Here is a 57,671-nt window from a genome sequence, read left to right on the forward strand (position 1 = left end):
TTTTGTAATATTCCAATTACATTTATTGCATTTTCATATGTACTGCCTGCTTCATTATCTAAGATTATCGCACGTGATGGGACTCCAACTCTAAGAGCTATCTCCTTCATTCTTTCCGCCCAAGGTGTTTTATCAACATTTTTACCAGAAGCACTACCGCCACTTAAAATGATATAAGGAGCGGCACCTTTGTTATATAAATGAACCGCTTGTTTTAATCTCTCGGGTCCTTCCCCGCCTCCATAAACAACAATTGCTTCTGCTTTAAGATCTTTGGCATCTTCAACAATTAAATTCTTAGCTACTTTTATTAAAAAACCTTCTGAAGAAACGTAAAAAGCAATATTAATAAGGGCTAATATCACCCATACTATGAACATTTTACGAAAAAAACTTCTTTTATTTAAAGTGGTGTCTCTCTTAATTAACCATCTATGGAAAAACAATCAGCTATCCTCCTGAACATTATTTACTCTTTTGGCCTTTTCTTTTTTTCTAATGTCCAAATGATTACGAAAAGGAACAATGTAAATACTAAAAAGAAGACTTGAAAAAGCTTTTTCAAAGGACTAGAACCGGAGCTGCGATTTTCATTTAATTGATATTTACTTTTATCTTGCTGCTCAACTCCTTCCTCACCTAAAGAATTTAGTACTATTATACTACCTTCAGGCCCGAAAAGGAATGTGTCTACACGACTTTTATCCCTATTTACTTCAGTGTAGTTCTGTTCATGGTCTATAATAACTTTCTTTATTTTGGAAAAGTCATTTAAATAAGCAAAATTATTGTTTGTAAAATCATCATTAATTGTGGAAAGAAGCATCATAAAATGATTATTATTCCACGGAGATTGTTTAACATAGAAAAAATTAATTTTTTTCGCAAACAGTTCAGCTAAAATAAAATCATTATTAAATTTTAATGTATTCTCATTTACTTCAAGAGGAAATAGATGACTATTTTCCTTCAAAAAAGCACTTTCATTCCAAGGGCTATGAAAAAATAAATTTTTATCTTGATAATCCTTTTCTGAAAGTTCATCATTTAGGAATAAAAACAAACCGTTATCATCTCGAGTCACATAATGAGATAGACTTAAGATTGTCCCTATCATACTTTTAAGAGAATTCGGATCAGTTTCTTTAAGTTTATTTGGCAAAACAAATGACACATTATTCCAGACGCCATTTTTTATAATAGGGTATGGAAAATGATTGAAGTCACCATGATTTACTTTTTCAAATTCTAATTCAAAAAATGATGTATTCAACACTTTTGCCCAACCATCTGCTCTTCTTCTTTCCCCGCAATCATAAACCTCTGTATCATTAAAAGCGTATGTTAAAGTAATAATCATTACTTCTGATTTAAGCTCACTTTTTGGGATAGCAATTTCTAATTTATTCGTATTTTCTCCCTCACCTTCAACTAAAGGAGTAGTAAGCACAGGAGTGTTATTAACAATAACCGTAACATTTGAAAGGTTTGCGGAGTATGTATCATTGTATTGATGGAAAAAAGTTATTTTTGAGCCTTCTTCTAATGCCATTCCTGTAGGAGGTCTATATTTGACACTAATTGAAGCTGAGTTAGTATTCTTTATAATCAGATCAGAGTCATACCCCAATTCTTGCAAATTAAATGTTTGAGTTAGATCGTTAGGAGCATCTTTTTTAGATTCTATAGGTACCATCGTCTTTGAGGTTTCATCTACGACGTCTCTGAAAGTTTTTTCTATATAAGATACTTTCCCTTCAAGCGATGATAAATAATTTCGGTCATTTAACCTTTTTAATGAAAGGTCCATACCATTCTCATTAAAAGCTCCCAACAAATATAAACGACTTTGGGAGCCGGCTTGTAATTTATTCGTTGTAAGTAAGGCTGAGTTTTCACTCATCTCCCATACAACATCAGAAAAAATTTCAATTGTTTCTTTTGAAAAATGATTAATCATTCCAACATAAATGACATCATTCTCTTGTTCTTCAAGCTCTATGTCTTTTTCACTTACAACTTCTATCCCCTCTGGCTTCATTGATAAAGTACGACCAAGATAACTAATTAATCTTATTAAATATGTATTATCGAGTACAGAGCTTTTCTCCGGATAAACAATTGTTACTATTGGATGATTGGATATAACTGAGTTTTCATTCTCTATTTCATTTTCCTCTTCCCAGCCTTTTGGAGGAATTAATGAATAAGGAAAGTCTTTTAAACTAGCTTTTTCTGCAGAGCGGTCTTTATAAGGTATTTCTATGTAAGACTCTGGAGAAACCTTTATCCATAAGCTTTTGTTCACTTTATCTGAGCACTGATTTTCAGTTAGACTTAGAGTTGATTCAATACTCAACTCATGATTTCTTCCGCTTAAATGTAAACCTTCTAAGTTCAAGGACAATCTACCTGAATACTCTTCATGTAGTTGTGGCGATAAACTAATTGTTTTCAAAGGTTTATTGTCTATTGATATAGTCATCGAAGCTGTATCATCTAATTGAGGTGAAATTGAATAGTACAAGGTTAGGTTTGGCGAGGATACAAGTGAGGAATAGGCTGATAAATTAATCTGTTTCACAATGTTTGGGTTAGTTTCATTTAATATTATTTCTTTCTCACTTGCAAAAAGAGGTGTTGTAATACTTTTCTCATAAACAGCATATCCTTGACTATTTGAAAAAAAGAACAAAATAATAAAAACAACAGCCACGTACATACTAAGTTTCATCAATCGATTCATTCTTCTTACTCAACTCACTTTCAACAATGTAACGCGCCACAGCCATTAGTCCGAAAAATACAAACAATTGCCGGTTGTCTACTAAATTATTTGATTTTAAAGCATTAAAAAAACTAAAAATAACTGTTGACACTACCACATTATCTATAAAAAGTAATTTCCCACGGTATTTGTTAAAATAAATTAGTAAAGCAAACAAAAAGAAGAAAAATAATAAAAGTCCTATTACCCCTAATTCCGCACCTATCTCTAATATAATATTGTGAGGAAAATACCTGTCATCCAAACCGATTAGACTTATACCATATCCCCCAATACCTACTCCTGTAAAAAGATGATTTTCCATTAATTCTATTGCTTCCTGAATATGTCCCTCACGTCCAGTACCCGTTCCTTCTTCCGAATCCCCTTGAAGTTTATTTAATCGACCGCTTATCGTCTTAAATGTATCAGGGGTGTAGAAATACAAAGCAAGTATCCCAAATACAAACCCACCAATTAAAACCGCTAATGATTTTAATTTCCCTTTTCCTGCTTGAGTACTTAATAATATCGTAGTCACTAAAGTAAAAGGTGTAAAAAGTACTGCACCACGTGCAGCAGAAGTTATAATACCTAAAACATTGATTAAAATAAGCGGAATAACGAAAATTTTATTTCCATTCGGTAAAAAATAAAAAGTTAAAATTAAAGTTGTTAACCCACCAATAAACCCTAGTGCTAAATAATTGCTACCAAACACTTCACGTGTATTTTGAGTAACGGAAATAAATGTCATAATCGTTCCTAATGTGCAAATCATTATTAAAATACGTGAAAATTGCTTTTTATTTTCTACTAAAATAATTGGTAATATAATAGCTCCTACTGTCATGAGCATAACTTTGAAAGCCTTCGTTACCGCATAGCTACCTGATGGTGTATAAGTTAGAGATAGAATTATCCAAAATATAAATAAGCTTATAAATATAATATGCGGTTCCCGAAGTTTCAAAAACACACGTTCCCTTTTTTCATAAATCTTTAAAACAGCCGCTAAGAGTGCTAAACCAAAAAATAAAACCGTACTGTCTGGTCCAGGGACAATCGACTTATATAAACCAGAGAAAACATACATTGGAATAAAAATTTCTGGCATATTTTTAAAAATAAAAAAACCTGCTAATAAAAACAAAACCATTAATATACCCATCGGATGTATATATGTCAAAAGACCGCCAAATAGCCCTAATACAAGAAATACACACCAAACAAACACTTGCCAATTATTCATTCTCATCTCTTTAACTCCTATTTTTCTTAAAGAGACGATGAACTGAATTCAGCTTGTCATAAATCGTGAAATCACTCCAGGACAATTTGTGATGTTCGACATCAAAGAAAAAACCATATACCGATAACTTTTTTTCTGAGACTTTCTTTAATTGATAAATAGCTTCTTGAATTTGCTGCTTTGTCGTATGTTCTTTTTCAATAAGAAGACATACACTATCGATAAAAGGTAATAGAAAGAGCGAATGATTCACCTCTTCCATTGATACAGAGGTAGCCACAACAATCGTATTAAATTCAGCTTGCAAATCTTCAAGCATTTTATTAAAAAAAGAATGGTTATAAAAAAGTTCCTCATCTATTAATTCTTTTGACAAACCTAAGAAAGATAAATTTTTATGAGTAGTGTGGAATAAGCAACTTTTCAATTCTGGTACTTCGCCTTCCCAATGTGCCGGTTCATACGCTAAATTCTTTAATAATTCATGTTCAAACTCATATTTTTTATCAATATGTTTAAGTTTCAATTCTTTCAAATTACTTCCGTTAAAGAAGATTAGCAATGTCTTTTTTCCTGTTTCTGCAATCGAACACGCGAAATCATAGGATATTTTTTGTGTCGCCATTTTACGATGTGGAGCAGAAATTAAATAACGCCTCTTATCCCCTTCTATTGCATATAATAAGGCATAAATTTTCCTCATCATATCCATATACCGATTAAATTTACCCTCATTTAACACTTTAGAATTTTCATTATAAATCATTGCAGACTGAGGAATTGGACCCAATACTGTGTCTCCTATCATTCTCCTTGGAATATGAATGGAAGTAGCCGTAGGATCAATAAAACGTAAAAAAATAGCAAACCCTACCGCCACTATACCTGAAGAGAGACCTGCAATAATGATATTAAAGACAGGCTTGGGCTTTGCTGGTGATATTTTTCTGTCTAAGTCAACCTCATCCAAAATTTCTGCACTTTTCACTGTAATGATATTATTAATTTCTTGAACAAAGACAGTCGCTAATTCATTGGCAACTACTTTTGCAAATTCCGGGTCTTTATCAGTAATTTGTACTGTAATGACTTGTGATTCTTTTACTACGTCTACTTTTACTTTACTAATTAAACTTTCAGGTGACATATTCAGTTCTAAACGGTTGACAACAATGGTAGCAATTTTTTTTGAACGCACAATTTCTGAATATGTATTCATTAGTTTTTGAGTAGCAAGTACATCAACATAATCAAGGCCTCTTGCAAGAGGTGGATTCACTAATATTTTTGTTTTAACTTGATAAACAGGTGTTAAAAAAATATATGAGACTATGCCAGAAACAATCATAGCGAGGAGGGTCGTAAAAAGAATTCGTATTAAATTTTTCTTGATGATTCCCAAAGCTTCATATATATCCATGAAACAACCTCTTTAATCAATATTTGTTTTTGCTTAAGCTGCAACTCTAATAAAATACGCTATCTTATACTGTTGATTTTTTACATGATTTAACTGACTCATTTTCTTCAACAATTTGTTGTAAAGTTGCTTTTATTTCCTTATTACATAAATCACTTTCTATAATTATCATTAATTCATCTAAAGTATTGTCAATTCCAGTTTTGAGTAAAACATCTTTGCTGTCACTAACAAATATTCTATCGTGTTGTGTCACTGTATGTCCTTCATTTTCGGTAAAAAGTTCCTCGTATAACTTTTCTCCTGGCCGAATACCAGAAAAAACAATTTCAATATCCTCGTCTGGCTGGAAACCTGAAAGTTTTATTAAATCACGTGCTAATTTCTCAACCTTAACTGGCTCTCCCATATTAAGGACAAATATTTCTCCTCCCTCTGTAAGAGCCCCTGCTTGTATAACAAGCTGTACAGCCTCAGGGATGGTCATGAAGAAGCGTACCATTTCTGGATGAGTTACTGTAACAGGTCCCCCTTTTTTTATTTGCTCCTTAAAAACATGTACAACACTGCCCCTGCTTCCTAATACATTACCAAACCTTACAGCAGCAAACTTTGTGTCACTTTTATGGTTATAATTTTGGACAATTATTTCAGCAATACGCTTAGTCATTCCCATTGTACTTGTAGGGTTAACTGCTTTATCAGATGAAATCATTATAAAACGATTGATACCAAACCTATCAGAAGCCTCTACTAAATTTAATGTTCCGAAAACATTGTTCTTTATTGCTTCTTTTGGGTTTTCTTCCATTAAAGGTACATGCTTGTGAGCAGCTGTATGAAATACAGCATCAGGTCTGTACTTTTCAAAAATCGAGTCAATATTATCCTTATCTTGAATGTCAGCAATAACTGGGATGTATTCATTTTGAGGGAATTCATAAGACAACTTTAATAAGATAGAGTGGATACTATTTTCACCATGCCCAAGTAGAAGGATCTTTTTTGGATAAAATTGTGATATTTGTCGTGATAATTCGGAACCGATCGAACCACCCGCTCCTGTAATAAGCACCGTCTTATTTGCCACATACTTTTCAATTGATTTTATATCTGTTTGTACCATTTCTCTTCCAAGCAAATCCTCAAGGTGGACATCTCTCATATTACTAATTTTAATTTTCTCTTGAATGACATCACGGATACTTGGTAGGACTTTAACTTTACATGTTGTTTTATTACAAATTTCAATAATTTCTTTTATTAACTTTCTTGATGCTGAAGGCATTGCAATTATAATTAAAGAAATATTGAATTTTTCGACAGCTTCAACAATAGATTCTCGCCCGCCATATACAGAAAGGCCACACAGTTTTAGAGTATGTTTATTACGGTCATCATCAATAAAGGCAACCGGATATACTCCTTCATCTTTTGCATTTTTTAACTGTTGTGCAACATTACGCCCTGCACTTCCTGCTCCTATTATTAAAGCTCTTTGATTATTGTCATTCAATCTATCTTTTTGCTTGACGTATGCATCATTATTTAATCGAACAAGCAAACGCGACCCACCAACACCTAATACAATTAATAGCCAACTAATAATCGGGATGGATAACTCTAAAGATGAACGGTCCATCACATTGGTAAATATAATAAAAGACAATAATGCAAACATAGTTGCTTTAAAGATTGAATACAATTCTCCAATACTAGCATAACTCCACAACCTTTTATAGCTACCAGCCCGATAAAAGAAATACATGTAACAACCAATCATTCCAACAGCTACTAAAAAACTATCATTTATATATTTCTCTGGTATATCCCCGTTATACCTCAGTAATAATGATAGAAAAAAGCTAGCTACAATAATTATAATATCTCCAAGGAAATGAACCTTTTGAATAGAAATATTTTTCATTAGACTTTCCCCTTTTAAATCCCATTCATGAACACTTATAAATTAAAAGTTATTTTGCTCCTTATTTTATTTAAAACATCAGCTATTAATAGAAGGTGCTTTTCACCTTTAACAACAGGTCTATATTCCTAATTCTATTGTTTTACATTTATCTCATTTTATGTCAACATTACCATAATAATAAATTGAATGCGACTTGTAAATGTAAACCTTAATGCCAACATGTAAAATTACACACATTTTTTATTTTCTTTAAAATATCTCAGCATCTCTTGAACAATTCGTTCGGATGCTTTCCCATTTCCATATAGTTCTTCATCATACTCACTTGGTCTCGCACCATTCATTATTGTTGATAAAGAATCTTCCTTAGGATCTACAAGAATATTCCATCCTGATTCTACTGTTTCTACCCATTCTGTTTGTTCACGCAACGTATAACATGGTTTTTTAGCAAAGTAGGCTTCTTTTTGTACTCCTCCAGAATCAGTAACAATTGCATTGGCATGCTTTTCAAGATAAAGCATTTCAAGATATGAAACAGGCTTTATTACTTTGATATGATGAGAATCTTCTAGTAGATAAAGTAGACCGAATTGTTCTAATTTTTGTTTCGTTCGTGGGTGGAGTGGTAAAATAATCTGTCGTTTAACTTCATTTAAAGAACGAAAAATAGCTTCTAAACGAGCAGCATTATCTGTATTTTCAGCTCGATGAATTGTAACTAGCATATATGTCCTGTCTTCTAACCCAAATTGCTGTAGAGTGAATTTCTTTTCTGCAATGCGCATATTATACAGAACAGCATCATTCATGACATCTCCTACTAAATGCACGTTTTCGGTAATATTTTCTTTTTCCAAATTTCTAACCGACTGAATTGTTGGAGCAAACAAAATAGTCGAAATGTGGTCTGTTAGAATTCGATTCACTTCTTCTGGCATTTGTTTATTAAAACTTCTAAGGCCTGCTTCAATATGAACAAGAGGAATATGAAGTTTGCTTGCCACAAGAGCCCCAGCTAAAGTTGAATTTGTATCACCATACACTAAAATGCCATCCGGCTTCTCTTGTAATACAATTTCCTCAATTTTCTGCATCATCATTCCGGTTTGCGTTCCATGCCCCCCGGAACCTACTGTAAGATTATAATCTGGCTGAGGTATGTTTAGCTCATCAAAGAAGACACCTGACATATTATGATCATAATGCTGACCAGTGTGAACCAAAATTTCTTGAAAATACTTTCGAAGCACTCTTGATACAGAGGCTACTTTTATAAATTGTGGGCGAGCCCCTACTATCGTTAGTATTTTTTTCATTAAGAAAACTCCTCATAAAACGCAGTAATTTTATCAACTATATATATCTGTTGCTCAGCTGTTAATTCTGGGTACATTGGTAAAGAAAGCACTTCCTCACATGCTTGTTCAGTAATAGGCAGATCGCCTTCTTTGTAGCCTAATTCTGCAAATACTGGCTGTAAATGAAGTGGCTTAGGGTAATAAACCATCGAAGCAATACCTTGGCTTTTCAAATATACCTGTAAATCGTTACGTTTCGGCAAACGAAGCGTATATTGATGGAAAATATGCTTGTTGTACGCTGGAATATGTGGGGTGGTAACAATTTCACTTAACCTTTTCGATAATAACTCTGTATAATAAGCTGCCTTTTCGCGGCGCTGTTCACTCCACATATCTAAATAAGGTAGCTTTACATCTAAGATTGCAGCCTGCACTTCATCTAAACGGCTATTGTAGCCTAGAACATGATGATAGTACTTCGGTTTGCTTCCATGAACGCGGAGAACGCGGATCTTTTCTGCAACCTCATCATTTGCCGTTACAATCATCCCTCCATCTCCATATGCCCCTAAGTTTTTGGTTGGAAAAAAGCTATAACAAGCGGTCGTTCCTAATTCCCCCACTCTCCTTCCTTTATATTCTGCACCAATGGCTTGAGCTGCGTCCTCAATGATGGCTAACCCATTTTCCTGTGCGATTTCAATAATTGGATCCATATCAGCTGTTTGCCCATACAAATGAACAGGGAGGATTGCTTTTGTTTTGTCGGTTAATGCTTCTTTAATCTTTGCTGGATCAATATTATATGTATCAGGTTGAATATCAACGAAAACCGGTTTAGCACCAATACGAGCAATGGCACCTGCGGTTGCAAAAAAAGTAAACGCTGGTGCAATAACTTCGTCTCCTTCTTGAACACCGCACCCTAATAAAGACAAATGAAGAGCATCACTACCACTAGCTACACCGATTCCATTTCCTACATTGCTATAATCAGCAATCTTTTCCTCTAATGTTTTTACATTCTTTCCAAGAATAAATTGAGATGAAGACATGACATCTTCTAATGCTGTTAAGATATCTGGCTTTAGCGTTTTATATTGCATGGATAAATCAAGCATTGGAATATTCATTGAATCACTCCACCTTATAAAGTAGTTTCAATCTTTTTATATAAATCAATTAATTTACTACTTTCTAACTCCCAATTATATTTTTCTTCCACAGAATTCCTACCGTTTTCCCCCATTTGAATAGCTTCTTGGGGATTAAGCACAATTTGTTCAATTGCGCTTGCTACCTCTGTAACATTATTTGGTTCAACAGTCATTCCCGCTCGACTTTCATTTATTACCTTTTTATAAAGCGGGAAATTTGAAGTAATTACGGGTACTTTCAAAGCCATATATTCAAATATTTTTGTAGGATATGATTCCATATAATTTGGAATAGGTTTAAGTACTGCTAAACCCAATTTAGCCCCTTCTACAATTTTATAGGCATCAGGCGCATTAAGACGGCCATAAAATTGAACCAGCTCTTGAATCCCAAGTCGTTCGCATTGTTGCTCAATTTTCTTAAAACATTCTTCCGTATAATTTCCAATACACTTAAACTGAATATGAATATTTCTTTCTTTCAAAATGGCTAATGCTTCTAATATAATGAAAATCCCTCTTACTTCAGAGACGCTTCCCAAATAAACAATATAATCTTTACTAAAAGGTTTTTTCGGTATCGGAAAAAGATTAATATCAGGGAAGTTCTTAACAGTTATTTTCTTGTGAAAGTTTTTATATAATTTATTATAGGAATCCTCAGCTAAAATAATATAAAATAAATGACAAACAGTTAATTCAAACATTCTGTACAGAAAGCTAACCAATTTTCGAAATGGCAGCCATTTTTTATTTAAAATTTGTCCCGCCACATTTTCATGAATATCATAAATCACTTTTTTTCCTTTTAAACGTAGTAATATACCTATGGGAATTAATTCAGGGTCATGAAAATGATAGACATCTGCATCCTCTTTTATTGCCATTCTGTAACATTTCCAGGTTAGTTTCGTAATTCTGTTTAATCGGTCTTTAGGGCGAGGTAATGCAATAACACGGACACCATCGATATTTTCATCCTTTTCATGTTGAATAATATACGAGACTTCATACCCATTTTTAAGTAATGATTTCACTTCTTTATGAAAAATTCGCACATCAAAAATAGGATGAACTGAGCTTAACACACACACTTTCATAGCTTTTCTGAACCTGCCTTCTTGTTTTAAAGCGATCTATTATTGTCGAGGCCTAGATCTAATAAGACTCTCTTAATTAACCGCATTTTCAATAATGGTTATTTCCTTCTGAATTCTTTCTCCCCACGCTAGAAATACTTCTTTAGATGTTAAGCTTGCTTCACTTTTGAGTGAATGAACCAATTTTTCATTTTGTATTAGCTCTGCTATCACTTGCTGTCCTTCGTCCATGTTATTTACAAGAAATCCATTTTTTCCATTTTTTAGCACGTTATCTGTACTATGATCATTAAGAGTTAAAATTACGCCGCCATTAGTTAAAGCTTCAATAAGGACATTTCCTAAGTTTGAAAGCCGATAAAATGATAACACCGCTAATGAATTTCGGTAATAGTAGTTTAATTGTCTTTGGTTCAATGTTCCTACATATTGAACATACTTATCTAAGCCTAACTTTCGAACTTTCTCTTGTAGCTCTTCCCAATAGGCTTCTTCTTTAATATGACCTGCAAAATGTAAATACACATCATCATTTCCGTGTTCATGCACTCGTTTTAAAAGTTCAATCGCTTTATGTTGTTGTTTCCAACGTGCAATCCTTGCTGGAAAGAAGAGAACTTTATCAGGTAATCTGAATTGTTTTTCTTCCATTTGCTTATGAATAACTGCTTTATCAACCCCGTTTAACCAAAAGTAAAAATTATAATTTGGTTTAGGGTTCATCATTTTTCTAACATAATCACCTCGTGTACCATCATTGGTTATTAATAAAAATTCCTTATTTAACCTATATGCTAACGATTCTAAAGGATGCTTTAACATCACTTTAAATTTTCCCTGTTTTTCTAATCTTTCAGCAAAAAACGTTCCGTATAGTCTCAAACCGCAAGGAATACGCATCATATTTGCGGCTATATTTCCAAACGTGCCAAAACTACCGTGACAATAAACAAAATCGTACTTTTTTTGTTTCATAACCTTTATAAGCTGAGATAATATTTTGCTAGAGTTCGTACCTCTCTCGAATCCTTTTAATTTTAAAGGATGAAGATAAAAGTCACTTTTTATCAGCCATTCAACTTGAATGTTTAAGTTGAGGTGACTTTCTGTTATCCCAATAAAAAAATCTACTTGATGTCCTGCCTGAATAAGTCCTTGCAGAGGTTTGATAAATGCAGGCATTCCTTTTGATTCACTATTGCCTTCAACAATTAAATCACGAAAGCCACTCCATAACGGGGTTACATATAATATCCTCATATTTCGCCTCTCAACCATTCATTTCTATTTAAATAAACTTACACCAAAATTCAATATTATAAGGAATATAACTTTCCATGAGATTCTTTCTTCAACACATTTTTTGTATCAAAGATAACTTGGGCATGGTTTGTAATCATCCTTATGTCCATAATGCTGTGATCAGTTGTAATCAGTGTTAAATCTGCCTCTTGTAGCAACGTTACATCCAGCTCATTGTGAGTATCTACCCATTCACCTGCTAATTTAAATCTATTCACATAAGGATCAACAACGCTCCATTCCGTACCTGCATCACTTAATAATTCCAGAATTGGGATAACAGGGGACTCACGCCAATCATCGATATCCTTTTTATATGCCACACCAAGCACAAGAATTTTTGAGCCATTTAATGCTTTTCCTTCTTTATTGAGAATATGCATCATACGGTTAACAACAAACTCTGGCATACTGTTATTAATTTCACCAGCAGTTTCAATTAATCGGGTGTGATAATTATATTCCCTTGCTTTCCAAGTTAAATACCATGGGTCAATCGGAATACAATGCCCGCCTACACCTGGTCCTGGATAAAAAGGCATAAATCCATATGGCTTTGTAGCTGCGGCATCAATAACTTCCCAAACGTTAATTCCCATTTTATTGCAAAGGATTGCCATCTCATTTGCAAGTGCAATATTAATATTTCGAAATGTGTTTTCAAGAATTTTTTCCATTTCTGCTACTGCTGGACTACTTACTTCATGTACCTCTCCTTTAAGAACATTACGATACATTGCTGCTGCTACTTCTGTGCACGTGGCGGTTACTCCCCCAACAACTTTTGGAGTGTTCTTCGTCTTGAAGAATTGATTTCCGGGGTCGACACGTTCTGGAGAATAGGCAATAAAGAAATCTTCCCCACACGTTAAACCGGTTGATTCAAAAATAGGCTTTAACACCTCTTCTGTTGTCCCAGGATATGTTGTACTTTCTAATACAACTAACATCCCTTTATGTAAATATTTCGAAATTTCTGTTGCTGAACTTACAACATATGACGTATCGGGCTGCTTATAGATATCGAGTGGTGTCGGAACACAAATCGCAACCGCATCAACCTGTGAAACTTTTGAGTAATCTGTTGTTGCTTGAAAGTTTCCTGTCTCTACTAGTTCAGCTAACTCCTCATCTACAACATCGCCAATATAATTCACACCTTGATTAACCATATCGACCCGTTTTTGTTGGATATCGAATCCAATAACTTGATAGCCTGCCTTTGCCTTTTCGACCGCTAATGGCAAACCAACATACCCTAACCCAACTACTCCAATAATTGCCTCTTTTTCTCTTAATTTACATAATAATTGGTCTGCAAAAGAAATGGTCTTCATATTGTCCCCCTTAAAATGAATATCCATCTAGAATTTTGTATCTTATGAAATAAGTACACGTTCATTAGATTGGGCAGATTGATATAGTGCCAAGACAAGTTCCAATGCCTTCCTTCCATCTGTTCCTGTAATAATTGGTTCTCTACTATCCTCTATTGCATGTACCATATCTTCAATTATCCATTGATGACCTGGTTTTCCAAATGGGTCCTTTTGGATGGTCTGTTTAAGGTGACTTACTTCTTCTTCACTCATTGATGCCAAATTCCAATGTTCAATGAGATTGGCAGTTGTTCCACCAATTTTTACAGTACCAGTCTCACCAAAGATACTTAACGTTTCTTCTAAATTTGTTGGATAAATTGTCGTAGCTGCTTCTATTACGCCAAGTGCACCATTTTTAAACTTTGTGACACCTACTGATACATCTTCTGCCTCTATCATACGTAAGCGGGTAGCGTCCATACTAAACACTTCTTGTACGTCCCCAATTAACCACAAAATTAAATCAAGATTATGAATAGCTTGGTTCATCAACACCCCACCATCAAGATTTTTTGTTCCTCGCCAGTCTGCTTGATCAAAATAAGCTTGATTGCGATTCCATCTGACAGTTGCATTTACATGACTAATTTTTCCAAGTAATTTCTTCTCAAGTACTTTTTTTAATTCAATAATCGCAGGCCGAAATCGATTCGGATGAACGACAGCTAGCTTTACTCCGTATTCATTACATGTATTAATCATACGATCAGCATCAGTAAGGGTTAACGCCATTGGCTTCTCTACAACAATGTGTTTTTTTGTTTTTGCTACTTCTATTGCTATTGGTGCGTGAGTACCGCTCGGTGTACAAATGTTTACGACCTCTACCTCTTGATTGTCTAAAAGAGCTTCTAATTCTGTGTATGCTTTTGCACCAAATTCTTTCGTGAAAAATTCCATATTTTGATGAACTTTATCACATACAGCAACTAGTTTTGCTCCTTCGCATTTTTCAATCGCTTCAGCATGCTTTTTAGCAATATGTCCACACCCAACAATGGCAAAATTAACCATTTATTTCCCTCCTTGCGTTCGCTTCTAATTGTTAATTGACATGTAATAATTAACCTAAAGAGTATTTCACTACATAGATAGCAAACTTTCATAACATTGTCTTATTTGCTTAACTACTGCTTTTTCACTAAACCTTGCTTCACAATCCTTTCTAATCATCTCACTGTCATACAGGTGAAAATTATCTTTTAAATACGTTAATGCATTCTGTAATTCATCTACACTCTCATTTTTCACTAAAATTCCAACTGTTTCATTTACAATCATTTCTGGGCCTCCACAAGCTGTCGCAATAATGGGTTTTCCGCAAGCTAAGGCTTCAATATAAACGATTCCAAATGTTTCATAACGACTAGCTAATACAAAAGCATGACATTGACCCATTTGTTGTATGACCTGCTCACGAGACAGAGAACCTAGAAAAATAATTTGGTTGTGCATATCTAATTCATTAACGAGATTCTCTAACTTTATTCTTTCCTTTCCATCCCCACCAATTACTAATTCCACATTCTCACCTTTAAATGCTGTGGCAAATGCTCTTATTAGGAGGTCCATTCCCTTGTTATAAGTTAAAAAAGCAACAGACAAAAAGCGAAAGGGAGAATTTTGGGTTTTTAAATTAGTATTGTCCTCTCGTTTAAAAACATCGACATTCACAATATTAGGTATAACATCTATTGGAACTCCATTTGTAATCCTTCTCATATCTTTTTTTAGAGTCGGACTAACTGCAATGAGCTTACCTGTTGACTTGAAAGCCTTTGTTATTAACTTCTCTTGATAAGGATTCAGTGATTTCCTTCCAATTGATGAAGAATGTTCGGTAATTACAAATGGTATATTCTCTTCTTTTGCAAGCTTGGCTGCTACTATTCCTGCCCAGTTACAAGCATGGGCATGAATAATATCTGGCTTTCCATATGTTTGGACAGCTAATGAATAAATTTTCTTTAAGCGAAGATAACGAATAAAATACGGTACATACGGGACTCCAAGGAAATAGTTGTAACCATTGTAACGAAAGGTATTAAGAATCCCTTCTCTGTTGAAAACAACTCCTTTCCCCTCTTTGTATTTTCCTAAGCGCTTGATACTCCACATATCTGTATACAACACAGTGACATCCATCCCATGTCTTTGAAGAGCTTGAGCTTGCTCTTGAAAAAAAACTCCTCTAATTGGCTTAGACTTGATTGGATACCATGAAGGTACGATAAAAACACGCATTATCTATGACGCCCTTCTTATTTTCGGTTTTAGTTTTAACAAATAGTTTTGATAGGCTTTCAGGTCTTTTTGGTTAACTAAAAGAAAAGTATGGATTGGTTTACCTGTTATTTTTTTAAAAATCACTAACTTAATGACCCAATCCATGCTATATGTTATGGAAGTGGCAATCGCCGCTCCATAAATACCTAGAATTGGAACTAGAATAATGTTTAAAAGAAGATTTGAGGTAACTGTTAAGATAGCTACATACATATTAATTTCTGGTTTTCCTCTGCCTGCAAGATCATTTGAAATTACTTTTACCGAGGAACCAAGAACAATCCCAAGGACAAGGAATTTTAATACTTGTGAACTCTGCTGATATTCTTCTCCGAACAATAATAAAATAAAAATATCTGATAATAAGATAAGTGCAACTCCAACTAAAATCGCTAAAAATAAGATGTTCCTATTCACCATTGATGTTAGTTCATTTCTTTCTTCTTCATTTGTAATGGAAGATATTTTTGGAAACAGCACACTTGACACTGCCTCTGAAACAACCCAAATCTTTTCAGTTATACTCACTGCCACAACATAGAACCCAACAGCTAACGGGCCTAAAAAAAATGAAATAACAAATAAATCTGCACGATAATTTAGGAATGCCATAATATTGCTAAGATGAGCTTTCAATCCAAATGTTAAAGATGATTTTAGATAAACTGTTGATAGTTTTCCGTTCAACAAACTAAAATCATATTTTTGTTTCAGTAGGCTGAAGGTTAGGATTAAAGTAAGAACATGCCCAAATGCATATGAAAGAAGGGCAGCTTTCAAACCTAGAGAAAAAATAATTAACGTAATGAAAACTAATAAAAAATTTCCAAGTTGTCCAATTAAGATAATAGAATTGAATGATTTAAAATCTTGCATTCCATGAAAAATCGCATTTAAAAATTTTTTTAAAAATAAAATAGGGATAAGAGACAGCATAGTGAACAAATAGGTTTCGGAAGCACCTGGAAACAATTCAGTTGAAAAAAATGCGATTACAATAAAACCAATTAAAGCAGAAAAAGCACTTAAATAGACAGCCAGCAGAATATTCGTTTTGATAATATCTTGTAAGTTATATTGAGCTTTACCAATGTAGTAAACTGACGATACACCAACGCCCATATTTAAGAAGGTTGCTAACATTGTTGGCAATAAAATAATTAACGCATATAAGCCTTGTCGTTCTGGACCGAGCGTTCTTGCGATAATAATTGTTAACCCTAAACCTAGTAATATCCCAATGACTTGACGGCTTAATGTTAAAAGAATATTCTTAAAAAACATCTTATTTGTAGTCATTATCCACTCTCTTTTGACAGTTTATATATTTTGTTGAGGATTTAACGTCCTATGTATTATTTTATTTCATTACCCCAAATCACAAGGGCTTTTTCTTGTATAAACTTTTGCTGTAATTTTTCAAATTCAATTTGTGATAAAACAAGTGTTCGAATCTTTCGTTCTATTAGACTTTCTGATTTATTTACTAATTTTTCAAGATATGTTTTATCTACATCCCCAATAACCACTAAATCAATTAATCCCGAATCAATTCCTTTTGCGTAGTCTCCAGTAATTAATGCGAGGTCTACATCTCCTAACTTTTCAACAATACCTTCGATTAATTTATCAATTCCAATATACTTCTTTACAATGGTATGTAAATCAACAAAAAGGCTATGCTTTTTGTTTGCTTTGTAAACCTTTTTCCGACCATCTGAGGTCGTTTCTAATAAACCTGCCTCCATTAACCGGTTTAGTTCAACACGAATAGAATTTGTTGATTCCCCTAACTCTTCCGCCAAACTACGAAGGTAGGACTCTGTGTCAGTATTTAGAAAAAACTTTAACATTAATTTAATCCTAGTTTTTGACGTGATTAAATAATCTAACAAATGTTCCACCCTCTATAAATATGATTAAATTAAAAATTTTTAATACGAGTAATATTTTTACTCATATTCATTTTTATGTCAATAGTCCTGTGTTTATTTTTATTTTATTACAAATAATACTATTATTACCTATTAAATAGCACTATATTATCACTAAACATTATTGAGCATATTAAAAGGTATAATACATAGAAATATTAGAGCACCTCCATCACACCCTTTGTCGTTTCCCCGCATAAATGCTACAATTTTATAAAAACATATGATGAGGTGACATGATGAATATCGTCGTTTTAGGAGCCGGCGCATTGGGGGCTTATTTCGGGGGAAGATGGCAGGAAGCTGGACAGGAAGTACAGTTTCTTGTTCGTGAAAGACGTGCTGCCGAGTTAAAGGAAAACGGGCTTACGATACATAGTGTACAAGGTGATTATGAACTTGAAAAGTTGAACATTGTTCAGTCAGTAGATGAAATTGAAAAAGTTGATCTCGTTCTACTTGCAGTTAAAGGCTACCATTTAACAGGGACAATCCCACATTTGAAAGAGCTTGTCCATAAAGGTGCTAAAGTGCTCCCTGTATTAAATGGAATTGAGCATATTGATATTTTAAAAGAAGAGTTAGGTGAAGAAGCGGTCATTGGCGGGCTTTGCTTTATTATTGCGACTTTGAATGAAAAAGGTCATGTGTCTCATACAAGCAAACAGCATGACATCGTTTTTGGAGCTCTGCACCCATCACAGCAAGAGCTTTGCGAGGATTTAGCTGGAATTAGCGAGACTGCTAATATGATTAGTAGACATAGTGATGATATTTTAAAAGACTTATGGAAGAAATATATGTTCATTTCCGCCTTTTCTGGCGTAACTGCAGCAGGAAACTTTCCAATCGGAACCGTTCGCAACAACCCTTCAACATTCCAGTTGGCAAGCAATGTGCTTCTTGAAATGAAGCAGCTAGCAAATGTTTATGATATTCCACTATCGGATGAACATGTTGATAAAGCGACTGAACAGCTGAACAGCTTTCCGGATGAAGCAACTTCCTCGATGCATCAAGACCGACGGAAAGGATTGACACTTGAAGTCGAACATTTACATGGCGGTGCCATTCGTTTAGCGCAGAAAGCTGACCTCAAGCTTCCTTACATTGAAACATTATATGCATTAATTAAACCATACGAAAATTAATTTCTTCCCCTTTTGCCTTTATGCTTTGGTAAAAGGGGTTTTAATTTGGTAAACTTTTTATGTTATTTAGATGAAAGAGGGAATGACGATGGATTTTGATATACAGTTTTTATCTTTTTTCGTAGTTGAAGGAACAGAACAAGCTGATAAAACCTATAAACATTATCAAACGCTACATACAGAGGAGTATTTAAACAGTGCCTTGCAGCCTTTTTTAGATGGCGAATTAATGAAGATCACAAAACGAAAAGTTGAAAGACATCCAAAATCACCTCAAGCACCGACAAAAATCGGCCGTTTTATCGTTGAGGAAGGGTACAATTTTGACACAAACCCAAACTTTAACCAATTTAACCGTGTTCGAGAGGCACAAACTAAAGAAGCATTCGAGCAGGCAAGTGTTGAGCTAGTCAAAGCTTACATGGATACGAGCGCAATCCGTGGTGGTGCATTAATCATTGTTAGAGCCAAGCTGAACAAATACTTTGATGAGCCATTTGTTTTTCTATTAAAATGTGACTTCGAACCGAAGGTGGCTTCCATTACAGATGAACAAAGCTTGATTCATCAAGTCGAAATGGCGATTACAACAAAAAATATGAAATCAATTCAATATCCTTATATGCCTGAAGAAGGAATGGTTGAAGAAGGAGAATTGAAGATTCATCAATCCTCACATGCAAATTACTTTGAAGACTTTTTAAAGTTTGTTTCCTATGAGGAGCCGATGCCCCACATTATGAAAAACCAAGTCATGGGGATGGTTCAACAGCATATTTCCGAAAGCTATGAAGAAAACAGTGAAGCACAATCCTCTTTCAAAAAAGACTTAGAAGTTTGGGAAACGAGTCCTGAAAGAGAAATACGTGAACATTTAACAACTGAACAAGTGAGTGAAGCGACTTCATACCTTATTGAACAAACGCCTGATGTCGACTTAAAAATGAAGGTTGACCATATCGCGATAAAAGCACTGTTATCAGATTTCGCTGAGCAAATTCACATTGCAAAAGTGAACGGTCGTTATGTTCTGTTGATTGAAGGTGATACGATTTCATTTGATAAACAAAGCTATTCACCGGTTGAATTTCTACGGCCTGATGAATTACATGAAGTCGTTGATAAAATTGTAAAAAAGAATCTAATGTAGAAGTGAGGTGAGAAGCCATGACAGAAGACATACATCAAAAGTTAACCATCGTTCTCGAAGACTGGACAATGATGCAAAAGACTTCAGGTGATGAAGGTGCAGAATGGGCAGAACGGTTTGAGAAGCATTTCTACGAGTGGATTGAAGAATTGAAAGCAGCATGGCATAGTCTTGATGATAGACCTAAGACAATTGAAGATGCTGAATCACTCCCTGAGATTGAGGAGTTAATCGATCGTTTACCAGGCCCGCTACAGTTAAACTTTTTAACAGAGCTTGAAGAGATTGTCGAAGGGGAAGAATCCCTCAGATATGACTAATGTAAAAAAAAGCAAGAGGACTAAATACAGTCAGTCCTCTTGCTTTCTTTAAATGAAACCGAGTACAAGTGCCACTGTTAGGACAACAGCAGAAATGATTTTTACAAGTAGGGGCGTATACTCGCTCCCCTTCTCATTAATACGCTCTTCTTCCTTTTGGACATATTCATGTTGATTACGATTACAACATGCCATTGTTATGCGGCCTTATCCGTATTATCATCATCAAGTGGAAACGGCTGTGCAAGCTGTCTGCGTGCTGAGCGATAGAATAGCCATACGACTGATATAGTACCAAGTGCTGCTCCAATGTATGCGATATTTAATGGAAGATGAAAGCCAATTTTTGCATATAAAATATACGTGAACGTTGCCATTGTCATAAACGTTGCAGGCACCATCGCGATAAAATAATTTTTCTTAGATAGTATCAAATACATCGCGCCAATCCATAGGGCAATCATTGCGGTCGATTGGTTGGCCCAAGAGAAGTAGCGCCATAGAATTGTAAAATCAATTTTCGTAAGTGCAAATGAAAGTCCAAACAATGGTAATGCGATCCATAGGCGATTTACTGTTTTGCGCTGTGAGATATTAAAATAGTCTGCGATAATCATACGCAAGCTTCGGAAAGATGTGTCACCTGATGTAATCGGAAGAACGATAATCCCGATAACTGCAAGCGTTCCCCCAATTGCTCCAAGCATTGTTGTTGCTACTTCACTTACTACGGCCGCTGGTCCACCTGCTGCTAGAATATTATTTAGTTCATTTCCAGAGAACAGACTCATCGCTGCCGCTGCCCAAATCATTGCGATAATACCTTCTGTAATCATCATACCGTAGAAAATCTTCCGTCCTTGACCTTCTTTTTGCGTTGTACGAGAGATAATTGGTGATTGAGTTGCATGGAAGCCTGATAATGCCCCTCACGAAATGGTTAAGAACAACAACGGGAAGATTGGTGCGTTATCTGGATGCATATTTTGGAAAGAAAGCTCAGGAATCGGTGCGCCAGTTACAACCAATCCCGCTCCAATTCCAACAGCACTAATCAGAAGCAATGCACCAAAGAATGGATACACACGGCCAATAATTTTATCAATTGGTAAAACAGTTGCAATGATATAATACACAAAAATTGCTGCTAAAATCGCTCCCAAACCTAGCCAGCTTGATGTCATGTTATGAATAAGTGAAGCTGGTGCTGTTACGAAAACGGTTCCAACTAATAGTAATAAAAGGACTGAAAAACCATTCACTACGTGCTTCATCGTCTTACCAAGAAACTTCCCTGCAAGTTCAGGAATATGGGCCCCACGATTACGAAGTGAGATCATCCCTGTTAAGTAGTCATGTACAGCCCCTGCAAAAATTGCACCTAACACAATCCATACAAATGCAACAGGACCATACAATGCACCTAGAATCGGACCAAAAATCGGACCAACACCTGCAATATTCAGAAGTTGTATTAATGCATTTCGTTTCGTATCCATTGGCAAATAGTCGACGTTATCTGCCATACTATATGCTGGTGTTTGACGTTCTTCTTTAACGCCAAATACTTTCTCGACGAACTTTCCATACGTAAAATATCCAACTACTAAAAGTGCAATTGACACTAAAAATGTTACCATTCGCCTTCTCCCCTTTCTACCGTTCAAGACGTGTATGCGCTTTCAAATGATTGTATATCTATTATATAAAAAGCATGTCAAGACAGGGGGAGTTTGAGCGTAACATGTCTCACATCATACCTAACATGCAATCATTTACGCCCAACATGTATCGAAATTTTAAAAATCTTTTTTAACTTATAGTTCAAGCTTGTCTCTTAAGGCTTTCGCATAATTACGGCTTACAGGGATTTCCTCATTCCTTGCTTCTACCTTTATTTGATATGCACCATTGAACCAAGGGATCAGCTGTTCAATTTTCTGTAAATTAACTAAATAACTCTTATGTGTTCGAAAGAAGGAATAATGCGTGAGCTTATCCTCTAATTCCTTAAGGGTAAGCTTTGTATGGTATTCCTTCTCTTTCGTAAATAATTTAGTTTCTCGTTGTTCGACGCTAATGTATAAAATTTCTTGTGGAGCAATGTAAAAAATTCGTTCATCTGCCTCAACAGCTAATTTGCCTAAGGAAGCAGATGTCCTTTCGGGTTGCTCATTTACTTGAAAATGCGTCTGTATACGTTTAACTGTTTCCTCGAGCTCTTCTTCAGCAAAGGGCTTTAATAAATAATCAACAGCTTCATAACGAAACGCTTTTGCAGCATAGTCAGGATGAGCCGTCGCAAACACTACTTTCGGTGGTTCCTTCAACTTCTGGAGTGCATCAACAAGCTCAATCCCCGACATGTAGCCCATCTCAATGTCGACAAACAAGACATCAGGCGTTAAGTGCATCGTTAGCTCTAACCCTTTCTCCCCTGAATCAGCCTCCCCAACGATTTCAATTACATTGTAGGTTGATAACAAGTGCTTTAATTCTTCTCTGCTATATGGTTCATCATCAATAATAATTGCGCGAATCTTCTCCATTGTATCCTACCCTACCTTTGCTGCATTTGGTAAATAAAATTGAAACTTCGTACCGTTTCCTTTTGTTGACTCAATATGTAAACCTGATTCAGGGCCAAATAACATACGCAATCGTTGATTGACATTATATATCCCTATACCTGCCCCCTCCTGTGAATGAACAGGTGCTTCTAATAAATCTGTTGTATTCGTGTGATTGAAGCCTATTCCATTGTCTTTAACTGTTACCATTGCTCCTTCATCTTCTTTTTGAATAATAAGATCAATTCGGCTTCCTTCTGCCATAGCCTTTAACCCATGCTTAATAGCGTTCTCAATCAAAGGCTGCAATGTCATCGGTGGAATATGCAAATAAAGAACATCCTCATTAATTTGAAAGTTCACGCTTAGTTTATCTTTAAACCGTGCTTGTTCAATTGATAAATACGCTTTTACATGGTTCAGCTCTTCCTTCAACGTCGTCATTTTTTCATTTGTGCCTGAAAGATTTTGCCGCAAATAACGAGAAAGTGAGACCAACAACCGACGTGCTTCATCTGGTTGAATTCGAATCATGGACACAATTGTATTTAACGTATTGAAAAGAAAGTGCGGACTAACTTGAGCTTGAAGCGCTTTGATTTCAGCTTCCTTTGCAAGCTGGACACACTTTTGAGCATCTGCGATTTCAAGCTGTTGACTTAATAACGCAGACAACCCTTCGATAAATTCAATCGTAACTTTCGTAATATCCTTTTCAGCTTGGAAATAAAATTTCATTGTGCCAATGACTTGGTCATTTTGCTTTAATGGCGCAATAACTGCAGCAGTTAACGGACAATTTTCGTTCGGACAGTTGATTTTCTCCTTATTTGCAATGAATAATTCTCCTGTCTGCAACACGTGCTTTGTACTAATCGTTTGGATTGGCTCACCTGCTTGATGGTGCTCAGAAGCCATCCCGACAAAAGCAAGGACATTGCGGTGGTCCGTTATTGACACAGCTGATGCGCGAACTTCATTAAGAAGCACTTGGCACGTTTCATTTGCCGTACTCTCTGATAAGCCGCTTCTTAAATGTGAGGATGTTAATTTTGCTAGCAGTAATGCTTTCTGTGCCTGCAATGCACCTACTTTTTCTTGTTCATTAAATACGTTACGAATGACTAAAACAAACAAAGCGGAGCCCACACCATTCGCGACGATCATTGGAATGCCAATTTTTCCAACTAAGCTCCACGCCGCATCAAAGGGCTTTGCTGTTAATAAAATAATCAGCATTTGCACAGCTTCCGCTCCTGCTCCGATTAAAAGCGGAACCTTTAGTTGAAACACTTTTTGGTCAGGCATTTTCCTGCGCATCATTCCTGATAGCAGCCCTGCTACAACAGCTGCCAAGCCACAAGAAAATGCCGTAAAACCACCAAGTGTAAAGCGATGGACACCTGCTATTAGACCAGCTCCTAAGCCGACCTTCCAACCACCGAGTAAACCACCAACAACAATACCAATTACTCTAGAGTTCGCAAGCGCTTCATTTCCAGAAAGAGAAAAAGTCCATTTCGACATGTCATAGGTGAGCGCATCTACTGATAACCCTGTATAAGTCCCAATCACACCAAACCCGCCGAACATTAACATGACTGTAAAACGATCGCGAAGCCGCACTTCTCGCTGGTCAATAACCGTTCGAAAAAAACGTACCCGGGTCATCAAAAAAGCGACCGTCACGATGATCCCAATCCGCTCAAGCATTGTTAACAGCAAATACCACATACAATAAAGCTCCTTTTTCACATTTGAATAGTGCTAAACTATTTATCATTGTACCAAAAACATCTGTTGTACTTATGTTGTGCAACTTCCTTAATAAAACCCGTTTTTTGGCACATAAAAAGGCTGACGATTCATCATCGCCAACCTTCTCGTTCATGTATGATTAAATTTTTGAACCACTTTGCTCCCAGTACGTATCACGTAACTCACGTTTTAAAATTTTCCCTGATGGATTACGTGGCAATTCTTTAACAAATTCAACAGATTTCGGTTTTTTATAGCTTGCAAGATGTTCATCACAATATGCAATTACATCTTCTGCTGTTAGAATTCCTTCTTCTCGCGGCACTACAATAGCTTTTACTGATTCTCCCCACACTTCATCAGGAATACCGATAACCGCTGCTTCCACGATATCGCTGTGTCCGTACAGCACTTCTTCAATTTCACGCGGATAAATATTAACCCCGCCGCTAATCAGCATATCTTTCTTCCGGTCAACGATATAATAATAACCTTCTTCATCTTGCATCGCCATATCACCGACGCTGAAGAAACCATTGTAGAAGCCTTCTTCTGTCGCTTCTTCATTCTTGTAATATTCATCAAGAAGATATGGGGCCTTGAAATAAAGCTCCCCTACTTCGCCTTGCTTCACAGGCTTCTTGTCCTCATCAAGTATCATACATTCCACAAGCGGGAACGGTTGACCGACACAACGGTCCTTGCGCGTAATGTCTTTCGGTTTAATATTTAATGTGACGGCACTTTCAGTTGAGCCGTAGAATTCATGCAAGTCTACATCTTTAAAGAATGCTAATATCTCATTTTTCGTTCGTGTTGGAAGCGGAGAACCTGCGGAAATAAGTACACGCATTGAGCGAATGTCATAAGCGTTTTTCACCTCGTCATCTGCATGAACAATAAAGTTATACATTGTCGGTGCAAGGAAGGTATTTGTAACCTTATATTTCTCCACTAATTCCAAAAATTCTTTGGCATTAAAGCCTTTTTGAATGACAAGTGTTCCGCCGGCAATTAACTGCATCATTAAGAAGATCCACGGTGCTGCATGATAAATCGGCCCTGCGACAATATGTACATCAGATTCGTCCACCTTATACTCGTAAGCAGAAACCATACCCATTAACACACGATTTCGATGTGAAATGACTACCCCTTTTGGTCTGCCTGTCGTCCCAGACGTATAGCCGATATATAACGGATCATTTTCATGCACGTCCACTTCTGGTTCAGCAGCACTTCCTGAAGCCACAAATGCTTCATAGCTTTCAAATTTGCTGTCTGTACCTTCTCCGACAATTAAGATGCTGTCAAGCTGTGGTAAATCTGAACTGATTGAAGCTATTTGCGCTTCATATTCTTCCGTTGTAATGAAAGCTCTGCTGTCAGAGTCTTTTACGATATACTTAATTTCTTCCCCTTTTAAACGGTAGTTAATTGGTACTGTTACGACGCCAATCTTTGCAAGTGCAATCATGACTTCAATATAGACATCATTATTTTGCATCAATACAGAGACCTTGTCTCCCTTTTGATAACCCCTTTGCAAGAAAGTGTTGGCAATTTTATTAGAGCGCTCATTTAGCTGTTGATAGCTAAGTGTATTCCCATTAAAAATTACAGCCGGCTTGGTACGAAACTTTTCGGCATTTTGTTTGATTATGCTTCCATATGTAAGCATCTTTTTCACCCTCCACTGTCAATTGTTATATGATTCGAAAGTAGCCCTGTCTCTTTTCTAGTATAGCGAATAGTGAAAGCGGTTTCCATATATATTGCAGAAAAGTCTGAATATCGTAGAACGGTTATAATATATTTTAATAATAAAAAACCCCTTCCGATTCTAATTATCGAAAGGGGTTCGCATTACGCTACGTCGTAACCTTGGTCTTCTACTGCTTCTACCATTTGCGCTTCTGTCACGTTATCAGAATGCTCAACGTCAACTTTACCTGTTTCTAAATTTACGTGTACGTTCGAAACGCCGTCTAATTCAGAAAGAGCACCTCGTACTGCTTTCTCGCAATGTCCACATGTCATGCCTTTTACATTTAATGTTGTTGTCATCATTTCTCATCCTTTCAAAAATAATTATTATATTTTCACCCGTTTTAAACGGAGTGAGTTCGATACAACCGACACTGAACTAAATGCCATTGCAGCCCCTGCAATCCACGGTGCTAAAAGTCCAAGTGCTGCAACAGGGATACCTGCTGAATTGTAGGCAAGTGCCCAGAATAAGTTCTGGCGAATATTTTTCATTGTCTTACGGCTTAAATCAATTGCTTTTGGAATTAATGTTAACTCGCCACCCATAATTGTTATATCAGCCGCTTCAATCGCCACATCTGTACCTGTACCGATTGCAATACCGATATCTGCTGTCGCAAGCGCTGGCGCGTCATTAATTCCATCACCAACCATTGCGGTGCGTTTTCCTTCTTGCTGAAGCTTCTTCACATGTTCGGCTTTGTCTTCAGGCAACACTTCAGCAATAACATTGTCAATGCCTACTTGCCTTGCAATCGCACGTGCAGTGCGTTCATTATCACCTGTAAGCATATAGACCTCAATCCCAAGGGCTTTGAGCTTATCAATCGCTTCTTTTGCAGTTTCTTTTACAGTATCTGCTACAGCGACAATTCCTTTTAACTCGTTATCAATCGCAATGAGCATCGCTGTCTTTCCATCTTGCTCATATTGTGTCATCAATTCTTCATAAGCTTCAAAAGAAATTTGTTCACGGTTCATCAGCTTACGAGTCCCGACGTATACCTTTTTCCCATTTACAACGGCTTCAATTCCATGACCTGGAATGGCTTCAAAATGGTCAGCTTCTAGTAACTCGATTTGTTGTTCTGCTGCATATTCAACAATAGATTCTGCCAGCGGGTGTTCGCTCATCTTTTCCGCAGCATACAAATATTGCAATGTTCGCACGTTTTCAGCTTCAAAATCGGTAACAACCGGTTTTCCTTTTGTAATCGTACCTGTTTTATCAAGCACGATCGCTTCGATTTTATGAGCAGATTCTAAATGCTCGCCGCCTTTAAAAAGAATGCCACTTTCTGCTCCTTTTCCTGTTCCGACCATAATGGAGGTCGGCGTTGCAAGGCCGAGAGCACATGGACAGGCAATAACGAGAACCGCAATGGCCACTTCAAGTGCTTGCGGTAAATCACCAGGCTGAACAAACGAAATCCAAATGATAAACGTTAGAATCGCAATCCCAACAACAATCGGAACGAAATAGCCGGAGATAATATCAGCCATCCGCTGAATCGGCGCTTTGGAGCCTTGTGCTTCTTCGACAACTTTAATAATACCAGCAAGTGCAGTATCACTGCCAACTTTTTCTGCTTTCATTTTTAAAGTGCCGTTTTTATTAATTGTCGAACCAATCAGCTTCTCACCTTCATGTTTATCAACAGGGATCGATTCTCCAGTAATCATTGATTCATCAACACTTGACCGTCCGCTGAGCACAGAACCATCGACAGGAATCTTTTCCCCTGGCTTTACAACAATGGTTTCCCCGACTTTTACTTGGTCAATCGGAATTTTCACTTCTTCTCCATCACGGATAACCGTTGCTTCCTTTGCTTGCAGGCTTAACAATTTTGAAATCGCCTCTGTTGTACGCCCTTTTGCAAGTGCTTCAAACAGCTTTCCAACAAGAATAAGTGTAATTAAGACAGCACTTGTTTCAAAATAAAGGTGTGGTGTATAGCCCGGGTTACCGAGAGTTCGAATCGCTTCCACTAAGCTATAAAAATAAGCAGCTGATGTACCTAGGGCGACAAGTACATCCATATTTGCGCTTTTATTTTTTAAATTTTTGTAGGCCCCAACATAGAACTGGCCACCAATATAAAACTGTACTGGAGTAGCAAGTATAAATTGTACCCACGGATTCATCAGAATGTGCGGAACAGGTATGTTTGTATCAATCGGCAAATGTCCGAACATCGTATATAGAAGCGGCAATGAAAGAATAATTGAGATGATGAGCTTACGCTTTTTATCTTGGATCTCTGCTTCCTTATGACTTTTCTTTTCTTCTCGACCTTGTTTTACTTGCGCATCATACCCAAGCTTTTGAATACGTGCAATTATGTCATTGACGGAAAGCATACCTGGCTGGTACTCAACGACACCCGTTTCCGTTGTTAAGTTAACCGTTGCAGTATCGATACCGTTCATTTTATTTAATACTTTTTCAATTCGACTTGAGCAAGCTGCACATGTCATGCCAAAGATATCTAACTCGATCTTTTCTTTTTGTACATCGTAGCCGAGCTTTTGAATTTTACCAACAATGTCATCAGATGTCACTTTATCTTGATCATAGGTGATTGAAGCATTTTCCATCGTGAGATTAACGTTCGCTTCTACTCCATCCATCTTATTTAATACTTTTTCGATCCTTGTTGAACAGGCAGAGCACGTCATCCCTGTAATCCCAACACGCATTTGCTTCTGTTCACTCATTGAGCTCACCTCTCTTTATACGTAAACTGTTTATTTTCTTAAATAATGAGAAATCAATGCTTGATCTTTTCTATCGTAAACAAAGTATACCCCCGATATGTATGTTATGTCAATGGGAATATCAAATATTCCCTTCCCTCAAAATACCTTTATATTGCTTGCTTAATAACGCCTTGAATTATATTTTTTGTCCTCTTCTTAACTATACCCCCTATAATTATTCAAATAAACGTAAGAGTGCTCATATTGTTTGGTTTAGCTTTCTCATCTTTTTCAAAAGAAAAAAGCTGCCGATCAATTTATCGACAGCTACATAATAGGTAGGTTTAGAATCAACTATTCGTCTAAGGCACCTTTTTGAAAAACTGGACCTACGTAGGAATTGAATTTGAATGATTGTTGTACAGCCTTTGTAATAAATCGTTTCGCAGCCTCAATTGCTTCTTTCGGCTGTTTGCCTTTAGCAAGCTGCGCTGTAATAGCAGCAGCATATGTGCAGCCTGCACCGTGAACATTTGCTGTGTCTACTTTTGCTGCTTCAATATGCGTAAATTCTTCACCATCGTATAAGAGGTCAATCGCTTTTTCACTATTAATAAGATTACCAGCTTTGATTAACACGTATTTAGCCCCAAATGAATGAATTTTCCGAGCCGCCTCTTTCAGCTCCTCTTCACTCTTAATAAGCGGCTGGTCAGCAAGCTTTGCTGCTTCAAAAAGGTTTGGTGTTGTCACAGTTGCTTTCGGAACTAATGTGTTTCGTAAGCTTACAAGGTTTTCAGGATGCAGTACTTCATCTGTCCCTTTACATACCATTACAGGATCAATGACAATATTTTTAATTTGTTTTTCATCAATAATTTCAGCTACATATTCAATAATTTCAGGAGAACCAAGCATACCTGTTTTCAATGCATTAATTTCAACAGATGTAGCGGTTTCAACTTGCTTCTTTACTGTTTCAAGATCCATTGGATGAGCATGATGTGACCAATCTTTCGGGTCCATCGTTACAATTGTCGTTAAGGAAGACATTCCGTAGACGCCGTGCTCTTGAAATGTTTTTAAGTCTGCTTGAATTCCTGCTCCACCACTAGAGTCAGAGCCTGCGATTGTTAGTGCCTTATACATTGTATCACTCCTAGATTAATGATGTATTTCTATCATTTCACACGTTATGTAATGATTCAATAGAACGGCTTTATTCTATCACACCTACAATAAAAACGCTCAATTTTCGCTGTAGTTGTAACGAAAATTGAGCACTGTCATTTATTGTGATTCTGGCATTTCTTCCTCTTCCATCATACCGTCTTCATTCTCGCCTTCCATGCCTTCTTCCATGCCGGCCCCACTATCGCCACCTGAACCACCGTCAGGACCTTCTTCCATATCCATGTCGCCATTTTCACCTTCCATATCACCGTTTTCTTCTGGCATTTCATTCTCTTGCGGAGCTTCTTCTTCCATATTACCATCTGTACCTGGTTCCTCTTCTCCGCCGCCACATGCTGCCAACGTCAATGCTGTACTAAATGCTAAAAGAGTCATAGCAAATTTCCTCATCTTCTCTCCTCCTAAGCAGCTTGAGTTTATTAAGCTAACTTACGAGTAAGCTTCCCCGACTCTCTACCTTACAAACAGCTTCTTGGATAATTACGGAATTTGACCTAACTTAAAGTAAGATCACATAATTCTTTAGACCTTTTAGAGCCATTTATAGCCTAATCCCCAAACTGTTTTTAAGTGCTCCTGGATTGGAAAACCAGCATTTCGGCATTTTTCACGAATATTTCGTACGTGAGAATCAATTGTACGCCCTTCTGTCTCGGAATCAAAGCCCCAGATCATTTCGATTAGTTTTTCCCTGTCGAAAACTTTTTTCGGGTTTTTCATCAGCAAGCCAATCATCTCAAATTCCTTTGGAGTTAGATTAATAGGAGTACCCTTATAGGTAAGTTCATGGTGTTTATCATCCCAGATTAGCCCGTTTACTTCGATTTTCTCAGTATTATTTGTACGCCTTAACAATGCTTCAATTCGTGCTAGTAAGACAGCTTCATCAAATGGCTTTGTAATATAATCATCTGCCCCTGATTTTAAGCCTTTCACCATATCATTGCTTGTATCCTTTGCGGTAAGCATAATAATCGGAATGTTTGAAAAGCTCCTAATTTCCTTCGCAGTTTCCACACCGTCTTTGCCAGGCATCATAATATCGAGCAGCAATAAATCAGCTTGGTTATCTTCTAAAAAGCCAATTACTTCATCTCCGCTTGCGAATGCTATTGTTGTATAGCCATGTGGCTCCAAATAAAGAGATAGCAAATCTCGCATTCGTTTTTCATCATCTACAACTAAAATCTCCACCTTATTGCTCCCCCTTCAACTGAATCGTGAATGTCGTCCCAACGCCTAACGTACTGGTCACGTCAATTGTCCCGCCATGATGCTCAACAATTTCTTTTGCAATCGTAAGACCAAGACCACTTCCACCTGTAGAACGTGACCTAGACTTTTCCACTCGATATAACCTGTCCCAAATATACGAAAGCTCATCTGCCGGGATCCCTTCCCCTTCGTCTGCTACTGCAATTTCTACCACGTCTTCCTTATTTGCTGCACGTAATTCAATTTGACTTCCAGCTTTTGAATGTTTAAATGCATTGTCCAGTAAATTCATTAAAACCTGCTCAAACCGCTGCGGGTCGACTTCTACGAGTAATTCCTTCTCGCAATTTAATTGAAGTTTTATCTCTCGATGTTCACAAACACCTTTCATCTTTGCTGCAATATCGTGCAGGAATGAGCATAGCTCTACTTCTACCGTACGAATCATAAATTGGTTTTGGTCAAGCTTTGCCAAATCAAATAAATCCTTTACAAGGCTTGTTACCCGAACAGATTCTTCCTGCAGAACCGTCAAATATTCTTCGCGCTGCTCACTCGTTAAATTGGGGCGCTTTAATATATTCGCATACCCATTTAAATACGTAAGAGGGGTACGTAATTCATGAGAAATGTTCGAGAGGAATTCATTTCGGTCCTTTTTCATCCGCTCCAAATCATTTGAAAGCTTCTGAATCGAACGAGCTAAATCACCTAATTCATCTTCACGGTCGGTATCGAGTTCGATATGATGTTGCCCGGTACTCATCTTTTTCGTTGCTTGTTTCATCCGTATTAATGGCTGAGTAATGGAATGCGAAAGAAAAATAACGCCAATCATTGAAATGACAATGGCAAAGATGCCACCAAACAAAAACTGAGACGTTAAGCTTTTAATCATATCTCGAATAAGATCACTCGGTAAGAACATATACATGTAGCCGACAACTGAGCCATTTTGCTGAATCGGACAAGCCGTTGCTAAATACGGCTCTGTTCGCCAATTCGCCTCAAGCAGTTCCCCTTGTGGATTATGTAATTCTGTTCTTCCTTTTGTAATCAGCTTAGACATTTGCGCCGTAACAGGGTTAGAACTAGCGACGACCTCGTGATTTTTATCGGTGATGACAGCAATCGTTTCTGTTTCTGACTCCATTAGCGCCACATGCTTAAACGTAACATCTTCAAAATTTTTCTCAAGTACATTGCTGTGGCTGCGTCCTCGGGCTTTTAAGTTTTCTGATTCTGTTTGGATTCGCTCACTTACAATTCCAAAATACAAAAAGAAAAAAAGCCCTACTTCTAACAGTAAAATAAAAACTAAAAAAAGAGTACTTAACTTAATAGATAAAGATTTCACGTGGCCGCCCCCCTTTCTATTTCTCATATAAAGAAAACTTGCAGTCCGTTCCCTGCAAGCTTTCCGTATGATGCTATTTCAAGGCACCCTGTTCAACAATTGTTTGCCAATTTTCCGTACCATTATCTGTGAAATAAACATTCCCATTAAACGTGACAAATGCCATTTCATTTTCATCTTTCGGGTTTTGAGTAAAATACATGACCGCGTCATCTTGTATTTCAGGCAAGGCTACAGTCTCTTCACTCTTATCAGAAAGACTATACTTCGTTAAAGACGGGTTGCCTGCTTTAAACGTTCCATAATAAAATGAGTTCTCCGTAAAATAGACAGCAGTACCTTGTCTGCCTGGCTTCATTGAATTAAATGTCTCTCCCCCATCAGTGGAAAGGAATACACCATCTTTTCCTGATACCGCTAACACCTTTTCATCTGTAGGGTGAGCAGCAATCGCAAAGATTTGCTCTCCTAGCTGTTCAATATTTATTTCATTCCATGTCTTGCCGTCATCTTTTGAAACAAATAACCCTTGGCCAATTTTTTTATTTTCATGAGCGTTGTACACATAAAGCGCGTGGTTGTTGTAACCTGCTGCTAGTGCATGAAAATCACTTTGTCCTTCAAATCCGACATCTTCAAGTGTTTGCCCATTATCAAAGCTGCGCTTTAAACCAATTGGGTTTGGCAACTCTGAACCTTCTTCTGGATGACCGCTTGTAAAAAATCCTTTATCTACAGGTGTGAAGCCCATATAATCATGATGATTTTCTTTTGTTTCATACCAACTGCCATTTTCATATACTTTTACACCGTGATGAGTAGCAAGGAAAAGGGCATCTTGGTTACCAGCATACCCGAGTCCATGAATATGTTCGATAGACCCATCAAACGGCTGGTAAAACTCATGTTGAGCAATTTTTCCTTCTTTATTTGTTTCTTCTGATTGTTGTTCTTCTTGTTGCTGTGGTTGCTCTTCTTCTTGTTGTGTAACTTCTTCTTTTGGCTCATCTTGTGGCTGCTCTGCTTCTTCATCTGCGCACGCAGACAAAAATAAAGAAGCTGCAAGCACACTTGCCCCTAAAATTGTTTTATTCATAGTGGTCCCTCCTGCAAGTTATCAGATTTCATCCTATCAGAGAATTTTAAAGAATTTGTGCAGATTTACGTTTCACGCTTCATCACACAGTCTTCATCTGCAAACTCAACTTCTATTGTTAAATGAGTTAAGTGAAGCTCCTCTTTTAAGGCCCGTATGCTTTCTTTAATACAAACAATTTGATGTTTTGAGGCATGTTCATTCACCACTACATGTGTAGAAAGAGCATGGTGCTCACCATCTAAGGACCAAATATGAGTATGGTGCAATGACTCCACATAATCAACACCTAATATGCGTTGTTCAATTTCTTTTAAATCAATATCATTCGGCACTGCTTCAAGAAAAATCATTACGGTTTCCTTAACATTCTTTAACACATTATAAATGATATAAAGTGTTATGAGTACCGATAAGAGAGGATCAAGAAAAAGCCAGTTGGTAAACATTAAGATAATACTAACGATTAAGACCGCTACCCAGCCAAGTACATCTTCTAATAAATGAAGTGACACCACTTTTTCATTCATAGACTTTCCACTTTTCAAACGAAATACGGCGGCCCCATTTACGAGAATACCAAGTACAGCCAATATCATCATTCCGCCTGCATTTGTTTCTTCCGGATTCAAAAGACGTGGAATCGCTTCAGAAAGAATATAGAGAGAACCAACAAATAAGATCACACTATTTATAAGGGCAGCCAACAGTGAAAAGCGCCGATACCCAAATGAAAAAGTTGTATCTCCTTTTTTATGGGAAAGCTTTTGGAAATACCATGATAAACCGAGAGAAAGCGAATCCCCTAAATCATGAAGGGCATCTGACATAATCGCCATACTATTAGTAAGAAATCCGCCGATAAACTCAATTATTGTAAAGGCAAGATTTAAGAAAAACGCAACCTTAATATTACCTTCAGAAGAATGATGATGATGATGGTGATGGTGACCCATCCAGTAACCTCCTTTTTGTTCATACGTGTACATATATTCATATGTTTCTAGTACGTTTAATGATGCTGAGCATGCCTGATGGCTTGAAGTAACAAATTTAATACATGATCATCATCAATTGCGTAATAAAATGATTTCCCTTCACGGCGAAACTTCACTAAACGTAAGTTCTTTAAAAAACGCAGCTGATGAGAAACGGTTGATTGCAGCAATGACAGTTGTTCGGCAATTTCACTAACCGCATATTCCTGTTTGGAAAGTAGATGTAGGATACGAATTCTTGTAGGATCTGCAAGTGCTTTAAAGGTTTGCGAAACGATAAATAACGTTTCTTCATCAAGTTGCTTACCTTCTTCATACGGTTCGTTTGTTTCAGTCATCTCTCTTTACCCCCATTCATATGTGCATATGTTCATATGTATGCATTTATCTTATGTCATACCTTCTTTCTAGTCAAGAAGGCCAAACAAAAAGATGCGCCAGAGCGCACCTTTTTATTTTACTGATTTATCAATACATTCGATCAGTCTATCTTCAATATCCTTTGCAAATGCTTTTAATTGTTCCTCTCCAACCATACTAATTAATTCAGTTGGTTTTGGCATACCGATTTTTGTTTTTTCGCCTTCTGCATAGACGACAATTTTACATGGAAGAAAATAACCGACTAAAGCATTTTCCTCTAAGACGCGCTTTGCTTCCTTTGGGTTACAGACTTCTAATACACGATATGGTGTATCAAATTCAAATCCCTTCTTCTGCAACGTTTCTTGAATATTGAAGTCCCAAAGCACACCAAACTTATCTTCCTTTAAAGAGGCTTCCAAATCAGTAACAGCTTGTTCAATTGATTTGTTCGTTTCTACTGTGTAATGAAACATATCTCTTCACTCCTTATATATAGTCTGTCAATTTAAAACCTTTTCTACTCAAACCCATACCCGGCTCCCCATCAAGTGAAACTACCTAATATATGTAAAAGCACCCGTGAATACAGTCCACAGGTGCTTCATTTACTTATGCTTTTTTAATCCAGAATTTGAAGACGCCATCTTCTTCAGCCATGTCTAGTAATTCATGACCTCCTGATTTTGTCCATGCAGTTAAATCACTTTTCGCACCTTTATCAGTTGCTTGCACTTCAAGAATTTCTCCAGAATTAATTTCATCCATTGCTTTCTTTGTACGTACAACTGGCATTGGGCATGCTAATCCTTTTGCATCTAATACTTTTGCTGCGTTCATTATTGAACATCTCCTTTTTATTAATTAATTTTATTTTAAAAGTAAATTTACATACTATACTTATTAGCTGTCATGAACAGCACAGCGGTTTGGACCAATTTCCATTTCACTTTGCTCTTGTTCTTCAGGGTTTATTTTACCCATGTTTGTTTCACGAATTTCTTGATAAGCATTTGGCTGTGGTGGTAGGTTTTCTGTTACCATGCGACGGAATTCGCCTTCATCGTCTACCTTCAGCCCTTCGTTTTCTGCATAAAGAGTACCAAGCTTTTCAGCTACAGTCCCGTCATCATTTAACTCGCTTATCTTACCAAAATGAGCTGGAAGGACGTATAATTCATCTGATAAATCCTTATACCGTTTATAAAGCGTATCACGCAAGTCTCTTACCCAATCTTCAGCCTTGCCTGCAAGGTCAGGGCGTCCGATCGAAGAAATAAATAGGATATCGCCTGTTAATAGATATTTATTATCGACAATGAAGGAAGTAGAACCGATTGTATGACCTGGTGAATAAATTGGCTGTACTTTAATCTTTTGCTTGCCGACTTCAATATCTTTACCTTCTTCAAGTGCTTCATAATCGAATGTTACTTCTGCGGCATCTTTTGGTGGCAACCAATATGATGCACCTGTTTTTTCAGCAAGCTTGCGGCCACCAGAAATATGATCAGCATGCAAGTGCGTATCAGCTGTATGAACAATCTCTAAATTTTTCTCTTTCATAAAGGCTTCATATTGATCAATCATTCGGTTTGTATCAATAATCACAGCCTTGCCGTCAGATTCGACCATGTAAGAGAGACAGCCTTTTCCTAGGCGAACAAACTGATAGAGCGCACCTCCGTCAGACAAGTCGCCTACTTTTACAGGATGCAAGTACTCACTCCATGCACGCATACCGCCTTCAAGATAAGCTACATCTTCAATGCCTGCTTCTACTAATTGTTCTGCAACAAACTTAGAAGAACCTTCCTTGGCACAAACAACGAGCACATCTTTTTTCGGAATCTTTGGGAGCACAGGGTCGACACTGTCAATTAAATCAAAGTAAGGGACATTTACGGCTTCGACCGTTTCACCGTCAATCTTCCAATCACTAAAGTCCCCTTCATTTCGTACATCTAAAATGAATAATGGTTCTTTATTTACGATTTTCTGAGCAATCTCACTTGGTTTCATCGGTCTCAAACTTTAACCCCCTTGCGTATTTTGTAAAGCAAAATTTTTTCAGTTTATGCGTCTTTGTTCACGTCTCCGGCCCACTCCTTCATCCCAGGAACAACGTTGAAGACATTTTCAAAGCCCATTTCTGTCAGCTTTTGCGCAGCTAAGTCACTGCGAGTACCTGTTCGGCAAATAATATACGTTTCTTTGCTTTTATCTAACTTTTGATCAGCCGTGTCAATTTCATCAAGTGGAACAGAAACTGCGTTTGGAATGTGACCGAATGCATATTCTGCAGGCTCACGAACATCAACAACTTGAACGTCACCATTCAGCTTTGCCTTTAAGCCTTCTAAGTCAACAACATGCGGGTGCTGTGTTTCTGCATCTTCACTTTCACTTGCTTTGCGAAGGTAATGCTTTAATACATCTCCTTCTTCAACTGTTCCTAAATATTGATGACCAGTACGGTCGGCCCAAGCTTTAATATCTGCTTTTGAACCTTTATCAGTTGCAAGAACCTCAAGAACTTGCCCTTCTTCTAACTCACCCATTGCTTTTTTTGTTTTTACAATTGGCATTGGACAAGCAAGACCTTTTGCATCTAGTGTTTGATTTGTTTTCATTATGAAAATCCTCCTTCATATATTAGATAAATAGGTTTACATTGCCGTCAGAAGCATCGCCTAAATACGCAGCAACACCTGCATATTCAATGCCATCCATCATTTCTTCTTGTTGAAGACCTAACAGGTCAACAGTCATTTGACAAGCAACAAGCTTAATATCTTGTTCTTTTGCCATGTCAATTAAATCTGGAAGCGGCATGGAATTATGTTTTTTCATAATATGCTTAATCATTTTTGGACCCATGCCTGCATAGTTCATTTTTGAAAGGCCCATTTTATCAGCACCGCGCGGCATCATTTTGCCGAACAGTTTTTCTAGGAAACCTTTCTTCACAGGAATGTGTTCCCCTTTACGGAGTGCATTTAAACCCCAGAAGGTATGAAAAATTGTAACTTCATGATCATAGGCTGCTGCACCATTTGCAATAATGTATGCGGCCATTGCTTTATCGTATTCACCACTGAAAAGGACGATCGTTGTTTTCTTTTTCTCAGTCAATTCAGTGACCCCCTTTTAAATTTTTTATTTATTACGGTTACCTCTATGGGTATATTATAAACTTTTTTAAAAGATGTCAAGCGTTTTTATTTTTTTTTAAAAATGTGTGTCGCTCAACATCACGATTCTTATTCTATACCCTACAAGGTATATTGTCAACATGTAATATAAAAAAAACTGCTGGGCATCCAATATGCCGCAGCAGCAGTTATTTAGAGCTTGCGATTTGCTTTTTTTGCTCGTCTTGCGTTATTTCAGATTCTGATTGATTGGTAAGTCGAAGTGGAATTTCTTTTAAGAAAAGCGTTAAAATAAACGCAATGCCTAAAATGATTGTCCCAAATATGAAGCTTCCGCTAAGAGCCGTACTTAATGCCTCGCGCATCGTTTGGAGCAGTTGATTAAACATCGGCAATGACTCAGCAGGTAGTGATTGCTGCAATTCAGCAAGCTTCTGTTGATCCATTAACACTTGAGGATCACCAATTTTCTCTATACCCCCTGCGGCTTGCAGTCCGCCTTCAGGAAGATCACCTGACATATTCGTCATCTGCCGCTGCATTAATACATTCATAACTGCACCCATAATTGAAACACCAATCGTTCCGCCGGCTTGTCGAAAGAACTGTGCGGATGAGGTTGAAACACCTAAGTAACGGTGATCAACAGCATTTTGCACCGTAAGAGTAAAAATTGGAAAGCTAAGCCCTAGCCCTAAACCGACAAGCATTAAGCTTAACACTGCCCGGATTACAGAAGAATCCATTGTCATGAATGCCATTGATAACATACCACATGCCATAATTAGTAAGCCCGCTAAAGCGAAAATTTTATATTTCCCTGTTTTCGTAACAAGCTGACCACCACCTGTACTTGTCAGCACCATACTAAGTGTCATAAACATCATAACAAAACCGGTCTTTGTGGCACTGACGCTCATAACGCCCTGCAAGAAAAATGGCATATACATAACAGCACCAAACATTCCCATACCGATCATAAAACCAGCGACATTCGAAATCGTAAAAATACTATTTTTAAATAGATGAAGCGGAATAATCGCATTTTTCGCCCGCTTTTCAATGAAAATAAATAAGCCTAGTGCGAAAGCTGACCAAACAAATAACCCGATAATGACCGGTGAACCCCATTCAAACAGATTACCTGCCCACGAAAAGGCAAGTAAAAGTGGTCCGATCGTAAGTGCAATAGTAATAGCTCCGAGAAAGTCTACCCCTTTCTCGCCTTCACCTTTAATATGTGGGAATAATTTCATAATCATCCCGAATGCTACAAATCCAAACGGTAAAAACACCCAAAAAACCCAATGCCAGTCGAAATGATCAACAATATACCCACCAAGCGTTGGACCAAATACGCTTGCAAGACCGAAAACCGAACTAAGTAATCCTTGCCAGCGGCCGCGTTCACGCGGAGGGAATAAATCGCCGATCGCTGCAAATGAAGTCGACATAATCATTCCCGCTCCAAATCCTTGCAGTCCACGATATAAAATAAGTTGAATAATATTCACACTCGTACCACATAGTAATGAACCGATTGTGAAGATACCGATCCCTATCAATATAAATGGCTTACGTCCGTACGTATCCGAAAGCTTCCCAACTAATAACGCCGTTAAGCTTGTTGTCAGCATATAAATGGTAAATACCCAGCTAAAGTAACTCATTCCGCCAATATCAGCAACAATCACAGGTAACGCTGTACCTACAATCGTTTGATTTAGAGCCGCAAATAACATCGCTGACATAATCGCAGTCATAATGATCACTTTCTGCCGTTGTTCTAAATGTTCCAACCGTTATTCCTCCTTTTCTTGTTGTTTGATTTTCCTGAAGACTGTAAGGGTATGTTGAATTTCATCATCTGTTAGCACATCGAAAAGATTGTACATATAGCGAAGGCGCTTCTCTTCCATTACTGCAAACAGAGCCTTTCCTTCTTCTGTAATTTCAAGCTCCACAACACGGCGGTCTTTTTCAGAACGTTCTCGTTTTACATAGCTTTTTTCTACTAATTTATCGGTTACTGATGTTGCATGGCTGTTTGATACTTGAAATGCTTTTGCTAAGTCTGAGACTCGCTGCCTCCCACATTGCAGCTGCCGTAGAAAAATAAATTCACTGCTTGTGAAATTCTCTCCAAACAGGTCATTCACATCTTTTTTTAACTTCCGGAACATCATCCGAAATTCTTGCTCTAATTCATAGATCATTTCTTCTCTTTTATCCACTAGAAAACATCTCCCTACCCGATCTATTATACTTCATTAATATTAAACCAAGTTAACTATTAATGCAATTAAGAATAATTTTGCCTTGAATGATAAAAAGCTGACGCCATAAGACGTCAGCTTCTACATTAGACAGATGTTTTTTCAGTTTTTGCAACTATAGCAATTGGATTAGAGACACAGCCGAATTCTGAAGCATGAGGACGGTCATCGCCATCTTCATAGCCGTAATCAATCATACGGTTGCGGTTAAGACACAGCTTTGTGAAGGTTGGACGTAATAAGTCAAACAACTCAAATCGGTCTTTAAGATTAGGGAATTGCTCTTGGTAAGCTACAATCGTTTCGCGGAGCTTTAACCAAAATTGTGCTTCATCATATTCACTATGACGATGTAAGATATCTGCTAAATAGCGGAAGTGACAAACAAATAGCCCTGTGAAAATAAACTGACACAGCCCTTCAGGTTCTTCACTTCGCAGCACATTTTTTAATTCATTTGGCACTGCGTTTAATTCTGGTAAAGGCTCGCCACTAATATTGACATCATCCACAAAATCTTTCATCGCTAGTCTGTGCGGCTTGTTATCTTTTAAGATTAGTACTGTGTTTTGGCCATGCGGTGAAAACACTGTACCATATTGATAGAAATAATGAAGGAGCGGTGGCAGGACAACATTGAAAAGCTTTGTTATCCACTCATCGATTGTTAAGCCTGATTGTTCAATTAATGAATGCACAAATGGCTTCTCTTCATCATCTATATATAATAAGGAAGCAAGTGTGATCGCCTCTTCTCCTTCATCAAGAAAGGAGTAAATACTTTCACGCCAAATGCAGCCAAGCATCTCTAAATATTGATAAGGAGCACCAGTTAAATTTGCATAGTAAGGATGGTCAACATTCATACTTGCCACTTCACCCGGAAGAATTAATCTGCATTCCTCTCGCAAGAAGTCATCCTGCTCTTTTATTCCTTGGATAAATTCTGTAATTAGCGGTGCCACAACGGTGCGTTCACTAGGAAGCCCACGATATACAAGCGTGTTTAATATGCTTATCGGCAGCTTCACATGGTGCTTGTTCTTGTCATTTCGATTTACAAACGTTCGTATTGACTGCTGTGGCAAGTAGCTATCTTCTCCTTCTCCGAGCGGAACAATCAACTTATTTGCAAGCTGCTCTGGAAAGTACTGAACGATGACATTTTCCCACTGCCATTCGTGGATTGGCATAAAGAAATACTCGTCTGTTTCTAAGCCTGCGTTTGTTAACTCATTTTGAAAATGGTGATACACGTTTCCCCCGATTTCTTCCTTTATAAAGGATTTTCGCTCAACTGCCGAAACGGAATGAAATGTAGCAATTGATTGGTGAACCGCTAACCATTGCAGCTTCACTTCCTTCTTATGTTCAGGCGCATAAGAAAGATAATCGTCATAATTAAAGCCGATTCTGCCTTTGTTATATGTAATCCACGGATGACCATCCATTTCCCCTTCTAATTCTCCATAATCCATGCCGACTAATTCATCAGCACGTTTCTTTTGACGGTCTAAATGAAGGTCTGCGAGCAATGTCTGGTTATATTCTTTTATTAGATGACCTGTCGTTTCTGATGTCATACCAATGGTTGTCTGAATATCTAAGATAAATTGAATTGCATTTTTCGCTTCTTTCCATTCTCCTTGGTTAAAGCGTTGAATCGATTGCTCATCGACAAAGAAGCTGTCCATAAGACGTGGTTGCGCTTCAAATTGATAGGAAACACCACTTTTTAAGTCAAGCTGATAAACGTTCGAATTGTTTTTTTCTTCAATAACTGTTGGCTGAAGCATATCTTCATACATAAACTCACGAATCATTTTTGTTAGTAACTGCTGATTTACTTTCTCCCAGCGTTGCTGTGTTAACGTGTCTTTTACATTATGAATATGTTTCATTTCGTACCGCTCCTTTTGCTCCAAAGTGTTGAAAGACATTCTGCTCTCGAATCGGGTAGATGTCACGGCCTGTTAATGCACGAATAATTGTTGCATTTCGGTGTGCACCAAGCCCTAAGTCAGGCGCTCCAACGCCATGGGTATGCATATCTGCGTTTTGTACAAAAATGTGATTACCCGTTACTTTCGTTAACTCGATCGTATAGTTTTGTTTCACAATGTATCGATTTTGTTCATCGTATTGAATATGTGATGATAATTCTGATAAAAACTGTGGAAGCCTCTGTTCGTACCCTGTCGCAGCCACAACAACTTCGCTTTCATGGATAAATTCGCTACCCTGTTCATACTGCGTGCAATGTAAATGGCATCTGCCTTCACTTGCTTCAATATCCGTAACCTCTGTTTTTGCTTGCAAATGAACAGGCATCTCTACATTTCCAACCGACTGCTCATATAGTACATCATAAATATCAGCAATCGTTTCAGCACTGATTCCTTTATATAACAGCCCTTGCTTTGGCAGTAATTCATCCTTCTTTGCTTGTGGCAGTTGATAAAAATAGTTCGTATAATCAGGTGAAAAATGTTCCAAACCGAGTTTCGAGTATTCCATCGGAAAGAAACCGTCAGAGCGTGTAAACCAATTCAGCTCATACCCATATGTAGGACGTTCATGTAATAGCTCAAGAAAGACTTCCGCAGCGCTTTGTCCTGAACCAATGACGGTGATCGAATCAGCTTGTCTGCATTGTTCCCTTCGATACAAAAACTCGGCAGAATGAAAAACATTTTCACTTGCATGCTTTTCAAAGCACGAAGGAAGAGAAGGTGACGTTCCAACGCCTAATACAAGATGTCTCGCATAGTAATAATTGATATCTGCGTTGTCTACATCTTTCACTTCTACTTCGTAATAACCCCCTTCACCGTCTTTCTTCCATTGAATAGAGGTAACTTGCATACCAAACTGACAGCTCGAAAGTTTCTCTGTCACCCACCGGCAATAATCATTGTATTCCCTGCGCGGAATATGGAACCGTTCTAAAAAGTAAAACTTATATAACCGCCCATGCTCATGTAAATAATTTAAGTAGCTAAAACGATTTGTCGGGTCTGCCATTGTAACTAAATCAGCGAAAAACGGAACTTGAAGTGTTGTTCCCTCTATTAACAAGCCAGGATGCCAATTGAATTCTGTTTTCTGTTCAAAAAACAGTGCATCAACTTCTTCAATATCTTCCGTTAATGCAGCGAGCCCAAGATTAAAAGGACCAACCCCGACCCCTATCACATCAACAATGTTCAAATGCTTCACTGTCACTCCACCTTTCGAAAAAACGTTCCCGCTCGCAAAACATAAGAAGCGCTTGTTTATCTGGTAATTCAATTTCTTTTATTCGTTTAAACCCACATTTCTCAAAGACATGAATCATTTTCTCATTTCGGATATCTGGTTCCGCGACGACTCTCTTTGTTTGCGAAGATTGAAATTGAAAGGCTATCATTTCTCGTAACAACGGAAGAGCGTACCCTTTTCCAATAGATTCACTCGGTCCAATTAACAGGTGCACGCCTTGGTCGAACGCATCTGGCTCGTAATACTTGCCAACAATGTCATCCTGTACCCAGTACGCCTCCCAATAACTCATTGGGACACCGTCCAGATAACCGATATATAGCGTATGATGACGGTCAGCTAACAATTTTTTCAAGTGGGCTTGATAGTCTGAAAACGAAAAGTTTTGCTGCCAAAATGGAATAACATGTGCTTCATGATGCCACTGATGAAGCCGCTTCACATCTTTTTCAAATTCTACTGAGCGAAATGCAACTTCTTGATTGAGGTCACGTGCAAACACGCAATAATCAACATGCTGTTCATTGCTCACTTCCGACCAACTCCTTTTTGTACAACGGATTTTGCACGTGCACGTATACGGATTGTGTTTCTAATGAACCAACGAGCTCATCCATATCATGAAAGCGGGTTAGAAGATTTGCTTTGCATGGAAGCACTTGTTCATGAAGCAGTGTTCTAATAAGTGTAGACGCAGAACTAGCCGGCACTACCGTATGTTCTAACCTTTCACGCAAGCACTCCAATAGGCGCTCCTCTTCAATTAATCCCCCTGCTCCAAAGGCATTCATGAGACCAAACAAGTGATTATAAAAGAAATAATAGCGTAAGCGTTCATCAGCGATAGCATCTGAACAAACGGTATTGCTTTCAGCACTTATGCCTGGAAGAATAGCGTTGAGACTTTCATGTTTTGACTCGCAGAAATAATAGCCTTGATTATCACGGTAATAGAAATGCTCTGGGTAACCGCCGCGCAGTTGAATGACACTATTCTGCTGATGTGCTTCAACTGCAATTCCATATGTAAAATAAAGCCATAAGATCGGATTTAGTGTTTTATCTAAATAACTGTTAAACCAAGCGAGTGAAACGTCCTCTGTGGAACGATTCTCTTCAATTGCAAGCTGTTTAATAATCTCAACTAAACGAGAGGTACGACCGTCGATTGAATCTTGACAAAGCGCTGCTACAGGTGTTGCATTTAGCCCGCTATTCGCTTTAAATGGGTTCTCTCTTACAATGACTTCAAAGCCTGATTCCTTTTCACCATTTACCGAAACTGTTGCATAAGCCGGATCGCAAATGACTTGGAAATTTGGATAACGCTTGTTAAGCTCTGTTCCAATTTCGCCTCGCATCAATTCCTTCACTTCAATACCACGCTTACATTCCATATATTTATTTGCACGGACAGAGTTTGTAATTTTTACATTCAATGAGAACTTCAGCATGTATTCAGCCTCAGGGTGGTAAACCGTTCTTAATGAAGACGTCGGAAAATATGCTCGGCCGAATTGACCTAAAGATTCGATTAATCCATTTTCAATAAAAGCAGTAATTTTCGGATTTCGTTGCACATATTCTGCTTGCCAAGGATGCAGTGGTAAGATCGTATACTCATCATCCTGACAATACGTCTTCTTAAATGCGTCAGAAATAGATGGGTCACGCTTAATTTCTTCCATTAGAAGTGCTGTTGTGGACTGTGACAAAGCTGAACCCTCGTCAATAATGGACTGATGAATTCTGAAATAATGCAGCTGAAAACGTCCTTTTAATTCTGGCGAGTACGAAGCAGCGTCCCACTCTGCAATACCCTGCCTACTCTTTGGGGTCGGGTGCATCAAATGACCAAAAATTAGTGACTGCTCGGCATCAATAAAATTCAAATCCATTCCATATAACTCGTCAGCTTCATTCAGTCGTTGACTTACATAAGATTCAATGTTTTGACAACTTAAAATAACTCGAAGCATCAGTTCATCCTCATTCGCATCATCTCTGCCATATACAAGTTGCAGCTCTCGCATAATAAAATTTACGACCATCAAGTAATCTAGCTCAATCAACTTTTCTTCAGCATTTTCATAATAAATCGGAAATGAAAATAAGTGACGTCCTGTTTCAGAGAGGTAGCGAAGCGGCAAATGTAGCACAATTCCTTGATGTTCAAGCTTCTTTTCTATCACCATTTCACAACTGTAAACATCATTGCCTTCAACTTCTCTTAATGTATAATCTCCGCACTCCCGTAAATAACAATTTAAAAAACTTTGCATCGTAGCTCGCTCTGCAATTTGCTTTGCATTCATCATTTTCACTCCTTTGAAAATTGTTCACCAAGCTCTTTAATATGCTGTATGATGTTTTGTAATTCCTCAAAGCTTGTTCGAGGGTTAAGCAAGGTTAGTTTTAAACACACTTCCCCATTCACACGGGTTCTAGCAACCACTGCTTTCCCTTGCTCCCACAAAGTTGTACGGATCTTTTGATTAATGTCATCTCTTACTCTTTGTTTGTCAGGTTGCGGATTGTAACGAAAGACAATCGTTGTTAATTCCGGCTCATGCAAAACTTCCAAAAACGGCTCATCCTTCATCACTGCAGCTGTTTGCTTTGTTAATGAACACAAATAGGTTATGAGTTGATTAAATGTCTGTTGACCGAGTACTTGCAGGGAAACAAACAGCTTAAGCGCATCAAAACGTCGAGTCGTTTGCACTGATTTCGTGACAAGATTCGGAATACCGCCTTCCTCATCACCTTCTGGATTTAAATAATCTGCATTACGCTTTAATAATTGAAAATGCTGTTTATCGCGGATAAGAAACGCGCCACAACTAATTGGCTGGAAAAACATTTTATGAAAATCAACTGTAATTGAATCAGCCTCGGCAATCCCGTTAAGCTTGCCAGATTCATCGGTTAATTGAAGCGCTCCACCATAAGCTGCATCGACGTGAAACCACAAATCATGCTTTTTGGCCTGAGCTCCTAGCTCGTTAAGCGGATCAATACTTCCGAAATCTGTTGTACCTGCTGTAGCCACTAATGCAATTGGCTGCAAGCCTTCTTTATACAACCTTGCTATTTTTTGTTCGAGATCCTCAACAGACATCCGATGCTGCTCATCTACATCAACAGTGACAACTGCCTGCTCTCCTAACCCAAGCAGGTATGCTGATTGACGAACTGTAAAGTGGGCATCTTCAGAACAAAGAATCCTTATTTTATCTGCTTCAGGCGGTAAACCATACTGCAGTACATTCCAATTATGCTGTTGATAGTAGTGATCACGCGCAAGCAACAATCCCATGAAATTTGATTGGGTCCCCCCGCTTGTAAATACACCATCCGCTGACTCTTGATGAAAAAACAATTCACAAAGCCATTGAACCATTTGTTGCTCTAACAAAGTTGCTGCTCCGCTTTGGTCCCATGAATCCATTGATTGATTCATACAACCGATTAATAATTCAGTTGCTGCTGCTGCGCTTAATGGCGGGCAGTGCAGATGTGCTGCGCAAGCTGGATTTGTAACAACAACGCTATTTTTCACAAGGACCTGGCTAATTTGCTCAAAAACCGTTTCTAGGTTCATTCCGTTATTAGGCAATACATGCTTAAAATGCATTTTCAATTGCTCTGCAACAGCCTCAGGCGGTAACCCGCTATACGGTTTGTCATTTAAAGCAAAGTCTTGCTCTAGTACGTTCTGTACGTGTTGTACTGCTTGTTTAAAATGCAAGCTGCTCTCTCGGCTATTATGTAAAAATAAATGCTTATTCTTTAGGTATAACTGGTCATAAATTGGTGGTTGTTCGGTTATAACCGCTTGTCTCATCGTTTCTTAGCCCCCTAACATAATTGAAAATGATTATCATCAAATCACAAAAAAATAAAGCTTTCAAATGATTATCATTATCATTTGAAATTAAAAAAATTTATTGTATGCAAATTCTTCATAGATGCAAATGAGAATCAATATCACCTTTCCACGCTTCACATGTTAATAAAAGTGATAATCATTGTCAATTAAACTCGGAATAAATCAGTCGATCTTCCCAGCGTTCTCTTACTTTCTAATTTGCTTCTTTCCCTACAGAAACCAAGGACTCAGCTGACCTCACTAAAGCTTTGCTTCGGACTGGATAAAACCGTCATTTGAGGCATTTTTCCTAAACCCAACTAGTTTTAATAGAACCAAATCGAACTCTGTGAAGTCTAAATGAACGTTTTCAATGCAATCTAACGTTTATTTATAGTATTATAGATATTGGCTTTCGAAACCTATTGGAGAAAGGCTGATTGAATGTTTCGTATATTATTCGTCTATTTACTTTCAGCAGTCCTGTTATTTCCGCTTACGACAGCTGCTAATGAAAATGTCATAAGTGAAAAGAAAAGTGGCGATTATTACTATCGCGTAACAAAAGTAAATGAAGGCACATATAAGTGGAACGTCCAAACAGGAGATACGAGTTTAGAGCTAGAAAAAAATAAAGAAAACGTAAGCACCCTTGAAGGCTTTCGTAATACCGTCAACGAGATTGCACGTCATAAATTTAAAATCATTCTGTATTCTGTCTATCTCGTCTTAACACTTGCGGTGGCGCTTTATACAGCAATTAAACTGAAGCCAAAATCTAAATTTGTACATATCATCATTCTAGGTATTTGTATTTACGCCGTATACGAAATTACCCAAAATAGCTTTGACTTAGCAAATGAAATCCAAAAAGCTAACTTTTTAATGCAATCATTAAACCAATAAAAAAAGGTAAAGTGGTGAACGAGATGTTCATACACTCTACCTTTTTTATACGTTTACTAATTCTTCTTCATTGACATGTGATAGATAAACTTGGTTGCGGCCTTTTTCTTTGGCACAATATAAGGCTTCATCAGCTTGTTGGATAAATTTATTAGGGTACTTTTCCCACGTTGGAATAATTGTAGCGACCCCTATGCTAACTGTTACATATGGACTAACACTTGACAAACGGTTTGGAATTTGGAGGGCTTCAATTGAACGTCGAATCGTTTCAGCAATTTCGTAAGCTTGAGAAGCATCTAACTCAGGCAATAATACTACAAATTCTTCCCCGCCATAGCGAAACACCATATCTTTTGGCATTTTAAGCTCTTGATCAGCTGCACGTGCAACCTTTCGTAAACATTCATCCCCTGCGAGATGACCGTACGTATCATTATATTGCTTGAAAAAATCAACATCAAAAAGAAGTAAGGAAAGTGGTCTCTTCATGAAAAGAGCCTGTTCCCATTCTTGAAGAAAAGTTTCCTCATAATATCTGCGATTTGGAACATTTGTCAATGCATCAATTAATGCCATATGTTGAAGCTTTTCTTTCTCAACAGTGTATTCCGTAATATCGTGAGCTACACCAAGCAAATGTGTACACCTGCCACTCGGATCAAAGATCGGTACAAGTGTTGTTTCCACCATCGTTTGTTTATCGTCAATCGTTAGTTTTTCTTTATATTTCATCGGTTTTCTTTTCTCAATGGTGCTTTGATAATGTTCTTTCATGAAGTCTGCTTCTTTTTCAGCTAAAAATTCTTCTGGCCGCTTTCCGATCACTTGTCCTTCAGTCAACCCTGTCAGCTTCAAATAAGATTCGTTGACACTAAGACACCGAAAGTCTTCCATACTTCTCACTTCCATTAAAAAAACGAGGTCATTGATCTTATCTAACATCATCAAGAGCTGGTCATTTTGTGAAAAAATACGGTATAGAAATTTTCCACCTGCATAATAAACCATCGGTACTCCAATGATTACAAGAAGTGCAGCATCTACTACATTTTTTATGGCAGTAGGAAGAGAAATGCTAGATAAAAAGTGCATAATCACAAATTCTAATATAGCTAGACCAAGAATATTTATTGCGATTACCAACAGAACTTTTATTTGTGTTCGTTTCACGTAAATCTTCCTTTTTCATATCTTCTACAAAAGTGATCAATCTATCTAGATAATCATACCATTTTTTTCTTTTAGAATGAAAGAAGTCTACTTATATTGAAACAGAATCGACATAAATTGACAAGCGTAGCTAAGTGGCGAGTAGTTCACTGATTTCCTTTCATTTTTGCAAATAAGACAGGTGAGATTAAGCATGTAAGAATGGAAACGAGAATAATTGCTCCATTCACTTCACTTGTAATGACATCCATTTCCATTGCAACAGCTGACGCTGCAATAACGAGACTTAATTTCGCTGAAATTAAAATACCTGAGCTCAACACATCATGCCAAGAAAACCATTTCCTTAAAATAAGACTTGGGATGAGTTTCGCCGCATACATGGCAATCAGCAAGGCTGGAATGAATACAAGTGTTCTTGGAGTTTGAACAAGGCTCCATAGATCCATCTCTACTCCAATCATAATAAAGAAAATTGGAATCAGAAATCCGTAACCAAAGGAGTCTAACTGTTCAACAAACTCCTCTTTCGGTCCTAACAAGGAAACAATAAGTCCTGCTAAGAAAGCCCCTAAAATACTTTCTACTCCTAATGATTCAGATAACACTACAAAAAAGAGAATCAGCAAAAAGACAGCACGTGTTCCAATTTGCGTCGTCCCTTTTAGTAAAACGTGAAAAAACTTATTGTCTGCCCAGCGATTCATTAAACGGTAAACAATAAATACGCAGGCAAATAATAAGAAGATTAGCAAGATTGTTCCATGTTCTTCTTCCTTCATTGCTACGTAAAAAGCTAGCAAGATCATTGTCATAAAATCCGCTAGTACGGTAACTAATAAAATCGTTTGTCCTAAATCCGTGTCCAACATTTTTCTTTCTTTTAAGACCGGCACAACGACACCTAAAGAAACGGTCGATATAATCAATGTCATTAAATATGGTGCTTGAATCATACCTGCTAGTTTTAACAGAAGTGATAGTCCAAACGAAATAACAAGAATAAGGACAAAGATTAACACTGCGACAAATAATGGATTAAAAGAGACTTTCTTTTCTTCTTTCTTATCCCCTAAAAAATAACTAAAATCAATTTCTAAACCGCTTAAAAACATTAAATAAATAAATCCCAGCATGGATAAGAGTTCTAGCCACTGGTCTTCCACGACAAGATTAAAACCGCTATTACCTATTAAAATACCTACAATAATTTCTGCGACGACGACTGGAATGAATTTTAATTTAAACTTTTCCAAAATCACCGGTACAAGAAAAGCAGCGATTGTGACAATCAGTAATGATTCTAATGAGTTTGCATGCATTCCTCTACCTCTCAACTATGTATATTTGCCCTTACAAAACGACTGACGCCTATTATATACCATAATTGAAAATGAAAAAAGCAGGGCGACCCCTGCTTTTTTTATGAAGCCATTACTTCTTCGATCACTTTCGTTTCCTCGTGACCTAGTAAGTTCTTATTAATTACATTTGTCACTTGCTTATTCATATTGTTTTCTAAGTCTTTCGCTTCTTCCTTATCCCCAACAATATAAATGCGTTCCCAGTCGTTGTCTTTTGCCATTTTATCTACTAACGTCGCAAGTGTTTTATACCAACGCTGACGATTCGCTTCGAAGCGCTCTTTAAATTGATCACGCTGTGTACTCTTTCCGCCAGAACCCATTGATGGGTCGGCACGATGAGGACCTGTTGCTTGACGCCAATCTTCTGTATCAAGATCAAGCTCTAGATGACGCGTATCTAATAAAGCACCAAGCTCTGTCTTTAGAATTTTAATTTCATCTTGCTGCGTCAACACAATTCCTGTTCTTGGGAATGTCTCCTGCATTTCTTTTAACTGATCAAGATGTGGTGAATCCTCCCAATGGAACTCTGTTTTAACGGGCATTTGAAGGATTTGTGCAAACCATACAGAATCATCACCCGATGCAAATAAGACGACACTTTTTTTCAAATTCTTCTCGTTTTCATGCATGAATTCTTCTACTTTTTCACGCACATTTCTATAGGAGCGTTTCTCGTCTTTGTCATCGTCTTCTTTCATATAATTTTCAAAGCTTTTTAAGCCATTTTTTAAATGTATCTTCCATTCACCACCCTGTTGGTCTGGGTCAGAAGGGTCGGTATTTAAATAAATTGATAACACACGATTAGGCTTTTGTTGTTGAATGTTTTCTAGCTTTTTAATTTCTTTATTCATATCCATTATAATCGACACCCCTGTTTAATTGTTTTATGATCTTACCTTTACTAGATGTCTTTCCTGTATGTAGAAATTTAAAACATAAGAATTATTTCTAAAATGAGGAAAAATCGCAAAGACGTTACTTAAAAAACCGCCAAGCAATTGCTTGGCGGCTCTTCCGCTTACTCACTATTCCTCAAATACTCTTTTACTAGTTCTTTAATCATTTCTGCCCCACGTGCATTTTGATGAATATGGTCAGTAGTCAGCAGTAAGCCTCTATGTTCTGAGACTTCATTCCACTCTTTAAACAACAAATAATGCTTCATTGCAGATTGATAAATATTTTTTGCTCCGTAATGAAATGAATCTGTTGGGTTAGGCCGGTGCTTCTTATAGAAGTCCATTTGTTTTTCATGAAGCGGCAAATACTCGATATCTTGTTCATACGCCACTTCTTGTACAATCTCTTTGTACTGTTTTGATAGTTTATATGGGATTGAGCCGATATCTTCTGTTAATACAGGAGGTGACATAACCGCAACCTCAGCATCCGTCTTTTCTTTCAATCGTTCCACAATCGTTGTTAACTGCTGTTCATACCATTCTGGCGTCGGCTCTTTTGGGAGATCTTTTGCTTTTTTCGTCGCTTTTTTTATTTTAGGAGTCGTTGTACCGAGAATATCATTTGTTCCAACTAATAGGATAACCGTATCTGGTTTTGCTTGGATAACCTGGTCAAGTCTTTGATTCACATGATAGGCAAGATCACCACCATGGCCAGCATTCACAAACGTATACTCTTTATCAGGATATGCCTTATTTAAGTCATCCACATAATCATAGCTAATCGTTCCTTCTGTAATACTATCACCTAATAAAACAACCGTTTTTTCATTTGGATTATGAGCGGTTTGAAGGTAATCTTTCATACTATTGCTTGGAGTTGTGACTTGCTTATAAAAATAAAAAGCAGTCAGTCCCGCCAATAACAAAATGACAATAAGACTAATCATAATCTTCTTCCACATAATAAGGTGTCCCCTTCTCATTACACTAATTCTATTGGTCATATTAACTTTCACACATTGTAGTATATTGTTCGAATCTGAGCCGGTTGTTGTGTAATGAATCCTTGCAAAAAGTATGAATCTGTCTATTATTATTTTCCCTTTTATTATAATAATTTCTATATTTTTGTTTAGCACTACTTATATAGTGGTAGAAATGCTATAGAAAACAATACAAGAAAGGGGATTTTTTAAATGAAAAAGAAAAATTTACTATTATCTCTAGCACTTGGTACTGGGTTGGTACTTGCCGGCTGTGGAAACGATGAAGAACCTGTCGAAGAAGATATTGATATTGAAGAAAATGAAGAGCAGCCAGCTGAAAATGAAGAAGATGTTATTATCGATGAGGAAGAAGAGCAACCAGCTGAAAATGATATCGATATTGAAGAAAACAATGAAGAGAACAATGACATGGATGAGAACAGTGATATGGGCGAAAACACTGAAGAGCCTAGCACTGATAGTGGGGATAACTCACAAGATAGTTCTGACACAGAGGAGCCTGCTACTGACGAAGAAACAACGCAATAATATCACTTTCATTAAGAAAGACGCCACTTTAAGGCGTCTTTCTTAATGCTTATCTCTCAAAAATAATCGTTTTCCACTCGTTCGTTTGACGCTGCTCCACTGCTGTAAAACCTTCTTTTTCAAACCTTTCTCTTACGTGATGTGCATTCCATTCGACAAGGTGCCCCCATTATATAACAAATATCACTGATCAAAAAATACCCCACTAACTTTATAGTGGAGTATTTCCTATGTTTTCAGCAAAACTACCATTTCTGTTTCAACTGCCGCATTTCCAGGGAGTGATTGCACTCCGACTGCACATCTGGCATGCTGTCCATCATCGCCAAACAGTTGCAGTAATAAATCAGAAGAACCATTAATAACCGTAGGGATTTGCGAAAAATGTTCGTCACAGCTGACATAACCAGTTACTTTAATAATCTTATGAATACGTTCAAATCCACCTAAGTACGCTTTGATAATCGCCAAATGGTTAAGTGTTGTAATCTGAGCAGCTTTATATGCTTCTTCAATTGTAACGTTTGACCCTACATGGCCTTGGTAATGAAGTTGTCCATCCCATTTACATGTAACGCCACTTAAGTAGAGAGTGTTCCCGACATGATTGATCAGTCGATAATTTCCTGAAGCCTTAGGCGGATTGGGCAACGTTAAACCTAACGCGTGCAGTGAGGCATCAATGTCTCTTTGTATTGTTTTCATCGCGATCATCCCCAGTATGTTATTCTCTTTCACGTTAAGGACGTTTGCAAAAACACGTGCTGTTCTTCCTTCGATAAGACGATGCAGTGACCGAGACGATTAAGAACAGCTGAATGTCTTTTACCTTTTATAAATGCTAACCTTCCATATACAACGACACAAATATCTCCACTTTTTAAAAGCTCTTTCATTGCCAGCTTACTGCTTTTTGTTTGCTCTTCATTAAAGAAATCAATTTGATTCATATCTATATACGAAATGGATGTTCCTTTGCTAAAATAGTGCGACATCGGCTTCTTTCTCCTTATGCTCACCAAACTTTTTACTTTTCAACGACGTTCTTTCATGTGTGTAGTACATATTAACCGTGGCTCTTTCATGACAGAATGCGCACGTTAAACCTGTCGGTGCTTTCCGAATATGTGGCACATCCAATAATGTTAGAGCCATTTTGATATGTTTTTTACATACCCACATATTTACCACCCTTTTCATAAAATGTAAGCGCTTAAAACTTGGCATACAACCATTTTACTTATTAGATGACGTTGCGTGCTTTAACTTATCAGGCTTACGCTTCTTCACTTGCTTTGTCACTTCTTCATCCCATGACACGGTTACTTCTCCTTCATTAATAAACGTTTGACAGCCTAACCGATATCCTTTTTCAAGCCACTCTTCTCCTAATTTGCGGCGTTCTTGTGTTTTTAAATCATCCAAGTTCTCTGCTCCGTCTTCAATCTTCATTACACATGATCCACAGATTCCTCCACCGCAGCGGTTTGGTAAGTCACCCTCATACCGCAACGACATGCGAAGAATATTCGAATTATCTGGTACTTCCATTTCTTTTCCACTTGTTTTGTAATATACCTTTGCCATTTGAACCCCTCCTGTTTTGTCTTCTTGGTATACAATATACCACATTAAAAATATTCTGACAATATAATTGTCGCAAATATTCTAATTTTTTTACTATTTTTATAGAGTTAAGCATGTAAAGCTTGACTATCACCCTTCTTCGCTTCATAATTTAGGTATACCAAATACAATTCTGAAAATTCATTAGATTAGGAGAGGACGTGTTTCAATGTTGAAAGTTGGACTGATTGGCTTCGGTGCAATTGGACAAGATGTTGCCCATTACATTAATAACAATGTAGCAGGTGATGTCATACTAGCAGGAATTCTTGTACGCAACAAAGATAAATATGAAAAGCCAAATAAGGAATGTGTCGTTTGTGATAAGGAGGAAGACTTCTTTGCCCTTGGCTTAGATGTGGTGGTAGAAAGTGCTGGCCACCAAGCTGTATATGAATATGGTGTAAAATCATTGGAGGCAGGCTGTGATTTTATTACTGTATCTGTTGGTGCTTTCTCTGATGCGGATTTACTCGAAGAGGTGGAGCACGCTGCTCGTGCCTCTAAGAAACAATTGATTCTACCATCTGCTGCGATTGCCGGCTTAGACCGCATTGCTTCATCTGTTTTTAATGAAATAGATGAGATAAAGCTTGTGACTCGCAAGCCGATCCAAGCATGGCGAGGAACAATTGCTGAAGAAATTGTGAATCTTGATGAAATACAAGGAAAAACATTGATCTATGAAGGCACTGCACGTGAATCTGCTAAAATGTTCCCAGAGAGTACGAATGTATCAGCAGCCTTAAGCATGGCAGGTATCGGCTTTGATGAAACAAAAGTTCAAGTCTTTGCTGACCCGACTGTTCGTAATAATACGCATCAAATTATCGCAAAAGGCTATTTTGGCGAAGTAAAATTTGACGTACAAAATACTCCTTCTGCAGCTAACCCTAAGTCAGGTTATATCGTAGCGATGAGCATTTGCAAGGTTCTTAAAAACTTAACATCCCCAATCGTTGTCGGGATCTAAAAAAAACAGGCTATGGAAGCCTGTTTTTTTTAATTCTCTTTTTCTTTTAACTTTTCAATTGATTTAATATAAGCTTTCTTCGAATTTTCAATATGAATCTTCGTTAAATATTCAGCTAATTCAACCTCTTTATTCCGCAAAGCTTTCATAATCTCCAAATGTTCCATCAGTGACTCTTCTTTCCGCCCTGGTGTTTCGTATCCCATATTAGCGGACATTTGAATATAGTCAATCAATCCAGAAAGAATGCCATAAAGCTTTGGACTTTTCGCTGCCTTATAAAGAATTACATTCATATCAATATGCGTACTTTCAAAGTTTCCATTAGGCTGTTCCTTCAACTTCTCAAGCTCTGCAATTTTCTTATCAAGCTCAAATTGTGTGGCTTCATCCATTCGTTGTGCAGCCAGCTTAGCTGCAAGCACTTCTAACGAGGATAGAATCGTGAATACTTCAATAACCTCTTCAGCAGAGATGTTCGCCACGACAACACCTTTACGCGGGACCGTCTTCACAAACCCTTGTGATTCTAATCGAAATAATGCCTCTCGAATCGGAGTACGGCTGATATTTAATTGATTGGCAAGCTCTCTTTCAATAAGGCGATCACCTGGTTTATAATTGCCTTCTAGAATAAGTGATTTTAAATACCGGTAAGCCCGTTCACGAATCGATAAAAGGTCATCAGCGATCCATTTTCCTTCTGCTTTCTCCAAACCCTTCACCTTCTTTGTTAATAATCGCTGGTGTACAATATACAAATCTTTTGTCTACTCTTATACTATTAAAGATTGAAAGAAAATTCAAACATTAAATGTGACGAAAAAAGAAAAACGGCCAATAAAGAAAACATTTTGGCCGCTGAATGTTCAATTGTATTTTCAAAAGCGCTCTTTCTATGATAAAAAAACTCCTCCATAGAACAATGCGCCAAGAATGACAAATGCGGGATGAATCTTCACTTTGTTCATCGCCAAAAAGCCTAACACGGTTAAAATAGCTAAATGCACAATGCCGCTGTCTTCATACGCAGTAATAAAAAATTGGTATGCTAACACACCTAAAAGAATTGCAATCACTGGCTGTACTGATTTTGTCATTAATGAAACTTGAGGGGCGTTTTTGAACACGGTTATAA

General features: G+C 37.4%; 54 protein-coding genes and 1 pseudogene (2 of these 55 running past the window's edge). 6 read left to right on the plus strand and 49 right to left on the minus strand.

The features are described 5' to 3' along the window. From LC040_08150 to LC040_08215, 14 genes are all read right to left on the minus strand, one after another. On the minus strand, positions 1-446 hold the 5' portion of the coding sequence (locus LC040_08150) for a YdcF family protein (protein WLR52852.1). The gene continues 235 nt to the left of window position 1, outside the view; only the first 446 of its 681 coding nucleotides appear in the window; it begins with the start codon at positions 444-446; its stop codon lies off the left edge, out of view. 23 nt (positions 447-469) lie between these two features. Continuing rightward, positions 470-2,746 carry a cellulose biosynthesis cyclic di-GMP-binding regulatory protein BcsB gene (locus LC040_08155; protein WLR52853.1) on the minus strand — a complete coding sequence of 759 codons (2,277 nt, stop codon included), beginning with the start codon at positions 2,744-2,746 and terminating at the stop codon, positions 470-472. Next, complete coding sequence (locus tag LC040_08160) at positions 2,724-4,025, minus strand: O-antigen ligase family protein (protein WLR52854.1); 1,302 nt, start codon at positions 4,023-4,025, stop codon at positions 2,724-2,726. Before LC040_08160 ends, LC040_08155 begins: the two co-directional genes overlap by 23 nt. A 4-nt stretch (positions 4,026-4,029) precedes the next feature. Beyond that, the gene (locus LC040_08165; protein ID WLR52855.1) at positions 4,030-5,439 is read right to left on the minus strand and encodes a Wzz/FepE/Etk N-terminal domain-containing protein; all 1,410 of its coding nucleotides are present in this window, start codon (positions 5,437-5,439) and stop codon (positions 4,030-4,032) included. A gap of 64 nt (positions 5,440-5,503) precedes the next feature. Continuing rightward, complete coding sequence (locus LC040_08170; GenBank protein WLR52856.1) at positions 5,504-7,366, minus strand: nucleoside-diphosphate sugar epimerase/dehydratase; 1,863 nt, start codon at positions 7,364-7,366, stop codon at positions 5,504-5,506. Between the two features lie 230 nt (positions 7,367-7,596). Beyond that, positions 7,597-8,688, minus strand: coding sequence for a UDP-N-acetylglucosamine 2-epimerase (non-hydrolyzing) (gene wecB / locus LC040_08175; protein WLR52857.1), 1,092 nt, complete (start codon positions 8,686-8,688; stop codon positions 7,597-7,599). Further along, the gene (locus tag LC040_08180; GenBank protein ID WLR52858.1) at positions 8,688-9,806 is read right to left on the minus strand and encodes a DegT/DnrJ/EryC1/StrS family aminotransferase; all 1,119 of its coding nucleotides are present in this window, start codon (positions 9,804-9,806) and stop codon (positions 8,688-8,690) included. Before LC040_08180 ends, wecB begins: the two co-directional genes overlap by 1 nt. A gap of 14 nt (positions 9,807-9,820) precedes the next feature. Beyond that, positions 9,821-10,930 (minus strand): glycosyltransferase family 4 protein, encoded by a 1,110-nt coding sequence (locus LC040_08185; protein ID WLR52859.1) that lies wholly within the window; start codon positions 10,928-10,930, stop codon positions 9,821-9,823. Between the two features lie 72 nt (positions 10,931-11,002). Beyond that, on the minus strand, positions 11,003-12,190 hold the full coding sequence (locus tag LC040_08190) for a glycosyltransferase (protein ID WLR52860.1): 1,188 nt from the start codon (positions 12,188-12,190) through the stop codon (positions 11,003-11,005). A gap of 56 nt (positions 12,191-12,246) precedes the next feature. Next, positions 12,247-13,560 carry a nucleotide sugar dehydrogenase gene (locus tag LC040_08195; protein WLR53228.1) on the minus strand — a complete coding sequence of 438 codons (1,314 nt, stop codon included), beginning with the start codon at positions 13,558-13,560 and terminating at the stop codon, positions 12,247-12,249. A gap of 51 nt (positions 13,561-13,611) precedes the next feature. Continuing rightward, on the minus strand, positions 13,612-14,628 hold the full coding sequence (locus tag LC040_08200; protein ID WLR52861.1) for a Gfo/Idh/MocA family oxidoreductase: 1,017 nt from the start codon (positions 14,626-14,628) through the stop codon (positions 13,612-13,614). A gap of 69 nt (positions 14,629-14,697) precedes the next feature. Then, on the minus strand, positions 14,698-15,858 hold the full coding sequence (locus LC040_08205; protein ID WLR52862.1) for a glycosyltransferase: 1,161 nt from the start codon (positions 15,856-15,858) through the stop codon (positions 14,698-14,700). A 3-nt stretch (positions 15,859-15,861) separates the two neighbouring features. Further along, positions 15,862-17,199, minus strand: a complete 1,338-nt coding sequence (locus LC040_08210; protein WLR52863.1) for a flippase — start codon at positions 17,197-17,199, stop codon at positions 15,862-15,864. A gap of 56 nt (positions 17,200-17,255) precedes the next feature. Then, positions 17,256-17,753, minus strand: a complete 498-nt coding sequence (locus LC040_08215) for a winged helix-turn-helix domain-containing protein (GenBank protein WLR52864.1) — start codon at positions 17,751-17,753, stop codon at positions 17,256-17,258. Positions 17,754-18,073: 320 nt separating this feature from the next. Between LC040_08215 and LC040_08220 the strand changes: the two genes are divergently transcribed. The 3 genes from LC040_08220 (at position 18,074) to LC040_08230 (ending at position 20,455) form a co-directional block, all read left to right on the plus strand. After that, positions 18,074-18,985 (plus strand): ketopantoate reductase family protein, encoded by a 912-nt coding sequence (locus LC040_08220; GenBank protein ID WLR53229.1) that lies wholly within the window; start codon positions 18,074-18,076, stop codon positions 18,983-18,985. Between the two features lie 88 nt (positions 18,986-19,073). Then, on the plus strand, positions 19,074-20,135 hold the full coding sequence (locus tag LC040_08225; protein WLR52865.1) for a DUF3900 domain-containing protein: 1,062 nt from the start codon (positions 19,074-19,076) through the stop codon (positions 20,133-20,135). A gap of 17 nt (positions 20,136-20,152) precedes the next feature. Further along, the gene (locus LC040_08230) at positions 20,153-20,455 is read left to right on the plus strand and encodes a hypothetical protein (GenBank protein WLR52866.1); all 303 of its coding nucleotides are present in this window, start codon (positions 20,153-20,155) and stop codon (positions 20,453-20,455) included. 48 nt (positions 20,456-20,503) lie between these two features. On the opposite strand, the gene LC040_08235 is transcribed toward LC040_08230, so the two are convergent. From LC040_08235 to LC040_08360, 26 genes and pseudogenes are all read right to left on the minus strand, one after another. After that, positions 20,504-20,650, minus strand: a complete 147-nt coding sequence (locus LC040_08235) for a hypothetical protein (protein WLR52867.1) — start codon at positions 20,648-20,650, stop codon at positions 20,504-20,506. Positions 20,651-20,652: 2 nt separating this feature from the next. After that, a pseudogene (locus LC040_08240) lies at positions 20,653-22,095 on the minus strand (carbon starvation CstA family protein). Positions 22,096-22,272: 177 nt separating this feature from the next. Beyond that, positions 22,273-23,004, minus strand: a complete 732-nt coding sequence (locus LC040_08245) for a LytTR family DNA-binding domain-containing protein (GenBank protein ID WLR52868.1) — start codon at positions 23,002-23,004, stop codon at positions 22,273-22,275. A 6-nt stretch (positions 23,005-23,010) separates the two neighbouring features. Then, positions 23,011-24,759, minus strand: coding sequence for a sensor histidine kinase (locus tag LC040_08250; protein WLR52869.1), 1,749 nt, complete (start codon positions 24,757-24,759; stop codon positions 23,011-23,013). Positions 24,760-24,922: 163 nt separating this feature from the next. Next, positions 24,923-26,464 (minus strand): long-chain-fatty-acid--CoA ligase, encoded by a 1,542-nt coding sequence (locus LC040_08255; GenBank protein ID WLR52870.1) that lies wholly within the window; start codon positions 26,462-26,464, stop codon positions 24,923-24,925. Positions 26,465-26,649: 185 nt separating this feature from the next. Next, on the minus strand, positions 26,650-26,850 hold the full coding sequence (gene copZ / locus LC040_08260; GenBank protein ID WLR53230.1) for a copper chaperone CopZ: 201 nt from the start codon (positions 26,848-26,850) through the stop codon (positions 26,650-26,652). Positions 26,851-26,877: 27 nt separating this feature from the next. Beyond that, positions 26,878-29,274: a heavy metal translocating P-type ATPase gene (locus LC040_08265; GenBank protein ID WLR52871.1), complete on the minus strand. Its 2,397-nt coding sequence runs from the start codon at positions 29,272-29,274 to the stop codon at positions 26,878-26,880. 336 nt (positions 29,275-29,610) lie between these two features. Further along, positions 29,611-30,405 carry a pyridoxine/pyridoxal/pyridoxamine kinase gene (gene pdxK / locus LC040_08270; protein ID WLR52872.1) on the minus strand — a complete coding sequence of 265 codons (795 nt, stop codon included), beginning with the start codon at positions 30,403-30,405 and terminating at the stop codon, positions 29,611-29,613. Positions 30,406-30,546: 141 nt separating this feature from the next. After that, positions 30,547-30,840 carry a hypothetical protein gene (locus tag LC040_08275; GenBank protein WLR52873.1) on the minus strand — a complete coding sequence of 98 codons (294 nt, stop codon included), beginning with the start codon at positions 30,838-30,840 and terminating at the stop codon, positions 30,547-30,549. Positions 30,841-30,981: 141 nt separating this feature from the next. Further along, the gene (locus LC040_08280; GenBank protein WLR53231.1) at positions 30,982-31,611 is read right to left on the minus strand and encodes a response regulator transcription factor; all 630 of its coding nucleotides are present in this window, start codon (positions 31,609-31,611) and stop codon (positions 30,982-30,984) included. A 34-nt stretch (positions 31,612-31,645) separates the two neighbouring features. Further along, positions 31,646-33,022 carry a HAMP domain-containing sensor histidine kinase gene (locus LC040_08285; GenBank protein WLR52874.1) on the minus strand — a complete coding sequence of 459 codons (1,377 nt, stop codon included), beginning with the start codon at positions 33,020-33,022 and terminating at the stop codon, positions 31,646-31,648. A 73-nt stretch (positions 33,023-33,095) separates the two neighbouring features. Continuing rightward, positions 33,096-34,118 carry a hypothetical protein gene (locus LC040_08290; GenBank protein WLR52875.1) on the minus strand — a complete coding sequence of 341 codons (1,023 nt, stop codon included), beginning with the start codon at positions 34,116-34,118 and terminating at the stop codon, positions 33,096-33,098. A 65-nt stretch (positions 34,119-34,183) separates the two neighbouring features. Then, positions 34,184-35,074: a cation diffusion facilitator family transporter gene (locus tag LC040_08295; protein WLR52876.1), complete on the minus strand. Its 891-nt coding sequence runs from the start codon at positions 35,072-35,074 to the stop codon at positions 34,184-34,186. A gap of 56 nt (positions 35,075-35,130) precedes the next feature. Then, the gene (locus LC040_08300) at positions 35,131-35,454 is read right to left on the minus strand and encodes a metalloregulator ArsR/SmtB family transcription factor (protein WLR52877.1); all 324 of its coding nucleotides are present in this window, start codon (positions 35,452-35,454) and stop codon (positions 35,131-35,133) included. 114 nt (positions 35,455-35,568) lie between these two features. Further along, a complete protein-coding gene (locus LC040_08305; protein WLR52878.1) occupies positions 35,569-35,955 on the minus strand; it encodes a DUF302 domain-containing protein in 387 nt (128 codons plus the stop codon). Positions 35,956-36,091: 136 nt separating this feature from the next. After that, positions 36,092-36,319 carry a sulfurtransferase TusA family protein gene (locus LC040_08310; GenBank protein WLR52879.1) on the minus strand — a complete coding sequence of 76 codons (228 nt, stop codon included), beginning with the start codon at positions 36,317-36,319 and terminating at the stop codon, positions 36,092-36,094. Positions 36,320-36,382: 63 nt separating this feature from the next. Further along, on the minus strand, positions 36,383-37,501 hold the full coding sequence (locus tag LC040_08315) for an MBL fold metallo-hydrolase (GenBank protein WLR53232.1): 1,119 nt from the start codon (positions 37,499-37,501) through the stop codon (positions 36,383-36,385). A 53-nt stretch (positions 37,502-37,554) separates the two neighbouring features. After that, positions 37,555-38,112: a sulfurtransferase TusA family protein gene (locus LC040_08320; protein ID WLR52880.1), complete on the minus strand. Its 558-nt coding sequence runs from the start codon at positions 38,110-38,112 to the stop codon at positions 37,555-37,557. A 22-nt stretch (positions 38,113-38,134) separates the two neighbouring features. Continuing rightward, the gene (locus LC040_08325; protein WLR52881.1) at positions 38,135-38,614 is read right to left on the minus strand and encodes a DsrE/DsrF/DrsH-like family protein; all 480 of its coding nucleotides are present in this window, start codon (positions 38,612-38,614) and stop codon (positions 38,135-38,137) included. A 208-nt stretch (positions 38,615-38,822) separates the two neighbouring features. Then, the gene (locus LC040_08330; protein WLR52882.1) at positions 38,823-40,433 is read right to left on the minus strand and encodes an MDR family MFS transporter; all 1,611 of its coding nucleotides are present in this window, start codon (positions 40,431-40,433) and stop codon (positions 38,823-38,825) included. A 3-nt stretch (positions 40,434-40,436) separates the two neighbouring features. Beyond that, the gene (locus LC040_08335; protein ID WLR52883.1) at positions 40,437-40,868 is read right to left on the minus strand and encodes a MarR family transcriptional regulator; all 432 of its coding nucleotides are present in this window, start codon (positions 40,866-40,868) and stop codon (positions 40,437-40,439) included. 128 nt (positions 40,869-40,996) lie between these two features. Continuing rightward, complete coding sequence (locus tag LC040_08340; protein WLR52884.1) at positions 40,997-42,811, minus strand: IucA/IucC family siderophore biosynthesis protein; 1,815 nt, start codon at positions 42,809-42,811, stop codon at positions 40,997-40,999. Next, a complete protein-coding gene (locus tag LC040_08345; protein WLR52885.1) occupies positions 42,795-44,129 on the minus strand; it encodes a lysine N(6)-hydroxylase/L-ornithine N(5)-oxygenase family protein in 1,335 nt (444 codons plus the stop codon). The genes LC040_08340 and LC040_08345 overlap by 17 nt, the downstream gene beginning before the upstream one ends. Beyond that, a complete protein-coding gene (locus LC040_08350; protein WLR52886.1) occupies positions 44,107-44,703 on the minus strand; it encodes a GNAT family N-acetyltransferase in 597 nt (198 codons plus the stop codon). Before LC040_08350 ends, LC040_08345 begins: the two co-directional genes overlap by 23 nt. Beyond that, complete coding sequence (locus tag LC040_08355; GenBank protein ID WLR52887.1) at positions 44,693-46,489, minus strand: IucA/IucC family siderophore biosynthesis protein; 1,797 nt, start codon at positions 46,487-46,489, stop codon at positions 44,693-44,695. The genes LC040_08350 and LC040_08355 overlap by 11 nt, the downstream gene beginning before the upstream one ends. A gap of 2 nt (positions 46,490-46,491) precedes the next feature. Next, entirely contained in the window at positions 46,492-48,018 is a 1,527-nt protein-coding gene (locus LC040_08360; GenBank protein ID WLR52888.1) for an aspartate aminotransferase family protein, read from the minus strand. Between the two features lie 468 nt (positions 48,019-48,486). Here LC040_08360 and LC040_08365 point away from each other — a divergent pair, with 468 nt between their 5' ends. Further along, on the plus strand, positions 48,487-48,948 hold the full coding sequence (locus tag LC040_08365; GenBank protein ID WLR52889.1) for a hypothetical protein: 462 nt from the start codon (positions 48,487-48,489) through the stop codon (positions 48,946-48,948). A gap of 45 nt (positions 48,949-48,993) precedes the next feature. On the opposite strand, the gene LC040_08370 is transcribed toward LC040_08365, so the two are convergent. The 4 genes from LC040_08370 to LC040_08385 all read right to left on the minus strand — a co-directional run bounded on the left by LC040_08370 (position 48,994) and on the right by LC040_08385 (position 53,361). After that, positions 48,994-50,121 carry a diguanylate cyclase gene (locus LC040_08370; GenBank protein ID WLR52890.1) on the minus strand — a complete coding sequence of 376 codons (1,128 nt, stop codon included), beginning with the start codon at positions 50,119-50,121 and terminating at the stop codon, positions 48,994-48,996. Between the two features lie 146 nt (positions 50,122-50,267). Further along, positions 50,268-51,443, minus strand: coding sequence for a cation:proton antiporter (locus LC040_08375; protein ID WLR52891.1), 1,176 nt, complete (start codon positions 51,441-51,443; stop codon positions 50,268-50,270). 101 nt (positions 51,444-51,544) lie between these two features. Then, the gene (locus tag LC040_08380) at positions 51,545-52,351 is read right to left on the minus strand and encodes a VLRF1 family aeRF1-type release factor (GenBank protein WLR52892.1); all 807 of its coding nucleotides are present in this window, start codon (positions 52,349-52,351) and stop codon (positions 51,545-51,547) included. A gap of 161 nt (positions 52,352-52,512) precedes the next feature. Next, positions 52,513-53,361: a GDSL-type esterase/lipase family protein gene (locus tag LC040_08385; GenBank protein ID WLR52893.1), complete on the minus strand. Its 849-nt coding sequence runs from the start codon at positions 53,359-53,361 to the stop codon at positions 52,513-52,515. Between the two features lie 234 nt (positions 53,362-53,595). Here LC040_08385 and LC040_08390 point away from each other — a divergent pair, with 234 nt between their 5' ends. Continuing rightward, a complete protein-coding gene (locus LC040_08390) occupies positions 53,596-53,934 on the plus strand; it encodes a hypothetical protein (protein ID WLR52894.1) in 339 nt (112 codons plus the stop codon). Positions 53,935-54,162: 228 nt separating this feature from the next. Here LC040_08390 and LC040_08395 read toward each other — a convergent pair whose 3' ends face one another. The 3 genes from LC040_08395 to LC040_08405 all read right to left on the minus strand — a co-directional run bounded on the left by LC040_08395 (position 54,163) and on the right by LC040_08405 (position 55,521). Further along, entirely contained in the window at positions 54,163-54,639 is a 477-nt protein-coding gene (locus LC040_08395; protein WLR52895.1) for a RidA family protein, read from the minus strand. Positions 54,640-54,668: 29 nt separating this feature from the next. Continuing rightward, positions 54,669-54,929 carry a hypothetical protein gene (locus LC040_08400; GenBank protein ID WLR52896.1) on the minus strand — a complete coding sequence of 87 codons (261 nt, stop codon included), beginning with the start codon at positions 54,927-54,929 and terminating at the stop codon, positions 54,669-54,671. A 241-nt stretch (positions 54,930-55,170) separates the two neighbouring features. Next, entirely contained in the window at positions 55,171-55,521 is a 351-nt protein-coding gene (locus LC040_08405; protein WLR52897.1) for a 2Fe-2S iron-sulfur cluster-binding protein, read from the minus strand. Positions 55,522-55,729: 208 nt separating this feature from the next. Here LC040_08405 and LC040_08410 point away from each other — a divergent pair, with 208 nt between their 5' ends. Further along, the gene (locus LC040_08410) at positions 55,730-56,533 is read left to right on the plus strand and encodes an aspartate dehydrogenase (GenBank protein WLR52898.1); all 804 of its coding nucleotides are present in this window, start codon (positions 55,730-55,732) and stop codon (positions 56,531-56,533) included. A 29-nt stretch (positions 56,534-56,562) separates the two neighbouring features. Here the strand turns inward: LC040_08410 and LC040_08415 are convergent, their stop codons facing one another. Together LC040_08415 and LC040_08420 are read right to left on the minus strand one after the other, a co-directional pair. Beyond that, positions 56,563-57,249 carry a GntR family transcriptional regulator gene (locus LC040_08415; protein WLR52899.1) on the minus strand — a complete coding sequence of 229 codons (687 nt, stop codon included), beginning with the start codon at positions 57,247-57,249 and terminating at the stop codon, positions 56,563-56,565. A gap of 180 nt (positions 57,250-57,429) precedes the next feature. Next, on the minus strand, positions 57,430-57,671 hold the end of the coding sequence (locus LC040_08420) for a chromate transporter (GenBank protein ID WLR52900.1). The gene runs 289 nt beyond the window's last position; only the last 242 of its 531 coding nucleotides appear in the window; the start codon falls outside the window, past its right edge; it ends in the stop codon at positions 57,430-57,432.

This window comes from Bacillus tianshenii (assembly GCA_020524525.2).
Lineage (GTDB): Bacteria > Bacillota > Bacilli > Bacillales > Bacillaceae_N > Bacillus_AV.

Bases quoted from the DNA above. Each gene is read 5' to 3' on its own strand.
- LC040_08300 (WLR52877.1), bottom strand. From the start codon at position 35,454: ATGACTGAAACAAACGAACCGTATGAAGAAGGTAAGCAACTTGATGAA.
- LC040_08155 (WLR52853.1), bottom strand. From the start codon at position 2,746: ATGAATCGATTGATGAAACTTAGTATGTACGTGGCTGTTGTTTTTATT.
- LC040_08340 (WLR52884.1), bottom strand. From the start codon at position 42,811: ATGAAACATATTCATAATGTAAAAGACACGTTAACACAGCAACGCTGG.
- LC040_08275 (WLR52873.1), bottom strand. From the start codon at position 30,840: ATGAGGAAATTTGCTATGACTCTTTTAGCATTTAGTACAGCATTGACG.
- pdxK (WLR52872.1), bottom strand. From the start codon at position 30,405: ATGTATAAGGCACTAACAATCGCAGGCTCTGACTCTAGTGGTGGAGCA.
- LC040_08315 (WLR53232.1), bottom strand. From the start codon at position 37,501: ATGAAACCAAGTGAGATTGCTCAGAAAATCGTAAATAAAGAACCATTA.
- LC040_08185 (WLR52859.1), bottom strand. From the start codon at position 10,930: ATGAAAGTGTGTGTGTTAAGCTCAGTTCATCCTATTTTTGATGTGCGA.
- LC040_08360 (WLR52888.1), bottom strand. From the start codon at position 48,018: ATGAGACAAGCGGTTATAACCGAACAACCACCAATTTATGACCAGTTA.
- LC040_08310 (WLR52879.1), bottom strand. From the start codon at position 36,319: ATGAACGCAGCAAAAGTATTAGATGCAAAAGGATTAGCATGCCCAATG.
- LC040_08205 (WLR52862.1), bottom strand. From the start codon at position 15,858: ATGCGTGTTTTTATCGTACCTTCATGGTATCCAATCAAGTCTAAGCCA.
- LC040_08405 (WLR52897.1), bottom strand. From the start codon at position 55,521: ATGGCAAAGGTATATTACAAAACAAGTGGAAAAGAAATGGAAGTACCA.
- LC040_08385 (WLR52893.1), bottom strand. From the start codon at position 53,361: ATGTGGAAGAAGATTATGATTAGTCTTATTGTCATTTTGTTATTGGCG.
- LC040_08180 (WLR52858.1), bottom strand. From the start codon at position 9,806: ATGAATATTCCAATGCTTGATTTATCCATGCAATATAAAACGCTAAAG.
- LC040_08230 (WLR52866.1), top strand. From the start codon at position 20,153: ATGACAGAAGACATACATCAAAAGTTAACCATCGTTCTCGAAGACTGG.
- LC040_08200 (WLR52861.1), bottom strand. From the start codon at position 14,628: ATGGTTAATTTTGCCATTGTTGGGTGTGGACATATTGCTAAAAAGCAT.
- LC040_08170 (WLR52856.1), bottom strand. From the start codon at position 7,366: ATGAAAAATATTTCTATTCAAAAGGTTCATTTCCTTGGAGATATTATA.
- LC040_08365 (WLR52889.1), top strand. From the start codon at position 48,487: ATGTTTCGTATATTATTCGTCTATTTACTTTCAGCAGTCCTGTTATTT.
- LC040_08220 (WLR53229.1), top strand. From the start codon at position 18,074: ATGAATATCGTCGTTTTAGGAGCCGGCGCATTGGGGGCTTATTTCGGG.
- LC040_08160 (WLR52854.1), bottom strand. From the start codon at position 4,025: ATGAGAATGAATAATTGGCAAGTGTTTGTTTGGTGTGTATTTCTTGTA.
- LC040_08380 (WLR52892.1), bottom strand. From the start codon at position 52,351: ATGGATATGAATAAAGAAATTAAAAAGCTAGAAAACATTCAACAACAA.
- wecB (WLR52857.1), bottom strand. From the start codon at position 8,688: ATGAAAAAAATACTAACGATAGTAGGGGCTCGCCCACAATTTATAAAA.
- LC040_08210 (WLR52863.1), bottom strand. From the start codon at position 17,199: ATGACTACAAATAAGATGTTTTTTAAGAATATTCTTTTAACATTAAGC.
- LC040_08190 (WLR52860.1), bottom strand. From the start codon at position 12,190: ATGAGGATATTATATGTAACCCCGTTATGGAGTGGCTTTCGTGATTTA.
- LC040_08250 (WLR52869.1), bottom strand. From the start codon at position 24,759: ATGTGGTATTTGCTGTTAACAATGCTTGAGCGGATTGGGATCATCGTG.
- LC040_08305 (WLR52878.1), bottom strand. From the start codon at position 35,955: ATGTTTCATTACACAGTAGAAACGAACAAATCAATTGAACAAGCTGTT.
- LC040_08410 (WLR52898.1), top strand. From the start codon at position 55,730: ATGTTGAAAGTTGGACTGATTGGCTTCGGTGCAATTGGACAAGATGTT.
- LC040_08355 (WLR52887.1), bottom strand. From the start codon at position 46,489: ATGATGAATGCAAAGCAAATTGCAGAGCGAGCTACGATGCAAAGTTTT.
- LC040_08280 (WLR53231.1), bottom strand. From the start codon at position 31,611: ATGCGAGATTTGCTATCTCTTTATTTGGAGCCACATGGCTATACAACA.
- LC040_08225 (WLR52865.1), top strand. From the start codon at position 19,074: ATGGATTTTGATATACAGTTTTTATCTTTTTTCGTAGTTGAAGGAACA.
- LC040_08165 (WLR52855.1), bottom strand. From the start codon at position 5,439: ATGGATATATATGAAGCTTTGGGAATCATCAAGAAAAATTTAATACGA.
- LC040_08390 (WLR52894.1), top strand. From the start codon at position 53,596: ATGAAAAAGAAAAATTTACTATTATCTCTAGCACTTGGTACTGGGTTG.
- LC040_08265 (WLR52871.1), bottom strand. From the start codon at position 29,274: ATGAGTGAACAGAAGCAAATGCGTGTTGGGATTACAGGGATGACGTGC.
- LC040_08375 (WLR52891.1), bottom strand. From the start codon at position 51,443: ATGCATGCAAACTCATTAGAATCATTACTGATTGTCACAATCGCTGCT.
- LC040_08320 (WLR52880.1), bottom strand. From the start codon at position 38,112: ATGAAAACAAATCAAACACTAGATGCAAAAGGTCTTGCTTGTCCAATG.
- LC040_08395 (WLR52895.1), bottom strand. From the start codon at position 54,639: ATGAAAACAATACAAAGAGACATTGATGCCTCACTGCACGCGTTAGGT.
- LC040_08400 (WLR52896.1), bottom strand. From the start codon at position 54,929: ATGTCGCACTATTTTAGCAAAGGAACATCCATTTCGTATATAGATATG.
- LC040_08215 (WLR52864.1), bottom strand. From the start codon at position 17,753: ATGTTAAAGTTTTTTCTAAATACTGACACAGAGTCCTACCTTCGTAGT.
- LC040_08245 (WLR52868.1), bottom strand. From the start codon at position 23,004: ATGGAGAAGATTCGCGCAATTATTATTGATGATGAACCATATAGCAGA.
- LC040_08290 (WLR52875.1), bottom strand. From the start codon at position 34,118: ATGAATAAAACAATTTTAGGGGCAAGTGTGCTTGCAGCTTCTTTATTT.
- copZ (WLR53230.1), bottom strand. From the start codon at position 26,850: ATGACAACAACATTAAATGTAAAAGGCATGACATGTGGACATTGCGAG.
- LC040_08235 (WLR52867.1), bottom strand. From the start codon at position 20,650: ATGGCATGTTGTAATCGTAATCAACATGAATATGTCCAAAAGGAAGAA.
- LC040_08255 (WLR52870.1), bottom strand. From the start codon at position 26,464: ATGCTTACATATGGAAGCATAATCAAACAAAATGCCGAAAAGTTTCGT.
- LC040_08295 (WLR52876.1), bottom strand. From the start codon at position 35,074: ATGGGTCACCATCACCATCATCATCATCATTCTTCTGAAGGTAATATT.